Source organism: Vibrio sp. 1S139, assembly GCF_041439475.1.
Lineage (GTDB): Bacteria > Pseudomonadota > Gammaproteobacteria > Enterobacterales > Vibrionaceae > Vibrio > Vibrio crassostreae_C.
The window spans coordinates 1-45,816 of sequence record NZ_JBGOOD010000042.1; the positions used below are offsets into that span (position 1 = coordinate 1).

A 45,816-nucleotide genomic window follows, 5' to 3' on the forward strand; every position below is an offset into this window, starting at 1 on the left:
CATTACGTTAGACGGAATTTACGCTGAGCTTAGTGCTTAAGGTTCTGTCTATGAAGATGCTTTATCCTTGTGAAAAAGAGGGTCTTTTTAGAAGGGAGTAGCGAGCTAAATTTTCAACTTATGATCTTATCAATTAAGACTATTCAAACACTTAGATTCATTTACAAGCTGAGTTGTGAAGTGTGATTTTGGTAGGGGTTAAGCTTGTTTGAGGCAATGATGGAAGATCTGGTTTTTCTGGTAAATTAAACGTACGTCGCTCCTTATCAATAAGCGAATATTTTTTATATTGTCGTCAGCTTGTCACTATTTGCGTGCGCGAGAGTGAAAATTCAGCGCCTAAATGTTGATGATATAGGAGTGAAATGGGGGACTGGGTGTGCGAGAAGCATGGTGCGGAGAAGAAACACCGAGTTTTGAGGAAGTAAATGGCAGCAGAGCGCTGCCTAATTTACTTAATCTAGGCTCTCTTATGACTCTTCATAACTGAGGTATTGAATACATAAGTCATGGAAAGCCTGTGCTTGTGGCGAGATCGTACGATCAGACAGTCTGAAAATGCCGATTTGTCGTTGCAAGGGTGGGTCAATTAGCGGAATCCACACCAAGCGGGTTTCATTGGTTGGGAAAGCCAGCTTAGGTAGCGTGGTCACGCCTATCCCGAGCTCTAACACCGAAAAAAGCGAGGTAATGTTCTCGACAGAGTACAGGGCTTGTTCGCTGAGCATGCGCGCAGGTGTTGGGTCCAGTAGGGTGCAAGTCCCGTTACGAATGAAGGGCTGCTTTAACAAGGTTTGCCATTCGATTCCTTCCTGTTGAGAGGCGATAGGGTTATCTTTGAGGCACACCACACCGATAGGATCAGAAAGCAAAGGCGTGAAGTCGATGCTCTCTTCTTCTAAATGGGAGCTATTACCGAGGGCAACATCCACCTCGCCAGAGAGTAATCTTGCTTCTACCCCTGCCGCATTATCATCAATCAAACTCACTTCTACATTCGGGTACTGCTCACAAAATGCCCCTAAAACACTAGGGATGAGTTTTGCGGCCACCGAAGGCACGCTCGCTATTCGAACTCTTCCTTGTTGCCCAGCCGCCGCTGCACGTAAGTCGTTGTCTAATGCTTTGTAAACATTCAAGAATTGAATGATTTTCGGTAGGCATATTTCACCAAAAGGTGTCAGTGTAGATTTGTTGCCTGTTTCAAACAGTGGCTGACCAAGTATTTTCTCAAGCTCTTTTATTGAAGTAGACAGTGCCGCTTGAGAGCGATTTGCTCGGTGAGAGGCGGCACGAAATCCACCTTCTTCGACCACCAAAACGAAATGTTTTAACTGTTGTAGCTTAATACTCATGACTCCGATCCTTCTCTAGCCCTTGCTATACCTTACTTTTTGCAAGGTGATAGATTTTATTTATCAAATGCACAAAATTTACCGTTAGATTTATCAGGCGTCAAGGTGCAGTATTTAACCATATTGAAACATAGTTGTTACAAAGTTGGATGAAATCGTGAACGCACAAACTAAAAAACACCCAGTAAAAACCTCTCTTTTTGCTTCAAAAGCACCACTAGAGTGGGCAATCGTTAATAACGGCACTCTATACACTGCGCAGATTCCAATCGATGAAACGGGCGCAGTAGTAGAAGGCGGTATTGAAGCGCAAACGCGTCAGACTTTTAACAACCTTGTTCATACCTTGGAGTGTGCAGGCGAATCGATGGATTCTGTGCTGCAGGTTCTGATTTACGTGACTGACCGTGAATACCTGAAAACGGTAAACAGCGTATACGGAGAATACTTCAACGCACCTTATCCAAATCGTGCAGCAGTCGTTGTTGCAGGGCTAGCTAGAGAAGAGATGTTGGTTGAGTTCGTGGTTTATGCATCGGCGTCTCAACCTGAATAAATGGACTGTGAACTGAGGCAATTTGCCAATCAAAGCTGTTTGTCTACGCAGATCTTTACTAATACAAGCGAATAGTTTTACGTCTAGATACAAAATTAATACTTATTCTCTATATGAATTAACAATTTATTAATTAATCCGATGGTTGCCAGACTCAACCGCAACCTAACGTTACAAGGACAGAATGATGACTCACTTACAGAATGTTCAAGCAGAAAACGCACTTTACATTGGCGGCGAATGGCAAGCGGGTGTAAGCACCGTCGCGAACATTAACCCATCAGATATTTCTGAAAACATTGGTAACTTTGCACAAGCAAGCGCAGAGCAAGTGCAACAAGCGATTTCAGCGGCAAAACACGCTCAACCAGAGTGGGAAAAAACGCCAATTGAACGTAAACAAGCGGTACTACAAGCAATTGGTGATGAGCTGATTGCGCGTTGTGATGAACTGGGTACGTTGCTTTCTAGTGAAGAGGGTAAACCTTTTGCTGAAGGTCGTGGCGAAATTTACCGTGCTGGTCAGTTCTTCCAATACTTCGCCGCAGAAGTACTTCGTCAAATTGGCGACAACGCTGAATCTGTGCGCCCTGGTGTTTCTGTTGAAGTGACTCGTGAAGCGGTAGGTGTTATCGGCATCATCTCTCCTTGGAACTTCCCGACAGCAACGGCTGCTTGGAAAATTGCTCCAGCACTGGCTTTCGGTAACAGCGTTATCTGGAAGCCAGCAAACCTAACACCAGCAAGTGCGGTTGCGCTTACTGAGATCATCCACCGCCAAGGCATGCCAGCAGGCACGTTTAACCTTGTTCTAGGTAGTGGTTCGAAAGTAGGCGATGCACTGATCAACTCTAAAGAAGTGAACGGTGTGAGCTTTACTGGTTCTGTTGATACAGGTCGTAAGGTTGCGGCTGCTACAGCGCCAAACTTCGTTCGTTGCCAACTAGAAATGGGCAGTAAGAACGCACTTGTTATTGCTGACGATGCAGACATCCAAACTGCGGTTGACGCAACGATTGCAGGTTCGTTCTCGGGTGCTGGTCAAAAATGTACAGCATCTTCTCGTCTAGTGGTTATGGATAGCATTCACGACCAGTACGTTGAAGCACTGATTAAGCGTATGAGTGAGCTGAAAGTGGGTCACGCACTGGAAGAGGGCGTGTTCATGGGCCCTGTTGTGGACGGAAACCAACTTGAAGCAAACCTAGGTTGGGTTGAGAAAGCACGTCAAAGCGGCGGTGAGCTGGCATTTGGTGGCGAGCGCCTAAGCATGAAACACGAAGGTTTCTACATGTCTCCAACGCTGTTCTTGAATACTAAGAACGATTGGGAAGTGAACCAAGAAGAAGTGTTTGCACCCATGGCAAGCGTGATTCGTGTCGCTGACCTAGAAGAAGCGATTGCGACAACCAACGACACTCGCTTCGGTCTAACAGGCGGCATCATTACTCAGAGCCTACGTACTAGCGCAATGTTCAAGCAACAAGCGCAGACCGGTTGTGTGATGGTCAACCTACCAACAGCAGGCACGGATTACCACGTACCGTTTGGTGGTCGTAAAGAGTCTAGCTTCGGTCCTCGTGAGCAAGGTCAATACGCGAAAGAGTTCTACACAGTGGTTAAGACGGCTTACCAACGTCCTTACTAATCCACTTTCTAAATAAGAATTGGATAGCTGAATTAACTTCCTAGCTATCCAGCTATCGAATTGGCCTGATTTACAGAGTCAGGCCAACATTCAAACCAAAGCAGCAAACGAACTTAGATAAGTGATTTAACCCATTTTTGAAAACATGTTGTTTGAGCGTGTTTTCAAAACCGAGCTAGAACACTGAGCTTTCAATAGGAGTGGTTATGTACCAGCAACGGATTGTTATAGATGGATTGCAATACTGCAATTGGAACAGAGAATATTTCCAAACACTAAAGGCGAGCGGCATTACAGCAGTTCACGCTACCGCGGTTTACCACGAGACTGCTCGTGAAACCTTATCTCGCTTTGCAGAATGGAACTTAAGATTCGAGCAGAACGCAGACCTTATCATGCCGATTCACTCAATGGCTGATGTCGAGACTGCAAAAGAGACTGGCAAAGTCGGCATTTTACTTGGTGCTCAAAACTGTTCTCCAATCGACGATGAGATCGGTCTTATCGAAGTGATGCGTAAGCAAGGCCTTTTGATCATGCAACTGACGTACAACAACCAGAGCTTATTGGCGACGGGTTGCTACGAGAAGAACGACACAGGTATTACTCGCTTTGGTAAACAAGCCATCGAAGAGATGAACCGAGTGGGCATGATCATCGATATGTCTCACAGTGCCGAGCGCTCAACACTTGAAGCAATCGACTTGTCTTCTCGTCCTATTTGTATCAGCCATGCGAACCCAACGTTTGCTCATGATGCACTACGAAATAAATCAAACGATGTGATTAAAGCTCTAACCGCACGCGGCGGCTTAATCGGATTCAGCTTGTACCCATTCCACTTACCAAATGGCAGTCAATGTACGTTGGAAGATTTCTGCCAGATGGTTGCGACTACGGCTGACATGGTCGGCGTAGAGCACCTCGGTATTGGCAGTGACCTATGCTTAAACCAACCTCAAGCCGTTCTTGAATGGATGAGAAATGGTCGTTGGTCTAAAGCAATGGACTACGGCGAAGGCTCTGCGAACAACTCAGGTTGGCCAGATGCGTTGCCTTGGTTCTGTGGTAGTGCGGGTATGGAAAACATATATAACGGATTGATGCGTCATGGTTTCAGCGAGTCTGAAGCTGGGCAAGTCTTGGGAGAAAACTGGTTTAACTTCTTGAAAGATGGCCTAGAGCCTCAAACCAAGGGTTAACGGTTTCTCGCGAGCCATCATCGAATTAGCAGCCTTCTAACAAACGTTCAATAAGCAAGTGCTGCTTAAACCAATTTCACTATTCAAAAGGAACAACGGTCTATTTCGCAACGCGGTAACCCAAACATGGATTAGCCTGCCCAACACAAAAAACAATAGGGCAGGTGTTAAATACACCCTTGTAGTCATCATTCAAATGACAGCTGCAAAGAAACCTCTGGAGTCAGAGTATGTCTGATTTAACCAATAGCGTGAAATCTTCAAGCTTAAATGCGGGTCAAGCACACACAACAATTAATGCAAAAAGCAACACAAACGAGTCTGAGTCTACGTCAGACAAATTAGGCCTATCCAACCCAGCACTTTGGTACAGCGGCGGTTTTATCGCTCTGTTCGTGGCACTTGCTCTATTTGATGGCGAGCTGTTATCAAGCCTAGTAAATACGGGCTTTGCATGGTCTGTAAAAGTATTCGGTCCTTACTGGCAAATGCTTCTTCTTCTGACTTTTCTTATTGGTCTTGGCCTGGCGGCAGGGCGAACAGGCAAGGTTATCCTAGGCGGCATCGCTAAACCTGAAATGGACGGCTTCCGTTGGATGGCGATCATCTTCTGTACGCTACTGGCAGGTGGCGGTGTATTTTGGGCAGCAGCAGAGCCTATCGCTCACTACGTTAGCCCACCACCATTGTACGGCGCACAAGAAAACGCACAGCAAGGCGCGGTGAATGCTTTATCGCAATCCTTCATGCACTGGGGTTTTCTAGCATGGGCCATTGTCGGTAGCTTAACGTCTATTGTGGTGATGCACCTTCACTACGACAAAGGCTTACCGCTTAAACCTCGTATTTTGCTTTACCCAGTTTTAGGCGAGCGAGCATTGAAAGGTCACACCGGCGCATTGATTGATGCATGTTGTATTGTCGCAGTAGCGGCGGGCACCATTGGTCCTATCGGCTTCTTAGGCTTGCAAGTGAGCTACGCACTGAACGCACTGTTTGATATTCCTGATGGCTTCACGACGCAGCTTATCATCATCCTGTTCGCTATCGTTCTATACACATTGTCGGCATTAAGTGGTCTTAACCGCGGAATGCAAATGCTAAGCCGTTACAACGTAATTTTAGCAATGTCATTGATGGTCTACATTCTGATCTTCGGCCCAACAAACTTCATTTTCAATGGCTACATCCAAGGTGTAGGCAGCATGATAGACAACTTCATCCCAATGGCAACATACCGTGGTGACGAAGGTTGGTTGAGCTGGTGGACAGTATTCTTCTGGGGTTGGTTCTTAGGTTACGGCCCAATGATGGCAATCTTCATCGCACGTATTTCACGCGGTCGTAGTATTCGCCAATTGGTATCAACCATCAGTCTTATTGCACCGTTCGTAACATGTTTCTGGTTCACCATTGTTGGCGGTTCTGGCCTTGCGTTTGAAATTGCAGACCCAGGCAGCGTAAGTAAAGCGTTCGAAGGCTTTAATTTACCTGGCGCGCTACTGGCAGTAACTCAGCAACTACCAATGCCAATGCTTATCTCTATTCTGTTCTTGATCTTGACGACGATCTTCATCGTAACGACAGGTGACTCAATGACTTACACCATCAGTGTGGTAGTCAGCGGTGAGACAGAGCCTAACGCAATTATTCGTACTTTCTGGGGTGTGATGATGGGGGTAACAGCATTGATTCTGATTTCCCTAGGTTCCGGCGGTATTTCAGCGCTGCAATCATTCATAGTTATCACAGCGGTACCGGTGTCCTTAATCTTGCTGCCATCACTTTGGAATGCGCCTCAAATCGCAATCAAGATGGCGAAAGATCAAGGCTTATAAAACATCAATGCCGGTATAAAGAAGAAAATGTAGAGATAAAGCTCTCTAAAAACTGAAGATAAACAAGGTGTGAGCCTTTGAAAGAAGGCTGATACAAGATTCCGGAAGGAAGATAAAAACCGTACTGGTGAAGATACACCGGGCGGCACGTATTTAGGTCAATCGATCTAGTCAGGACAAATAATAAGTGGCGAGTTCGCTTGCCTCGATAATATCAATAACGATTAAAAACGTGAAAGCTAACCAACATACTGTCGCTATATATGCTTCAAAAGACAGCAACGATCGGTTCTGAATGGCTAGCAAAATCCTATAACTATTAAGGTGGTGAGCAAAATGGATGCACATCGTTCTACCTACACTGAATCAGCACTACGTGACGCAACGGTCGTCATGGCACCGGAAAGACTGGGTGCTATGCACCAAACACGCATCAGCTTCGTAAGAACTCTGATTCGTAAAATGGCGCAACAGCAATGGAAAGTGACTAAGCATGAGTGGCAACTAGACGCTCGAGGTTTTGGTCATGTTATCTATAAGCTAGAGACGCCAAATCATGTTTATCATTTGGTTGTTTTCTGCGATGAGATTGCAGACGACGAACGAAATGACCGTGTAATTGCTGAAAAGTGGGACGTAACGTTTGCTCTGGTTCTTGGTGATGTCACCCTACTTGAGAGACTTCGTGCGAATGTACCGCTACAAGAAGCAGGCCGTAACCCTAACAATGTGCTTGTTTTAGCGCGTGCCAACAAAAGTGTACGAGTGTTTGAACATATTGTTAGTCACTTGGCTAAAGGTGTTCAACCAACGCCAAAAGAGCTAGCGGAAGTTGGCTACATCCTACGAACCACAGCGGTTTATGGTAATGGTAAGTTTGGTATTGCTGACTTTAAAATCTTGGAAAAGAATCCAGATTTTAATCAATCGTTCAGTGCTCAAATGTGTGCTGTTTATATGCTGCGTGAGTTCAGCCTAGATTGGGTTCATTACCTAGCGGAGCAACAAGGCGGTGAACAAGCGATTACCTTGCACAGAGGCTTACAACGCTACCTAGGTGTGGGTAATGCCACAGGTTTAGGTATGGCGCCATATCTGATTAACCACCCAAGTATTGTCGATCAATGGATGACAACCCGTGAGCATGCATTAGCTGACGTGTTAGCTAATCACACGGATACGGCATTGATTGAGCCCCTACGTACATTAGTTAAAAAAGCGATTTGTCATTTAGAACAAGTTGTTACCATCAATGAAAATCAGCAAGAGTTGAACAAAACCGCTGTTGATGAGTTGAAACACGCAGAACAGTCACTAGAAGCTTCTGTAAACCATTGCGATACATGGGCGCAGTTAGTTGAGCAATCTAAGCACATGAGTATGGAAGCCCAAGAAATCCTTATCTCATGCTTGATGGAATTGTACCCAGAATTAGTGGACGCCCATCAAGAGCAAATGAATTGTAGCGAAACACTCTCGCTTCCTAGTGGCAAAAAGATCCAAGACCTATTGGTTGTGTTAGAAGAAAAGTACCGTTGGGCGATCACGACTGACTTTACGAAAGCAGAAAATAACTACTGGTTCTGGTATCGCTCTCAGGACAAAGAAGAGCCAAGGCTCGGTGTTCGAGGCGAGGAACTCGGCGAAGAGCGCGAACTGCCGTTGGATATCGGCCGTCAAGCTTACCGTCTGTACCATGCTTTATTGCAATTCGCGCCAGAGCTTTCATTGGCTGAATTCCTTGTTAAACAACCGCAGCATCGTGCCATTGCGCGCCGTGTGTGGACGTTAGGTAACAAGGCGATGGGCGACATTCAAATGAACGTGCTGCACCAAGACTCGCCACCAATGCATTTGCTGCGTTGTAAGCTAGCGATGTTTGGAGCGACTAAGTTTGATCCTCGCTCAGACCGTTGGGTACGAGTGACGTTTTTCCAAGGTGCACCGTTGCTTGATGAAATTCATCAGGACGAATGGGTGTTCCCAATCTTACCAAGTGAAGCGGAGATCGCTGACTCAAATAAAGTTCCTACACATATCAACGCTCAACATGGAGGTAAATCGTTATGATCGTTTCTCACAATGAACTGGTAGCGGCCGTTAATAAAGCCTTTCTGGGTATGCGTCGTACATGTGGTGAAGCCGATGTGATAGCGAACATGGTGGCAGATTTACAAATGGTTGGCTTGGATGGTGTTCGTCATTTTAACAATGCGAGCAACTTTATGGGGCTAGAAGACGATTGCCCTGTAGACATCCAAGTGACAAGCGACAACACAGTTGAAGTGGACCTGCACAAGGCGAGCTTAGCGTGTCATCTTCCTGTGGTGATGGATTACGCCATTGAAAAAATGGTCGGTAAAAAGACGCTGAAAATCGAGCTAAACAACTGCCATAACCGTTGGTTAGCGTACAGTGAGCTTGTAAAACTGGCAGCGAAAGGCATCGCATGTACCGCACGTTGGGATAATGGCTCAAATCCTAAGAGCACCTTGTATGTGCTTAACCGTGGTTGCGTTGCACCAGAACTGTTTTTATCAGATTTGCCTCTGGCATCGGACGATCATATCCACAATATGACCATCGAGCTTTCCGTCCAGGATTTCGATATCGAACGTTTGTCAGATGGCTACCAAACACACATTGAATCGGAAGCGCTTTTTAAAACTCAAGAGAAGGCGTGGAACGAGGGCATTGAAGTTGACGATGGAGAGTGGGGCGCGTTGAAAGAAACGGCGACGGCTATCCTTGTTGAAAACAGCCAACGTTCAATTCAAGGTGCAGGTGAGCTCGAGGCTTCTTAGCTTTGTTTTATAGAGCTATAAGTTACAGAAGCTCAGTTTATAGATCTTTGGCTTATAGAAACTAAACCTATAAAGCCTGAGCTTGTTCAACCTAAAAACCTCATTTACAACAGATAAAACCAAAGAGCTTAACGTATCCTCACCTCGTTAAGCTCTTTTTATTTGTGTCCCACTTTTGTTCTTCTTCTCAATAGATCACATCTTAAACTCTCTGTTTTGACACAAGTTGTTACGCGTATAAAGCTAATTTGGCGATTTAATGAAGTACCTTCACATTCAGGTTCAACAAACGGTTTCATTTACAAGCTAGTATGCGTATCTTGCTAACTACGGTGCCAAAGGGTGCCATTTTTATTCGTACCAATGACTTTAGAATCAGATAAAAAGGAATGAAGCGTGCAAGCTAACTTTATTGATGGAACCACCCTGTACCGTCAGCACTCTTTCGAGTTGCCACTTGATTATCAAGCCAAAGATGGACAACAGATCCAAGTCTTCGCACGTGAGCTGGTTGATCTCGCTAAAGATGAGCAAGAGCTGCCGTGGTTGATCTACTTTCAAGGCGGCCCAGGTTTTCCTTCTCCACGGGTGAGTGGTCAATCGGGTTGGCTAAAGCGTGCATTACAAAACTACCGTGTTCTGCTTCTAGACCAACGTGGTACTGGCAACAGCACGGTTATCAGCCATGAAACTTTGGCGCATTTGTCTCCAGAACAACAAGTCGAATACTTAACGCATTTCAGAGCGGATAACATCGTTCGTGACGCTGAAGCGATTCGTGAACAGTTTGGTATTAAGCAATGGTCGACGATTGGTCAAAGCTTTGGTGGCTTCTGTACACTGAGCTATTTGTCACTGTTCCCACAGAGCTTGCAGCGTTGTTATGTGACGGGCGGCATTCCTTCTATTGAACGAGAAGCTGACGATGTTTATCGTGCGACTTACAAGCGTGTAGAAGACAAAAACAGAGCTTTCTTTGCTCAGTTCCCACAAGCACAAGCTATGTGTCGCGAGATCTCTGATTACCTGCTCAACAACGATGTGAGACTGCCAAACGGTCAGGTGTTCACAGTTGAACAGTTCCAGCTAATAGGTATTAATCTTGGTGGCGGCGAAGCAAACCTTCCAATGTATTTCACACTGGAGAGTGCGTTTGTTGAAGTGAACGGTAACAGACAGCTGAGCTACAGCTTCCTAAATCAAATGCAGCAAGAGCAGGGTTACTTAACTAACCCAATTTTGCATGAATCGATTTACTGTCAAGGTACAGCGTCTAACTGGTCTGCACATCGTGTTCGTGAGCAGTACCCACACTTCAACTACCAATCGGGCAGTGAGTTCTGGTTTACTGGTGAAATGGTGTACCCATGGATGTTCGACCAACTTGAAACGCTGAAGCCACTGCGTGAAGCCGCGAACATGTTGGCTGAAAAGTCGGACTGGGGCACTTTGTACAACGCAGAGCAGTTGAGCAAGAATACAGTGCCAATGGCGTGTGCCGTTTACGCCGATGACATGTACGTTGAGTTGGATTACAGCCGTGAAACATTGGCGAACATTCCTAACTCGAAAGCGTGGATCACCAATGAATATGAACACAATGGCTTGCGAGTAGACGGCGAAAGGATTGTCGATAAATTGATGACGATGGTTGAAGCGTTAGAAAATCTGCCAAAGTAATCAAGCTATTTGCACTAGAAACAAGATGCGTTAGAAGCTTTCTACTTTAGAAACTATCTACGTTAGAAATACGATACGCCAGAAACAAGAAAACGCTGCACCCATGCAGCGTTTTTTTATGTCATCGAACTATTCGATTTAAGGAACTAGGAGGGGTAGCCCTTGAAGCCATTAAGGTTGGATGACGATATCTTGATTTTCAGTGGTCGATAAGCTGGCGCGGTTCTGTTCGATAAGCTGAGCCGCATAAGAGGGAGTTACAGCTTGAATTTCGCCTTTTGAACGAATCGTTAATGCTTCCCACGCATGATCACGGTATTTGCCTGTTTGTGTATATTCAATAAGTACTCTCATGATTCTTCCATCCGATGTGTGGTTAACGTGCTACTAACATTAGCGCCATTATTGTGGTTACACACCTGTTAAAAATGGAACATAAGATTAACCAAATGAGAATGCGTGTAACTTGAAAAACAGACCTAACTGCACTTATCTTACTTAACCGTACTTATCGTAACTAACAGCATTTATTGTAACCAACCTTACTTATCGTAAATAGCGTCCACAAAAAAACGCTGCACAATGGCAGCGTTAAAGTTGAGATAGGTTGAAGATTGCTTAGCTGTTTTCTAAGCCAACAATCTTGCGTGCAGACATCACTGCACTATCCAAATCGGTCAATCTACCAGCACTTGCTGGACCAAGAACTGATGAATACAAAGCCAACTGCTTCTCAAATGATAAATCTAATTGGTTATATAGATTTTGGCGGATTTGAGCGTGTTGCTGAGGCTTTGCGCTCGACAGGCCTTCCAACGTATCGTAGATGAGTGTAGTTGTATCCATAACTGTCCTTAGTACATCTTTAGAAAATTTTGCATATTATGCACTTGGTGTCATCTTTGTTCTGCGAGATTGATCGCATTATGTGCAGCTCTGCTTAATTGTGTAATCAGTTAGTTACAATTGTGTTGTACGGCAAAGTATCGAAAACTTGGGTTTGGGCAAAAGAAAAGGAGACACAGTGGTCTCCTTTTGGCTTGTTAGGCAAACATAAAAGTTACGTGCTGTTCGCTGCTTGTTGGGCCAATCGGCTACGCACAGCTACAGCGCCTATCGTATGTTAATGTTCTTATCTCGATTTTCGTACATTTCAGGTGTGGTGTGTAATCCACCTGCATAGCCTGCTGCTTCAAGTGTTTCTCTTACCTCTCGAACATGCTCAGCCGTGACCGGTTCATTTCTGTCGCCAAGGTTTAAACGCACAAACGTGATTAACTCAGCTAAGCGTTGATCCGACAGTACATCCTCAAAACTTGCCATTGGCATGAAATTTCTGTCTTTGTCGAGATAGGTGGGTTGCAAGCCGCGCACCGTTACCGCAATGGTATTGAATGGGTCGCTGTGCATGATAATACCGTTGTTCAACAGAGTAGGGGCGATTGGATCGCGACCTTTACCATCGTCACCATGACAGGCCCCACAGGTTTGACGATACGTGGTGTAGATTTCACTGGCATACGCAGCTTCATCAAACCCTTTAGGCTGTAACTGAACGGCATCACTGGCAATGGTGTTGTTGATGTCCCCACTGAGTAGGTAATAGGACATCGACTCAATATCTTCACGCGTCATCAAGCTTAGGCTGTTTTTCACTACATCAGCCATACCCGCAAAAGCGGTGCCTTTGTCTGAATGTCCTGTGTGTAAAAAGTCTGTGAGTGTTGCTTCATCCCAACCATCGATATAGAGCTCATTGGCTGTAATATCAGGCGCGTTCCAACCGTCGATCAAGTTACCTTGGAAAATACGTTCTGGTATCAGTGCTTGGGCAATATTTCGAGGTGTATGGCACTCCGAACAGTGACCAAGTCCTGCGACCCAATATTTGCCTTGTTGCCACTTATCGACATTCTCAATTTCTCCTTTGAGTTCCTCTGGCACTTCATAATCAATAGGGTCGGTATCCATGAATACGATGTTCCAGCCAAGCAAACCTAAGCGAATATTGGATGGAAACATCATGCTGTTGTCATCATTGCGTCGCGGCACGGCGGTGATTGACTGCATGTATTCCCATAAATCCACCATGTCTTGGTCGGTGAGGTATTGATAGGAGGTGTAAGGCATTGCAGGGTACAGGTAACCATTCTTGCCTTTACCTGCGACTAACGCCGCTCGGAAATCATCGAAGTCATAAGTCCCAATACCTTCGGTAGTGTGTGGCGTTATGTTGGTTGAATACACGGTGCCGAAGGGGGTGACAAAGGGTAGGCCGCCAGCAAAGGGTTCGCCACCTTCTGCACTATGACAAGCCACACAGTCACCGGCATAAGCGAGATATTCTCCGCGCTCAACAGATGATGCTTTCAAACTCGCGAGCCGTTGTTGCTCTACGTCACCAGCGTGTCGGATATAAGCCCCAAGCGCGAGTATCTCGTTCTCGGTGAGCTGCTCATCAAACGCAGGCATTAGGTTGTTCAAACCGTAATTGATGGTGTGCTGAATCTCTTCAATACTCCCTCCGTGAAGCCAGATATCATCGGAAAGATCAGGTACGCCAATCGCTGGGTTAGCGACAGCACCATCGGCATGACAAGACGAACAGTATTGGACGAACAAGGTTTTACCGAGCTCGACTTTAATCTCCGGCACATCGGTATGACGTTGGTTGAGGGAGGCTAGATAGTAGGAGACTTTTGCCACCTCGTCTGGGCGCATGATTTCACTCCAACCCGGCATCGCTCCATTTCGGCCTTTGGCAATCGAATGGATCACAGCTTCATCACTGCCGCCGTATAACCATTCTTGGTCGATAAGATTAGGGAAGTGTTTCTGACCTTGTGCATTATCTCGGTGACAAGCGGCACAGTGAGTTTGGAATAGAATCCTACCGCTGTTCACGATCTCTGGGACAGCAGCTAATCCCTCTAACGTGGTTTCGCTGGTTTGTGCAAATTGCTCATTGAGAGTGGTGGATGGTGAACTGAGCTTATCGTCGCTTTGTTCCCAATCGACTAAGCCTTCCCATTCGCCAAGCCCGGGGTAGAGCACCAAATAACCCGCAGACAAAAGAAATGCCACTGCATAACTGATAAATAACAGCTTAGGTGGAGGCGCATCTTTCTCTTCAATACCATCAAAGGTGCCAATGGTGTGGTCGTGATCGGCCTTGTGATTGCTACGCCAGTATTTAACGACAACAGACACCATCAGAACAAAGAATATTAAGGTTAAGAGTACCGCCCATAGATTCCAGAATGTGCTCATTGTGATACCTCCTGTGACGTATCTTTACCCAGGCTTTGTAAATAGCGAATCAGAGCTTCACCTTTGGTTTTGCCTCTTACTTGCAAACGGGCATCACCAATTTCTTGATCGGTATAAGGCACACCTAAGGTACGTAACACTTCCATTTTGGCGCTAATATCATCGCCAGTCAGAGTCTGCTCAAATAGCCACGGGTAAGAGGGCATGATCGAGGTCGGTACGACTTTTCGAGGGTCAATTAAGTGAATAGCATGCCATTGGTCAGAATACCTTCTACCTAAGTTAGTGAGGTCAGGACCAGTACGTTTAGAGCCCCACAAGTTAGGAAACTCATAGATATCGTCTGCTTCTTGGTTCGGGCGACCATTACGCTTCACTTCTGGCTCTAGAGGGCGAACCATTTGTGTGTGACAAACATGGCAGCCTTCACTGATGTATATGTCTCGGCCTGCTAACTCAATCGGTGTGAGAGGCATCGCTAAGCTGCCTTTGGCAATATCATCGCCACGGACAATGCTTGGCACTACCCAGACCAATAAAGAGAAGGACGCCACGACAACAGTGGTCAAAATTAAAATGACGATTGAATGTGTAAAGTCTTTACTCATCATTTAAGCTCCTTCATTAACAGTGTGTTTAGCATCATGAGTTACGGGCATACGAACCGTTTTGTACAAGTTGAAAGCCATTAAGAACAATCCAAGTACAAACAGCGCGCCACCAAAGAAACGCATGAATAACCAAGGTGCTTTAAAATCCATAGCCTCTACAAAGCTGTAAATCAGTTCGCCATTTTCATTTTGAGCGAGCCACATATAGCCTTCACCGATGCCTGCGATCCAAAGTGCTATCGCATAGATGGCGACGCCAGCATGAGCGAGCCAAAAGTGCCATTTAATCAGTCGTCGTGACCAAAGATCGGTTTGGCCCCACAAGCGTGGAATGAAGTAGTAAAAAACCGCTATCCCTGACATTCCAACCCATCCTAGAGCCGCGGAATGTACGTGTCCTATGATCCATTCGGTGTTGTGTGCCAACATGTTGAACCAGCGAATAGCGAGTAGCGGGCCTTCGAATGTCGCCAAGCAGTAGTAAAGAATCGCTGAGAAAAAGAATAAAAGAATGTAGTCGGACTTCAGCTTTTCTTTGTTTTGTAGGAGGGTCATTGCGCTATTGAACGCACCTGCCCAAGAAGGGAGCCAAAGGATCAATGACATCACGATGCCGATGTTCTGAATCCAGATAGGAACGGAAGAGTAAACCAAATGGTGCGTTCCGGCCCACGTGTAAAAGCCGACCAAGCCCCAGAAATGGATCACAGACAAACGGTACGAGTAGATAGGTCGATCCGCTGCTTTAGGTATGAAATAGTAGTTCATACCAATCACACCAGCGGTCAGCAAGAAGCCGACGGCATTATGTCCCCACCACCATTGAACAATCGCATCTTGAGCGCCTGCAAACACAGAGTAGGACTTCATCGCCAACACAGGCATCGCGAGGTTGTTCACGATGAAAATCATTGCAACGACGATAATGAATGCAGCAAAGAACCAGTTAGCCACAAAGATATGGCTGACCTTTCGTTTAGCAAGGGTGCCAAAGAACAACACCGCGTACAGCACCCAAACCAACACAATCATCAAGTCGATTGGCCATTCAAGCTCCGCATACTCTTTTGAGGTAGTGTGGCCTGCGGGTAAGGAAATGACCGCAAGTAACAGGATGAATTGCCAGCCCCAAAATACCATCCATGAAAGGCTTTTGTTGAACAAGTCACAATGGCCTGTTCGCTGGGCAATGTACAAAGACGTCCCCATCAAGATATTCACGACGAAGCCGTAAATTACTCCAGAGGTATGTAGCGGACGCAGTCGACCAAATTGGAAATACTGAGAATCAAAGTTTAAGACTGGCCAATATAATTGCGCGGCGAGAATCACGCCGATGATCATACCTACAATCGCCCACACTAAGGATGCAATGATGAAGTACTTCACGACCTTAATGCTGTATTGCGTTGTCACTTGTTCCATAACAAGGCTCCTTGCCTAGAGGTTTTGAATCGCTGACTTAATTTGAATCGCTGAGCGAGCCTGCTTCGTTGCCGAGCACAGAATAGAAATAGGAAATGTCACGGATGTCTTGGTCTGAGAGCGTGTCGGCTTGTTGTTGCATGAGAATCGCTAAGCCACTGGTTCTTTCTCGAGTCTGGTAATCTTTCAATGAAGAGATGAGATAACCCACTTTTTGACCGCGAAGGTTCGGGTAGGGATCTTGTGTTGAGATGCCATCAGCGCCATGACAGGTCATACACACTTTAGCTTTTTGTTTACCTAATTCGAATTGTTCTTGATTAACTTCAGCAGAAACAGGAAACATGACCAGCGTCATTACTAGGGTAGAAAGTGTCGCCATGGGGTTAAATTTTTTTATATTCAAACTCATTCTCGATTCCCTTGATTATGAAATGAGTAAGCTTTCTAAGATCAATACACGAGATCAACTGGTGAAGTAGAAACGACTGGAACTCGTTATTAAGTCTCTTAAAGCTGCTTACGTTCGATTAAAGGTTATGCAGCAACCAGCATTCTCGCTACTGACTTACTTATATTTATTGTTAATTTGTTGTTTCATACGTATTCATAGGGCTTATTGGTTTACTTACGCAGAGTAAAATACGAGTTTTTGTTACTAGACGGTTGAGAAGGAATACGTCAAGCGGGTAGGGAGTGCTGAACGAGAGCGGTGATGGAAGAGACAGAGAAACGGCGAAGTTATTGAAAAACAGCGAGGTGTAGGGGCATTAGGGATAAAGCGATACCAATCAATCTGAGTGGTATCGGTACAAGTTAAATGGTCAATTTATACTAGACTCAAATTAGTGACCTTTTTAAATGGAGTTTAGAATGAGAACTGTATTCTTGTTGATGCTTTGGCTTTGCTCGTTTTCGATTTTTGCAGCCTCAGAGTTAACGGTTTTCGACCACTCCGGGCAAAAGCATGGTTTTAGTAGAGAGCAACTCCTGTCACTTCCTCAAAAAGAAATTACTACCACCTTGCCTTGGGTCGAGGGTCTGACCGTTTATAGTGGCGTGACGTTACAAACGGTGCTTGGAAATATGGATTTACCGATATCATCACAAGTTACTTTTGTGGCATTGAATGACTATAAAATTGCCGTGCCCAAAGAGGATTTTGATACCTATGAACCCATCATTGCGATTAAAAAGAATGGTGAGTTTATGTCTGTGAGAGAAAAAGGCCCGTTTTGGTTGATTTACCCACTCTCTGCGAATCCTGAGACTAATACCCCTGATTTCCATGCCAAGATGATTTGGCAGATTCGTGATATTCACCTGTAGAGGCTAATTATGAAGAAGCTGTTGTCTATGGCTGCAATCAAAGTCGTTGTTTTGTCTTTGGCCGTGGTTGTTCTATCCGTCAATATCTACAGCGTTACTCGAATTAATGACATCAACAAGAGCTTTTCTAATCGCCAAAATGAGGCAACATGGTTTGTTTTCCAATTGGTAAAGGAATACGCGAATTTCTTGATGGTGAGCCGTTCGGATAATCTCAATTACGACGATTTGTGGTTAGCCTATGATATTACGTGGAGCCGCTTTGATATTCTGATCAACAGTACCGAATCTTCTAACTTCATTAAATCTGCCAACTTCAAACCTTATTTCACCGGAGAGTTTGAGAAATTTAAGTCGTTAGAATCCTCAATTAAGTTGGTGAATCAAGGCGCTTTGCCTAAGGAATCACTGCAGAAGAAAATTGATATTTGTTACAACACGCTGGTCGAATTTATTAACGAAAAGTTTCGACTTCAAAGCCCGGTTATTGAAGAAAACACCACAATGGTCGACAAGTTGGTGATGATGCATCAGATAAGCAGCGTATTTCTGGTGTTGCTACTGCTTGTGACAGGAGCGATTTTTTACGTCGACTTTGCAATCAAACGAAAACTTCATTCTACCGACTTCATTACTGGCTTTCGCAATCGAGTCTCGCTCATGCAGTTTGTTAAGAACAGCTATCCAACAAACGGTAATTTCGACCTTTACTTTGTAAGAATCAGAAACCTTAGTGAGATAAACCAAAAGTATGGACTTGAATATGGAGACTTGGTGGTGAGTTCAGCTGCTAAGTCCCTGACGGCAAAGGTACCGGAAAGTACTATCTCGTTTCGTAGTAGTGGCAGTCAGTTTCTATTCTTCATTCCTGAGCAATTGTACACAAGTGATGAGATACAGGAAAAATTCAATGACGTGCTTAAGGATTATATCTCTGCGGGGAATTTAGAATTGATGATTGACGCTGTAGTCAGGCATAAGAAGAACATCAGCTCTAAAGATATGATGGAGCTACTAACGACAATGCAGAGTTAATCCCCGCATCAGCGATAAGTTAGATCATTAGGTTTTGTTGACTGTACGCTCACCATTCTCCCGCTTCACTATCATGGCTTTTGCCATTCTTTATTTGCCTCCTCATTCAATGTGCAGCCAATAGAGAGCTCCTGCTCTGATGAAGATAGTTCTACTACTAGTTATAGCTATAGTGGCTTTCCGCGCTTGAGTAGGAAGAGAGGCTTTGAGGTTTAGGTTTAGGTTTAAGGTTACTGCTTTTGAGTGAGTGCAACGATTCGCTCGTTAGATCTCGAACTGCTAACAGACTGCGGGTTTAAAATTGCTTGCGGGTTATGGTTTCGAACAAACTCGATGAATTCCAGATAAGTGAGTGGCTGACTGAAGAAGTAGCCTTGTATTAGGTCACAGTTGGCTTTTCTGAGGTAATGATACTGTTCTATCGACTCAACACCTTCTCCGACGACTAACGTGTCACAAGAGTGGCCTAAGTTAACCATAGATTCGACCATCTTGCGGTCGGCCTTGTCGTCTACCATGTTATCGATAAAGCTCTTATCAATTTTGAGCTCATCCACAGGGTAGTGCAGAAGTTGGTTAAACGCTGTGTAGCCCGTACCAAAATCGTCAAGGGAGACCTTTAAACCTAAGCTTCTGAGGCTCTCGATAGTCTGCACCGTAAGCTTGGTACTTTTCACGTAACTGGTCTCGGTAATCTCTATAATAATGTTGCCAGGTGGCACTTGATAACGTTCGAGTACTTTACGGATGTTGTCGGCAAAATTACGGTTGTAGAGCTCCATCGCCGAGATATTAATTGACAGAGTGCCCTTGTATTTATGAAGTTCTGAAAGCTCTTTATAGCTTTTGATCGCGGTGCCAATGACCCACATGTCGAGCCTGGCAATAAGGTTACTCTTTTCTGCAACTGGGATAAATTCTTCTGGTCCCGCATCGATATCGAATAAGGCTGGGCAACGAATCAGGCACTCCGCGCCATCTATCTGAAGTGTCTTGGCGTTAAAAATAGGCATAAAGCGAAGTTCAAAGTTGTCACTTTCGCAGCACTCTAAGAGTCTTTTCTCTACAACGTCATGGCGTTCCAAGGTATGTAACAACTCTTCGCCATAAACAATACGACTTTCGCCATCACTATGAGACTTCGCATTAGCTAACATTTCATCGATGCATCGGTGCCAAATCTCATCGAACTTTGGCGTGTCGAGCGGTAAAACACCTGTTGCGAGTGATAATCGAAACCCATAGTAGTCAAGGAAGGTGGTGCCGGTCAGCGTATTGTTGATGTTCTCAATTTCTTCGTTTATCACTTGGTTCTTACCCATCTCCAAGATCGCGATAAACTGATTCCCTCCCAGTCTGGCTAAAGAGTAATCACTGCAACTAAAGCCCAAAGAGGCTTGTTGGTTTTGTAGTGTCTCTTTCAGTGCTTTAGCTAAGCTTATCAGTACATTATCACCAACTTTTGCCCCGTAGAGATCGTTAATTTTACGAAAATCGATGATGTCCCAACAAACCACATAGCAGTGTGGGCTCATCGAGCTTTTTAGTCGTACATCAAGGTGTCTGATGAAAGAGCGTCGGTTAGCTAGCTTGGTGAGTTGGTCGAATTCGGCTTCGAACTTCAACTCTGTTAATGAGTCTATGTACGCGTTCTTTAAACCATCAACTTCACTTTGCCCTGATGAGCGTTTGAAGTATCTAAGTTTGAGCCCGCCGATCGATATCTCTTGCAGTAAGTCTTTAAGCGGGCGCACGAGTTGGTAACGTACCACTAAATGTACGATCAACATGATCGTAAAGAGAGTACCAAAGCCACCTAACAAGGTTTGTTTAGCGATGATGGCTTTCTCATGGTTGAACTTTTGTTCTCGAATATTTACTTGCGCGATGAGATGTCGGCTGGTCATCTGCACATTGATATTATCTTGGGTTTGCTCAATTGATTTGATAACGAATTGGGTATTTTCAATGTTGGCAGCGTCTGAGGATGGCTCGATTAAGAACTGAATATTGTCATCGTCATTGTATTTGATTAGCAGGCTAGAGAGTTGCATCAGAGGCCCGTCAGCAATCAAGATGTAGCGATTTAAACTGCTACTTGCACGTTTGTCTTGAGGAAGGAGGTAAGGGTCAATTGCTGCAACATACGAGTATCTGAGCTCTCCACTGATCGAGATATAAGAGAAGCCTTCGTAGGAGAGTTCATTTTTGCTGATTAACGAGGTGTATATATCGAAGACTCTTTCGTAAATCTTGTCAGGGATCTTTAGCCCCTCGAAAGGATCGGCTCTGAGAGTCGAAAGCGTTAATTTGAACTTAGGGTCCACGATATAAACATTGCGTTGCCCAAATTGATTGACGTGATTCTGGCTTAATACTCGGAGTACTCGTTTTTCCAATAGCGATAGAGTCGTGTAGTCGCCAGGATTTTGAATGTAGCGGAGGAACTGCAACGAAGAACCGATATCTTTAACTAGTAAGGACAAGCCGAGCTGCTCGTATTCCGCCGCGACTAAAGCGGTGTTCACATCAGATTGCACCTTGTCCAAATACATGTGCTTAGCATGATTTGATGCGAAGTTGTACATCACGATTCCTGCTATCAGGAGCACAAATGTCAGCGTTGGTAAAAGTACAAAATAGAGCTTCTTCAATACTGGCATGAGTTATCTCAAACTGTCGACAATACGATTGCGAATTTGAATGCTACTCGGTTCTAACGGCTGATAAAGGTAGCTGCGATCTAATACTTCTTTATTCGGGAAAAGCTCGGGATCGTTTTGATACTCCTGAGAAGTGAGTGCTTTTGCTTTTGAACTTGGCGTTGCAAACCATGAATCCATTGCGTTTTGAGCGGCGATTTCGGGTTGCGATAAGAAGGAGAGAATCGTGGTTGCCTGTGGAGATCGCTCTCCGTTGTTAATTGCAGCCATACACTCTAACCATAAGGTTGTTCCTTCTAGAGGCACTGTGTAGGCCCAAGATGCCTCAGGTTCGGCATCATTAAGCACATAGCTGTCACCTGAGTATCCGTAGGCGAGGTCGATGTTGGCTAAGTGTTCGGGATGACGAATATAATCGACAACGTATTCATTACTTTCAAGGTGAGGCTTCTGTGCTTGTAGCGTTTTGTAAGCGACTCGAAGTTCTTGTTCGTTGTTGGTAAACGGCTCAAATTGATTCATCAGAAGCGCAGCACTCACCAAATCCGTAGGCTCATAATACATGCTGATTCGGCCGCTGGTTTTGGTTTCAGGGTCTAGAAGAGCGCCCCAAGACTTGGGAGTCTCAACTTTTCCGCTTCGGTATAAGATGCCGGATGTCCCCCAAGCGTAGGGGATTCCATATTCGCCACACCCATCCACCCATCTTGAGTCAAAGTTGCTTGAAAGGGATTGCTGCAAGTCGCTCAGGTTGTGGAATAAGTTCTGTTTAGCCAGCGCTTTCAGTTTAATACTTTCAATGACAACCAATTCAAACGCACCTCGTCGTTCACTCAATAGCACTTCATCACGAATGGACTCGTCAGAAAAATATTGCTGCTTTAGTGAGATGCCGTAGGTATCACTCAACTGGGTAACGACGCTGTCAGATAAAAATTCATCCCAATTGTAGAGATAAATATCATGCTGCTGGCCAAACACAGGGCTAGCCAAAAAGGATGTTGACGCAAGTATTGATACGCAAAACGCTTTCACAGACGGATTCCCTTTCGTACGTGATAACTAAATCGTAGCCCAAAATTTGCAACATGATTCAAATTTAGGCACTTAATTTAACTTCAACTTCATGCATTTCATGCAAATAGTAACTTGCTACTCCTACTTGATACCGAACCTTTATCGTGTGAGGCAAGGATGACTCCGTCGTATCGTATTCAACACAAGTACGTATTCCAGTTTATTGTCCGTGAATGGATTATTTAAATTAATATTCATCATAATATCCATTCTTACAAGTTATTAAGCATTAAATAATGATGCGGTGATTACCTTTTTCGGGTTTTCGCTCGTATTAATCGTCGTTATTCCTTTGTTTTGCCATCGCGATTTACTCTTATGTTCAATGTTCTTTTATCCCTAAAAACACTTCTATAACGTTTTGTTTATCATTTGTTTCGTTTCTCAATAAGTATCGATAAAGTTGTTGCTAAAGACTTGTAGCACAAGGTGTTTGTGCTTATTGTAGGCAACAATATTTATCCAATATAAGAGCTAGGAACTATTGTGAATTTAGATATATATCAAGTGGACTCGTTCACAACTCAAGCTTTTAAAGGAAACCCAGCTGGGGTCTGCATTTCTCAAGATCTACTTGATGAGTCACTCATGTTCTCAATCGCTGAAGAGATGGCGGTATCTGAAACGGCTTTTCTTGCGCTTAACACCATGACGCTTAAATGGTTCACTCCAGAAGTAGAAGTAAAACTGTGTGGGCATGGCACATTGGCAACCGTTCATGTAATGAAAGAGCAAGGGTTGGTTAAAACAGGTGACAGTGTTGTGTTTAACACCTTGTCGGGTGAGTTATCTGCCACAGTTTGTGAATCATCTATCGAACTTGATTTCCCTAGCACTCAGTTGTCATTGAACTCAGAAGCGAATCTCACATTACTTGAGCACTTTGGTTTAGAACCGCACCAAGTCGTTTCATTCCGAGAGTTTGATTCCAAGCAGTTAATCGAAGTTTCCAGCGAGCAAGTGTTATTGGCTCTTTCACCTAACTTTGATGCTTTAAAGAGTATTAAAGGGCGAGGTGTAGTGGTGACAGCATTGGCAGCAAATACGGAACTTGATTTTGTTTCTCGCTACTTTGCACCTTGGGTTGGGGTTAATGAAGATCCTGTGACTGGCTCGGCACATTGCGCATTGACGCAACACTGGGCAGAAAAGCTCAACAAAAGCAGTTTCAGTGCTTATCAGGCGTCTCGTCGTGGTGGCTATATGTCGACTGAATTATTGGCTAATGGGCGAATAAAGTTAATCGGCTCTGCGACCACTGTGATTAGTGGTGTGTTGAAGCTTTAGATTTTTATAGAAGCTTTAGAGCGCTGTTTGCTCTGTTTTGTTGTAACCGCCTAGTATGTTTTATTCGATTATTCACCGTGAAAGAAGCGGCTAGGGCGTAATGTTATTATTGAAGGAATCACCGTGTCAGATTTTTATCTTTCTCAAGTATTAGTCGCAATTGCTATTTGTTTCGATCTTCTGTCTTTTCAGTTTAAAGAGAGAAAGAAAATCGTCACCTGTCTGTTCTTTGCTGGCGTGCTTATTTCGAGCCACTTTATTCTTCTCGAACAATGGACAGCAGCGAGCTTAATGACGATTGCCACTATTCGCTATTTGACGAGTGTATTTTCTACATCGTCTAAGTTTAAATATTTGTTCTGTTCCATGTCAGTGGTCGCAACGGTTGTGACTTACTCGGGGCTGACCAGCATATTGAGTTGCTTTGCTTCCGTATTTCAAACCTTTGCAGCCTTCAATAAAGATGACCGTCGATTAAGAGAATTGATGATCATCGGAACGAGCTTTTGGTTGGTTCACAATTACTTAGTTGGCTCGCCAACAGCAGTTCTGATGGAGGCGCTGTTTATCTGCAGTAACTTGGTGGGCTATTACCGTTTTTATTTCAGAAAGAGTGCTGCTGCTTAGGTTTTACAGTGTAGCTAAGGCCCAGATTGTTAATCAATTCAATTCCAATCAATTCAATGTTAGCTAGGAGAGCTTGATGCCAAACATTTACAATGATGTTCCTTCATCAATACCCAATGAAATATTCAATGACCTGATTGCCAACGACAACATTCGAATCGAGAGAATACTCTCATATGGTCACAGTTCACCAGACGAGGGTTGGTATGATCAAGATGAGAATGAATGGGTAATGGTGATCGATGGGCAAGGGGTGATTGAGTTTGAAGATGGTCGCATTGTTACCTTGTCTAAAGGGGATTATCTCAATATTTCCGCAGGTGAAAAACACAAGGTGCTGAGGACGGATAAAGATGCGGTGACGATCTGGCTCGCTGTGTTTTATCGTTGATATCTTGCTCTAAAGCTGAGGCTGTTAGGTTATAAAGCTTGCTGATTCAGCTGTTTATTTTCACCTCAGAAAGGACTTAAGACAAAAAGGAGTATGTTGTGATTAGAATTCGAAACTATCAAGCGAATGATGACAAAGCACTGTGGGAGATCTTCTTTCATACGGTACGTAACGTGAATGTTCGAGATTATTCTCAACAGCAAGTCGAAGCTTGGGCACCCAGTAGCTTTGACTTTGCGTTATGGCAAAAGCGTATGAATGGGTTACAACCCTTTGTGGCTGAACTCGATGGTTGCGTAGTTGGCTATACTGACCTGCAACCAAGTGGCTTGATTGATCACTTTTTCTGTCGCCACGAATATCAAGGGAAGGGGGTAGGGAAAGCGTTGATGGAACATGTTTTCACTGTGGGTCGAGTTCGTGGTATATCGAGATATTTCTCTGAAGTAAGTATTACCGCAAGGCCTTTCTATGAGCATCTTGGTTTTAAGGTGGTGAATGAACAGGAAGTCGAAATGCGTGGTGTAAAGCTGACCAATTACGTGATGGAAAAGGTTGTGCCTTCAGACGAACGGTAATCTCATTTTTGTTACAGTTTTCACCTGCTTTTTGTTCTCTTCTTAAAGAAAAATCATCACTTTAGCGATAATATTCGCTGCAACTAATTTGAGTGAAGGAAGTCACGTGGGAATTGAAGCTTTAGCGTTTGTGATGGACGCATTAATAACCGCATGCTGCATGTATATCGCCTCCAAAATGTCTTTCGTGGTCGCAGACTTTAAATCCCTTCTTACTATTGCTGCAATCGTTGCTTTGGTGTCATTGATTCCGACAGTGGGCTGGGTGTTAGGGTTGATTCTGTTTGTGTTCCTACTCGGGAAAGCGACGCACTCTAGTATTGGTGATTGCATTTGGGTGGTGGTCTTCATGAAGGTAGTGTCGATGGCGGCATTTCTAATATTCGGCCGCTTGTTTGTGTAACTCGGGTTCTTGTCGATATAGTTCTTGTTGATATAAAGGCAGCCTCGGTTGGCTTAAGACCGTTATAAACTTTTTAATTAAAAGATGAAGAGGGTGTGACCTGTCACACCCTCTTAAAACCTTTGACCGATGTTGTATTTCTTATTTAGGCAACAGCACAGCGTCAATCACATGGATAACACCGTTGCTAGCCTCAACGTCTGGCATAATAACTTTGGCGTTGTCTATCATTACGTTGCCGTCATCTATCGCTATCATTACCGCACTGCCTTGAACCGTCACTGCACTATTTAACTTCATAACTTCAGCTGCCATGATTTTACCTGGTATTACATGGTATGTGAGCACTGCAACTAGTTTGTCTTTGTTTTCTGGCTTCAACAACATGTCGACCGTTCCTTCTGGTAACGCAGCAAATGCCTCATCAGTGGGAGCCAATACAGTGAAAGGGCCTTCACCTTTCAATGTATCAACTAAGTCCGCTGCTTTCACTGCCGCCACTAAAGTATTGAAAGAGCCGTTTTCCGTCGCAACATCAACGATGTCTTTCTTCATCTCGTGGTGGTTAGCGTGAGCAAAAGCCGTAAAAAGAAGCGTCGCAACTAGCACTGATGTGGTTTTGATTAATTTGTTAAACATATTGTCTTCCTTTGAGTTTTGTCCGTTATTTTCGAGAAGTACTACGAAAGCTTAAAAGCGATAGATCAACTTATTGCACCTTTGAACCTATTTTTTAGATACCCAATTCGTCAGTTGAATAAATGTCTCCGTTAAATAGTTGTTATAATTTTAATTTAATACATATAGTTAACGGGTGATTATTCAATTAATGGATGTGAATATGAGGTTTGTTTTACCAGTTGTATTTTCGGCATTCGCTTCAATGCCAGCTTATAGTGGCCTTGCACTAACGGAAGGTTTCAGTGGTAACTTCAGTGTCTTGACGGGTGTATCTTCTGACAGCAGTAACTTGAGCACCGAGCAAGACGCGAATCAAGTAACCAACACCAAGGAGGGGGATAGTGAAAACCAAGGGCTACTCGGCTTTTTGGGTACGGTTCAATATACCTTTGGTGAGTCACTGACTCATCAAGTGTATGCGGGTACCACTCGAGAGGATATTGCAACAGGTACCATTGCTTTTGAGATTGGTTATCGACATCAGCTATCTGGAGGCACAATATTGGATTTTTCTGTTCTTCCTACGCTTATCTCGGGCAAGGCTTGGACGGATCCGTATGCTGTTGGCGTTAATCGAAATGAAACGGATGTGAAAGGTAATGTAGGACGACTGCAGCTCACTAATATTGGTGGAACTGGTTTTCGAACGGATCTCGCATTTGGGCAATCTGATGTTGATGAAGAGCTATCTGGTAGCCAAGTCTTATCTCCGGAAGATGCTGTGCTGCTGGATAGGGAAAGAACCTATGTGTACGCCAAAGCAGGGTACCGCTTTATCTTGCCAAACCAAGCTGGTCTATTTGTTCCTTCAATGGTGTATTTCCACTCAGACGCAGAAGGAGGAGCACTCAGCTTCGATAGTTATGGAATTGAATTAAACTACGCGAAGAGAGTCGGTCGCCACGGTTTTGTTGTTACCCTAGATGCAAGTGATCGTGAATATGATGAGTCGAATCCAATTTACGGGCAAGTACGTGAAGAGAATGAATTCGGTGCATTCTTAGCTTATGAGTTTGGTGGTTTGATGGGCTATAAAGATTGGGCGTTCATTACTTTACTGGGTTTAAGAAGCATAGATTCTAATATCGATTTCTATAACTCCGAGCAAGTATTAGCGAGTGTGGGTGTGGATTATAAATTCTGATATTCACACTATTTTAAAAATACTCATCAAAGCAGAAGTTTAAGTTCAGTCTTACTATTTGTTTAATTATTTCGGGTACTTACACCTTTAAAGGTTGTAGGTTCCCGTTGCTACCCGTAATATGAAAATTAGCTTATGGATAGAAATAATAGGATAAGGAAGCGCTTTGGAAATACAAATTAGACATTTAGAAGCAACGGATAGCCAAGATGTTTTCGATATTTATCGCCGCCCTTCAGTTTCAGAAAACACCTCACAAAAGCCTTATCTTAGTTCTGAACAAGTGGAGCGACTGTTTGGTCATTCAGACCATTTCACTCTGGTTGCGGAAGTCTCCGGCAAAGTAGTGGGTCACATTACTTTATTCATGACCACCAAGGTAAGAGACAGGCACTGCGCTGGTCTTGGTATTGCTATTCACCCGGATATGCATGGTAAAGGGGTCGGTAAGGCGTTAATGCAAGAAGCGATCAATCAGGCGGATAACTGGCTTAATCTCGTGCGTCTTGAGTTAGAGGTTCATGCCGATAACCACGCCGCTATTGCTTTGTATGAACGTGTAGGCTTTCAGTTAGAAGGCACAAAAAGACTCAGTACGTTCAAAGCGGGTAAGTACATCGATATGTTGCTGATGTCGAGAATACGACCAGATTACCGTTGAGATCGAACCAAACAGGTTCCTGCTTTAGAAATCGGTTAATGAGCAATTGATTAGTGAAATTCCCATTAAACTCTGTATAGTAGCAACCGTTTGCTTCGTATAACCCCAATGATATGGTTTGGGGTCTCTACCAGCTCCCGCAAAGTGCTGATTACGAAGGGTTTAGATCACAATTGTGTTCTTACTCTTTGTAATGGCGTTCAAGAAAACCTCCTGTCTATTATTCAGAGTAAGTGCACACCTAAAATCCATAGTAGGTGAAATATGAACGCATTTATTCAAGGGCTCCCAAAAGTAGAGTTGCATTTACACATTGAAGGTTCGCTCGAACCTGAGTTACTTTTCCAGCTTGCTCAACGCAATGGCATTGAGCTGCCTTATTCATCCCCAGAGCAACTAAGACGCGCATACGAATTTGATGATTTACAGTCATTTCTGGATATCTATTATCAAGGTGCTGATGCACTGCGCACAGAACAGGATTTCTACGACTTAACATGGGCTTATCTAGAACGCTGTAAAGCCGACAATGTTATCCATACTGAGATTTTCTTTGATCCTCAGACACATACCGATCGTGGCATTGCATTCGACACCGCTATTAACGGCATTCATCGTGCGCTTGAACAGGGTCATAAAGAGTTGGGCATTACCTCTCAAATCATCGCATGTTTTCTGCGCCATTTATCTGAAGAGAGCGCCATTCAAACGTTCGCAGAGGTATTGAAGCATCAAGATAAGATCGTCGGGGTTGGACTGGACTCTTCTGAATTAGGACACCCACCAGAGAAGTTCAAGCGTGTATTCCAACAAGCAAAACAAGCGGGCTTCTTGACGGTGGCGCATGCAGGAGAAGAAGGGCCGGCTCAAAACATTGTCGATGCGATTGAAATGCTCAGCGTGAGTCGAGTGGATCATGGTGTCCAGTGCATGACAGACGAAGCTCTAATCGAAGAGCTGATTGAAACCAAAATGCCACTGACGGTGTGCCCACTGTCGAATATTAAATTGCGTGTATTCGATGTGATGGAAGACCACAACATTGTCGAACTGCTCAGAAAGGGTGTGGCTGTAACGATTAACTCGGATGACCCTGCTTATTTTGGTGGTTACATGTCGGATAACTTTAATGCGGTGAGCAAAGCTCATGAGATGACGCATCAGGAGTTAGCGCTGTTTAGTTTGAATGCGATAGACGCGAGCTTTATTGAAGCGCCATTGAAGCAGCAATATCGAGAGCTTGTTCAAGGTTACTTAGCTAAAGCTGATTTTGACCAGAATTTCTAGCCGCTGTGCCCATTTACTAGCAGCTGAATACAAAGCGCTAGGGTGGCCAACAAAAGTAGATGGAAAAGTGTTATCGACTGAGTCTGCTTAATCTATATAAGCCTAAATCATCTAGATGAAGACAAAAAAGAAGTTGGCAGTGCGCCAGCTTCTTTCGTTTTTAAATTAAGACCATTGAGCTACTTGTTCACGTAGTCTTTGAATTTCTGCTTCGTTTCAGCATCCGCTTTTTCGTACCAGAAATACAACATTTCTTCAGCTGTATTCGCCGCATTTCCGTCAATCTTTGCTGGAAGCGTTACGGGTTGTGCTACAACTGCTGCGCCCGCGCTAGCACCTACTGTAAGTGCTGCGATGCCGCCTTTCTGGTTGTACTCCTTCGCTTCTTGCGGGTACTTACGACCAATCTGCATGCCATCTTTGATAAGTTTGTCTTGCTTAACACTGATTGCATTTTGGTTTTCATCAACCAGTTTCCAATCTAAGTTTTGAAGGCCTTTTTTCGCTTCGTTGGTGTTACGGAACTTAGGCATGTCAAACGTCAATGCTGTGTCTGTCGCATCAAAAGTAGCAATAATGGTATCGCTATCGACAAACTCTCGGTCGTTACCTTGGCTGAAAGCCAGTTGATATTTGAAAACGATTTGGTTTACGCCATCTGGAACGGTGATCGTTTTGCTCGAAGAGAAGAAACCACCGTCAAGATCGGGTTTAGCTTCATTTACAGCTAAGACTTCGACTAAAGCATCTGCGCTAGAAGGAACTTCAATTGTTACGTCAGCTAACACTTGTGGTGCTGCGATAATTGTCGAAAGCAGCGCAATGGATTGTAATGTTTTCATAATCATACAGTTGTTTATGGGCAGTTGAACTACAATCGCATGGTAAGAACTCCAATTCAAGTCATGTCATAAGGATTTGAAAAAATTTGCGAAATCTTAACGCAACGGTCATATATTAAGGTTCACATTGACTAGTGTGAGTTTTTATTTTTGAAAAATGAGAGGGTAGGTTGGGTGTGAATTGTACTAGTTGGCGGTTCGCGTCTTATGTTATTTGTATTGGATACTAAAAAGCCGCGGTCACTGCATTCAGTCACCACGGCTTCGTTATTACATTTTTAATCTAGAGTAGCTTATTTAGCTTGTGCTGCGGCTGCTTCTAGTTGCTTAAGTTTACCTTGAAGCATGTATGCATTCTGGTTGAAGTTACCTGGGTTCAGTACTTGGCTATTCTGCATAGGGTAATCTGGTAGCGTCGTCATAAACTCTTGAACCTGATTTCCTACTGGAACGAATAACCACATGTTGTCTGCCATCCAGCGTAGGTACATACCAGACTCGTGCGGTGCTTTCTCGAATGGGTCAGCACGTAGGTGAACAACTTGAGGCCAGTTTGGTTGGAAACGAACTGCATCCACAATGTTACCATCCATCACAGCAAACGAAATCTTGAAGTCATTCCAACGTACTGCGTTTAGCTCAGCGTTAGCAGAGAAGTAAAGCATGCTGTCACGAGGGCCTTTCTCTTCTTTACCTTGGAAGTAAGGCAGGAAGTTGTAACCATCTAGGTGTACGCGCCAGTTTTTACCGTTGTAAGTTGCACCTTTGTCAGATGCTAGCTTCTCAACCACTTTATCATCACCAGCGGCTGCTAGTAGAGTAGGAATCCAGTCTTGGTGGCCCATGATATCGTTGATTTTAGTTCCAGGTTTGATAGTCCCAGGCCAGCGAACTAGCTGAGGCACACGCATACCACCTTCGTAAGTTGTACCTTTCTCACCGTGGAAGTAAGTTGCGCCGCCATCAGGCCAAGAAACCGTTTCAGCACCGTTATCGGTAGAGTAAATTACGATAGTGTTGTCAGCGATTTTTAGTTCATCCAGCTTGTCTAGAAGCACACCAACATGGTCATCATGCTCTAACATACCATCAGCATAAATACTGATACCTGACTTACCTTGGTATTTCTCTTGTAGGCGAGTCCACACGTGCATACGAGTGGTGTTGTGCCAGATGAAGAATGGTTTGTCAGCTTTTACCGCTTTTTCCATGAATGCTAGAGATTCTTCTAGGAACTCTTCATCCGCATGCTCCATACGCTTACGCGTCATTGGGCCAGTATCTTCAATCTTACCGTCAGCAGTAGACTTGATTACACCACGAGGGCCGTAGTTCTTACGGAACTCTGGGTCTTTAGGGTAGTAATATGTTTCAGGCTCTTCTTCTGCATTTAAGTGGTATAGGTTACCGAAGAACTGGTCAAAGCCGTGGTTCGTTGGAAGGTGTTTGTCTTGGTCACCCATATGATTCTTACCAAACTGAGCGGTCATGTAGCCCTGTTCTTTTAGAAGGTCTGCAATCGTTGGAGCCCAATCAGGGATACCGTGGTCCGAACCTGGCATACCGATAGTCAATAGACCAGTACGGAAAGGTTCTTGACCGGTTAGGAATGCAGCACGACCAGCAGTACACGATTGTTGACCGTAGTGGTCAGTAAATAGTGCGCCTTCATTCGCAATACGGTCAATGTTTGGCGTTTCGTAACCCATCATACCGTTGTTGTATGCACTGATGTTGAAAACACCAATGTCATCACCCCAGATAGCAAGAATATTCGGTTTTTCCGCTGCTGTTGCCGCTGAAGAAGCTGCTAATAAGCCAACACCTAATGCTAGTTTATTAATTTTAGTACCCATAAGGACTCCGATTCACTTTTAAGATTAATGCGTTAGAACAACGCATCGATGAGCAAATGTTATTCTCAAAATTCCGTTACGTCCTTTTATAGTGCTTATAACCAATCGTTATGATGCTTAGGTAACCTATTGATTAATATCAGCTCCAGTGGGTACGTAGAATAAAGCCTTAGTTTGTATGTGTGATCCTTATCATGTTTGTTGGCGTAAACCTTATCGATGATTTCTGTATCCGTATCTCAATAAAAATGACAAAAAGATTAATAGCTTAGGGAATCTCGCGCATGTGTAAAAAATGGACTATACGTTGTAGGGCAGGATGCAAATAACTTACGAAGAGGTTTCTATGACAGCGAAATATGGCGCTAAACGTCGATTAGCGATTTTGGGTACAGCGATGATGGCCGCGTCCAGCGCCACTTTTGCGGCTGAAAAGCCAAATATATTGGTTATTTTGGGGGACGATATTGGTCAATCCAATGTGAGTGCATACACCTTCGGTCTCATGGGTTACAAAACCCCGAATATTGATAGCATCGCGAAAGAAGGGATGATGTTTACGGACTATTACGCAGAGCAATCTTGTACTGCGGGTCGCTCTACCTTTATCACGGGACAAAGTGTATTACGAACGGGTTTGAGTAAAGTAGGTTTGCCGGGCGCAGACATTGGCTTACAAGCAGAAGACGCGACAATCGCAGAAATGCTGAAACCTATGGGTTACATGACAGGTCAATTTGGTAAAAACCACCTTGGCGATAAAGATGAATTCCTTCCAACAGCACACGGGTTTGACGAATTTTTTGGCAACCTTTACCACCTAAATGCTGAAGAAGAACCAGAGAATGAAGATTACCCAACCGATCCTGAGTTTCGTAAGAAATTTGGCCCTCGTGGTGTCATTAAGTCATTCGCTGATGGCAAGATTGAAGATACCGGTCCACTGACGCGTAAGCGTATGGAAACGGTTGATGAAGAAACACTAGACGCGGCACTTGATTTTATGGATCGCGCAGTGAAAGCGGACAAACCATTCTTCGTGTGGTGGAACGCGACACGTATGCACTTTAGAACGCACGTGAAAGCCGACAGTAAAGGCGTAACCGGTGTCGGTAACTACGCTGATGGTATGGTTGAGCACGATCGACACGTTGGGCAACTATTGAAGCAAGTGGATGAGTTGGGTATCAAAGACAACACGATTGTTTTCTACTCAACGGATAACGGCCCTCACATGAACTCTTGGCCTGATGCGGGTACAACCCCGTTCCGTGGTGAGAAAAACACCAACTGGGAAGGCGCATACCGTGTACCAGCAATGGTTCGTTGGCCTGGTAAGATTGAACCAGGAACCGTATCTAACGAAATCATGCACCATATGGACTGGATGCCAACCTTCGTTGCCGCCGCTGGTGATGACCAAATCAAAGAGAAACTACTCAAAGGTCATACTGCCGGTGATAAAACGTTTAAGGTTCACTTAGATGGTTACAACTTCCTTCCTTACCTAACGGGTGAAGAAGAGAAAGGCCGTCGTTCGGAGATCTTCTACTTTACCGATGATGGTGATTTAGCGGCGCTTCGTTACAACCAATGGAAAGCGGTGTTCATGGAGCAGCGTGCAACGGGTACCATGCAAATTTGGGCTGAACCGTTCGTGACGTTACGTCTTCCTAAGCTGTTTAACCTGCGTATGGACCCATACGAAAACGCAGACATTACATCGAACACATATTACGACTGGTTGTTAGACCATGCTTATATGTTCGTTCCAGCACAAGCGTATGTGGGCAAGTTCCTAGAAACCTTTGCTGAATATCCGCCACGTCAAAAAGCAGCAAGCTTTAGCTTGGATCAGGTTATGGAGAAACTTCAAGAGAACCATAATAAGTAAGCTTTGGTTTATTGAAACTGATAGCTTGATGAAGCTGATAACACGAAAGAGCTCCTAGGAGCTCTTTTTTTTATGCGCATACCGATGAGTAAATCCCGGTCGTGAATATGAATCACAACTATCATGATCATTGCCACTAAATAATTGTATTTTAGTCGTTTTTACGTCTACCTTAGTAAGCATAAGGATGTATAAAAACAAGGAATGTTATGTCTGCATGGTTGTGCTCGCTAGTGAACGGATTGAAACACCAGAGAGTCGCAGTATTATCCGTAATCTTGTCTCCACTTATGTTGTCGCTGTTCAGTTTGAGCACCTATGCCAACGAGCAAGATCCTAATAGCAACACTGAGGCTTCAAAGCTCAGTTCTGTAGCTTCACACGCTAGCTCTGATGTTTTACCTATCGGTTCTAAAGCCACCTATGTCGGATCAGAAGCTTGTGTTGATTGTCATAGTGAAGAAGTCGAAGCGTGGCAGGGCTCTCATCATGACATGGCGATGAAACACGCTACAGATGAATCTGTATTAGGCGATTTCAACGATCAAACGGTCACTCATGGCGGTAAACCCAACCGATTTTTTCGCAAGGGTGAAGAGTTCTGGGTCAATATCGAAGGCCCAGACGGGCAATTCAAAGATTACAAAATCAGCTATACCTTTGCCTTTGAACCATTACAACAGTACATGGTTGAGTTTGAAGACGGTCGAGTACAGTTGATTCCTTTCGCTTGGGACTCTCGCACTGAGGGCGAAGGCGGTCAACGCTGGTTTAACCTCTACCCGGATACCACCAACACTGATGAATTCTACTGGACCAATAGCGGTCAAAACTGGAACTTCATGTGTGCTGATTGCCATTCAACGAACCTAGAAAAGAACTACGACAGCGCAAGTAATACTTACAACACTACTTGGTCTGAGATTAATGTCGGTTGTGAAGCCTGTCATGGCCCTGCAAGCGAGCACGTTGAGCAGGCCCAGCTAGCAAAAGCTCAGTTAACAAAAAACAAGTCAGCAAAAGCCAACGGCGGAAAGGATGTTCAAGTCTCGTCGCATTATGGCTTTGATCGCGACTTGTCGAAGTCGGTGAAAGAATGGGTCTACCAAGAGGGCAACTCAACCCTGCAACCAAAAGACATCATCCATACCAACCAAGTTCAAACCTGTGCTCAATGCCACAGCAGACGTACTCAGTTAAATGAAACTGGAGATCACGTTAACGGGTCTTTCTTTGATAAGTATCGTCTAAGTTTGATTACTCCTGAGCTTTACCATAACGATGGTCAAATCTACGATGAAGATTACGTTTACGGATCTTTCCTTCAATCAGTGATGGCTGAAAAAGGCGTCACATGTACTAACTGCCACGATCCCCATACCGCTGAACTAAAAATTGCCGAAGAAGCGGTGTGTAGCCAATGTCACATTGCATCAGAGTACACGCCTGAAAAGCACACCTTCCACGAGGCGAATACCGAAGCATCACAATGTACCACTTGTCACATGCCTGAGACGACTTACATGGAGGTCGACCCAAGACGCGACCACAGTTGGCACATCCCATGTCCTGATATTAGCCAACACATTAAAACACCAAACGTGTGTACTAGCTGTCATGAAGATCAAACCGACCAGTGGGCAGATAAGCAAATCGGTGAGTGGTTCCCAGATTCTAAGTATCGTAATCAGCAGCACTTTGCCGTTGCCTTTTATGCTGACTCAATAGGGCACAGAGGTGCAGAGGATGCGTTGGCATACTCGGCTCAGGACTCTAGCTTAAGCAATATCATTCGTGCATCGAGCTTAGAACGTTTGGGCGGTAATACGGGTAAGAATACGCTTATCTCGCTAGCAAGAGCGGTGAAACATGATGATGAAATGATCCGTTTGGGCGTTGTGCAAGGCTCGTCTGGTTTCCCATTTACTGACCGTTGGCAGATTCTAGAGCCGCTGCTGAAAGACCCTGTATTGTCGATTCGTTCAGAAACCGCAGGCGCATTAGTGCGTTATTGGGGAGAAATGAACCCTCTGCAGAAAGACCAAATCAAGCCTGCATTAGAAGAGTACATTGAAATACAGCAATTTAATGCCGACAGAGGATTTGGACGTACTAACCTAGGCAACGTTTACCGAGATTTAGGCCAGCACGACAAAGCGATTGAGTTTTATCTAGGCGCTATCGAGATTGAGCCTTATTTCGAAAACAGCTACGCCAATTTAGCGGATTTGTATCGAGCGCAAGGTAACGAGGCAAAAGCGTTGTCGACCTTGAAGCAAGGTATTGAAGCTCAGCCTAAATCGAGTGTTTTGCCATACAGCACAGGATTGTCTCTGCTTCGTGTGAAAGATTACGAACAAGCAACGGACTACCTTAAACAAGCCGCTGAAACTGCGCAAACCGACCCTCAATATTGGTATGTGTACGGATTGGCTTTGGAAAAATCGGATGTGCTTGCGGCAAGTCAATCACTGCATAAGGCTTACCAATTTAGCCGCAACCCACAGCACCTGTATGCCCAGTGTGAAGTGTTGGCGCGAAACAGTCATATACCGGGCGTACCAAAGGCGTTTGAGCAATGTATTTCATCATTGAGCAAAGTGGCACCGCCGGAAGCCATTAACCAATTGAAAGCTAGGTTTAAATAAAGCGATGAGGTGAGCTTGGCTATCGAGCTTGCTGCTTATTCCGCTTGTAACCAATTATCGCGTTTATAACTAATAGTTATGGAGCTTGTGAGTAGGATGTACGCAGCCAGATTGAATTAAGGGAAGACCTATGAACCATGCGCAACAAGCAATAAACCAACTGATTGAACAAACAGAGAAAAGTGTTATCGGTCAGAGCCACGTCGTTCGGGCTCTGGTGATAGGGTTATTGACTAATGGCCATGTGCTTTTAGAGGGACTTCCCGGTACAGCGAAAACTCGCTCAGTAAAATCGCTGGCGAATCTACTGAACACCAGTTTTGGTCGAATTCAATTTACGCCAGACCTGCTGCCATCTGATGTGACGGGCACGGAGGTGTATCAAGAGCTTGATGGAAAGCCTCAGTTGCATTTCCAACCGGGTCCTATTTTCAACAGCATTGTATTAGCCGATGAAGTGAACCGTGCGCCTGCAAAAGTACAGGCTGCTCTGCTTGAAGCGATGGCGGAAGGGACGATTACGGTGGGTGGTCAAACTCACATCCTGCCAGATTTGTTCATGGTGCTAGCCACACAAAACCCAGTTGAGCAAGAAGGTACGTATCCACTGCCTGAAGCACAAATGGACCGTTTCATTATGAAAGTGACAGTCGACTATCCAGAAGATGAAGCTGAACGCGACATCATTCGACTTGTGCGCAGTGAGGAACTCGGTAGCGAGACCAGTTCAGAATTAGTCACGCCACAACATATTGAACCTGAGTTGGTACTTGAAGCTCGGCGCCAACTTCCAGACATTGCCGTTTCTGATTTAGTTGAGAACTACATTGTGGCCTTGGTGATGGCAACTCGTAAGCCAGAGCGTTACCCAGAATCAAACTTGTCTAAATGGATTGAGATTGGTTCAAGTCCGCGTGCTTCCATCGCGTTGGATAAATGTGCTCGCGCTTATGCATGGTTGCAAGGACGTGACCATGTCACGTTGGACGATGTGCGTGCCATGTTACCAACCGTATTAGGTCACCGATTCTCGTTGTCTTACGACGCATTGGCCGATGGTGTTGACCATCAAAGAGTGGTTGAAGAACTGCTCGATAATGTTGAGATTGGATAACTAGGGGGCGTCATGGCGAAGCCAACACAAGCTCCCAAATCGCAAGGCCTTGATCCACGACTGTATTGTGATTATTCAAGGTTAGTGCGAATTCAGGCTCAAGCTGAGTCGTTTTCACTGTTACCTCATTTAAAAGCGGGCAGCGTACTTTCGGGCAGACATAACTCTTTGTTCCGTGGTCGTGGTTTGAACTTCGAAGAATTACGTCATTACCAATTGGGTGATGATATCCGTAATCTCGATTGGAAAGTTACGATGCGAACGGGTAAGCCTCATATTCGTAGCTATACCGAAGAGAAAGACCGTAATGTGATGATCTGTGTCGATCAGCGCAGTTCGATGTTCTTTGCGTCTCAAAACACCATGAAATCTGTTGTGGCTGCCGAAGTGGCGGCATTGTGTGGATGGCGAGTGCTGAAAGATGGTGATCGTGTCGGCTTCGTTTTGGCCTCGCACCAAAAACTGTTTCATACCAAAGCTCAACGTTCTCAATCTGATTTGTTGGCTCAGCTAAAACATCTTACCAAAGCCAATCAAAGCTTAGGCGTCAATGTAAGTGATGGCGATAATGTTGGTTTTAGCCAGTGGATTGAACTGATCAAACGAATGAGACTCAAGCAATCAACCTTGATATTCATTAGTGACTGGCGAGATTGCCAAGAGCAACATCTTGACCGACTAAAGCAACTGCAACAACACAACGACATCTTAGCCATTATGGTCACCGATCCATTAGAACAATCATTGCCTCAAGATCTGGCAAGCGCAAACTGGGTGGTGGGTGATGGTCGCTTTCAACTTAATCTGGATAGCCAATCTAAGGTTAACCTCGCAAGTAAAAGCCTTGCCCAAAAAGCGGCACTTCAGAAACTGTCCCTTGCTAAATTGATGGCGATGAAAAACCTCCCTTATATAGAATTAGACACGTCGGGCAATCACATATCACAGCTGAAGAAACTAGTGGGAGGGCGCTAAATGGCTGTTGAACATACGCCTCCAAGTACTTATATCCTTCGCGACCTACATGATGTCGCCATTCCTGACAGTGTGAGCTGGGCTCCTCAAACGATCGGCTGGAAGATCCTTGGCGTTATTCTGTTATTGGTCGCTATCTATCTGGCTTATCGCTTGGCGTTAAGGTGGTGGAATAACCGTTATCGCAAAGAAGCGCTTCAAGAGCTCATGGTACTGGATGCAAGAGACAAGAACTCAACCGAACGAACCTTTAAAGTCCTCAAAGTGGTGCTTCGTTACCTAGACAGCAGTAATGCCAAGTTGTTTGGCCAAGCTTATGTGAACCGTTTGAACGCTTATCTGCCTGTTAGCGCCAACACGAGTGAAAACAGCAATGCGTTCTTTGCCGATGAAGTTTCGGAATTATGGATGCAAAGCCTAATTGACTCTAATGTGCGTTTGAGCTTTGAACAGCGTTTAGAGGTAATTCAAACCGCGATGATGTGGCTAAAACTTCACAAGCCGAATGTACAGGTAACGGTTGAGGGGCAAGACAATGTTTGATGTTTTATCTGCCAGTTTTGAATTTGCGCATCCGCTGTGGTTTATTGCGCTGCCTTTACCGTTGTTGGTCTACTTTGCGGTGCCAGCTTATCGAACTAAGCAAATGGCGATTAAGGTGCCATTTTTTCGAGAATTGGTAGAAGCGATTGGGGAAGCACCGTCAGAAGGTGCAAGCCAGTTAACTCCAAGCTGGTGGCAACGAACCACGCTCATTATTACTTGGGTATTGGTCGTGTGTGCGTTAGCGAAACCAACCATTCTTGGTGAGCCACAGGTTCGCGAACAATTGGGTCGTGATGTGATGGTGGTGGTCGATTTGTCTGGCTCAATGGCGGAGCAAGATTTCACTTCTAAACAAGGCGATAAAATCTCTCGTTTAGATGCGACCAAAGAGGTGCTGGTTGATTTTGCGAAAACCAGAAAAGGTGACCGACTCGGTTTGATCTTGTTTGGTGATGCAGCGTTTGTACAAACGCCATTTACCGCGGACCAAGATGTATGGCTTGAACTGCTTAATCAAACCGATGTCGCGATGGCAGGGCAAAGTACGCACTTGGGCGATGCAATTGGCTTGGCGATCAAGGTGTTTGAACAAAGTGAAAAGCAAAGTGCTGCCGTTCAAGATTCAAACGTCGACACCAACGAAAAAGAGAAAGTCGTGATCGTATTAACAGACGGTAATGATACAGGAAGTTTTGTTGAGCCTATCGATGCCGCAAAAGTCGCCAAGGCTAAAGGCGTTCGAATTCACGTTATTGCGATGGGCGATCCGCAAACCGTTGGAGAGGTTGCTCTGGATATGGAAACCATCAAGCGTGTCGCTCAAGAGTCAGGTGGCGAAGCCTTTGAAGCACTTAACCGCGACGAACTGACCAAAGCCTATGCTCAGATTGGTGAGCTTGAACCTCAGTTATATGAAAGTACCACTTATCGCCCTAAACAGGGGCTGCACCACTATTTGATGGCGATTGTTGTAGTGATGTATTTGACCGCATTCAGCTTAGCAACGATACGCCGAAGATCGCTGCTCGCTTCTTCGGCTAAGAATTTGAAAGGAGAGAGTGATGCCTGATTCTCTCACGATACAACAGTTCTTTACCCAGTTTCATTTTATCCGACCTTTGTGGTTGTTGGCCTTTATTCCGATGTTCTTCCTGTTATGGGTTCGTTGGAGAGAAGAGACCAAACCAACGTGGAAAGACATTTTACCTACACATTTACGTGATGCATTGACGATTGGCGAAACAGGCTGGCGCAAGCAACTGCCGTTGAAGCTATTGGTGGTGATTGTGACTATCGCCATCATTATCTGTTCTGGCCCAACATGGCAGCGTGAGGCTTCGCCTTTTGGTGAAGACAAAGCGTCGATGTTGGTTGTGCTTGATAATAGTGAATCTATGCTTGCTAAAGATTTGCCTCCAAGTCGCTTGGAACGATCTAAGCAGAAAATTAGAGACTTATTGGCAGCTCGCAAAGGCGGTAATACGGGCTTAGTGGTTTATGCAGGCAGCGCACACGTAGCGATGCCCGTCACGCAAGACAGCAAGGTGTTTGAACCGTTTCTAGCGGCTATCACACCCGATATCATGCCTGTTTCAGGTAAGTCAGCAGAGGAAGCACTGCCACTGATTAATCAGCACCTGTCTGGTGAGTTAGGTTCTTCTGTACTGTTGGTATCAGATGGTGTAAACCCAAGCACCATTAGGGCGTACGAGAGTTTCTTTAACGACAATCCGTATCAGTTGCTCATTCTCGCCGCAGGAAACAGTAATGTGGTGAGCGATAACCCTGTCGACCTAGATTCACTGCGTAACTTAGCGAGTAAGACGGGTGGACGAGTGATTGAAGTGACCGTTGATGATTCGGATATCCAACAACTAAACAGAGCGGTTGAAAGAAACATGCAGCTCAACGGCGAATCTTCAATGCCTTGGAAAGACATGGGCTATGGACTGCTTATTCCAATGGCTTTCATTATGTTGCTATGGTTCAGAAAAGGGTGGTTGGTGCAGTGGTGTGTCGTTGGTTTGATGATCACAAGCAGCATGTATTCACCAGACACTTTGGCGAAAACAGTCAACTTAACCGCTGAGAAACCCGTTGTGGTGGAGTCGGTTACTACTTGGGACAAAACAGCTCAATGGTGGTGGGACTTATGGTTAACGCCCGATCAGCAAGGTCAACGCCTGTTGAATCAGAAAGAATATCTTCAAGCTGCCAAACATTTTACTGACCCAATGCGAAAGGGCGCGGCTTATTACTATGCTCGTGATTTTAAGCTCGCTCACAGTGCGTTTTTGCAAACCAAAACTGACCTTGGTTTGTACAATGCAGCGAGTGCGTTAGCTAGGCAGCGTGAATACCTTGCCGCACGAGACCTCTTGAAATCATTAAGTGAGAAAGAGGATCTGTCACCAGAACTAAGAACGGATGTGGAGAACAATCTTGCTGTGCTTAGTGGAATTGTCGAAGAGGTAAACCGAACCAGTGAAAGCCAGTCTGGAACCACAGATGGCCCTGAAGAATCTTTAGAACTCGAAGACGATCAGCCGCGAACGGGTGATGGCGCTGAAGAAGAAACGGTAGCGGAATTGATGCTTAAGGAAACACTTAACGCGAATGAGATTTTGGGCAGCCAAGAGCTTGCCGACAAGTGGTTAAAGCGAGTAGAAGCCGATCCTAAGTTCTTCTTGAAATCCAAATTCCAAATTCAGTTAAGAGATCCTGCGCCTTCCATCGAACAAGCGTCAAAACAGGAGCAAACGCAATGAGTCGATATGATTTAGCTCTTGAAGCGATTCAATCAAAGCGAGCGCGATTCACAGCCCGCACATGGTTGTTGTCGATGACTCTTATGTTGAGTTGGTTTTTTCCTGCTGTTGCTTCTGCTGCCGATATCTTCGATCTGCAAAAAAGTGGTGACGTTGAGCTTATCGCTTGGATTGGCGAGAAACCCAAGTCAGGCGACAAAATAACGCCGGGCAAAGTCAGCGTAAATGAGCAGGTCATTCTGAACATTGAGGTGGCGACACCGCGCTGGTTAACGGGCGGCACTCGAATCGGCAGTATCGAAATCCCTAACGTTATCGCTAAGCAGCGTAACCAACTCGCGACGAACTACACAGAAAGAGTCGGTGGTACTACATGGTCACGTCAGCGTTGGGAAGTGACGCTTTATCCGATGACTTCCGGTGAGTTTGTTATTCCAACCGTACCGGTTCGTATCCAAGTTTCTGCTCCTGATGGTTCAAACGTGGGCGGTACGCTTTACACGCAGCCGATTAAGTTTGAAGCTTCGTTGCCTTCAGGTTTACTCGATAATGAAACGCCTTGGTTTTCTGCGACAGAAGTAGATATAGAGCAGCAATGGCAACGCTCAAGTGAAGAGCTAAAAGTTGGCGATGCTATTACTCGAACTATCACGATTAAGGCAAAAGACAGCTTTTCTGTGTTGCTGCCAGATGTGCTAACCAATAAGTCCACTAAGCAGTTCCAAGCTTACCCACAGCCCAACCGTTTGGATGACACTCAAGAACGTGGTGATTATCGCTCAAGCCGAGTTGAACAGACTGTATATGTGATTCAGCAGGGTGGTGAGTTTACGCTGCCAGAGTTTTCATTTCAGTGGTGGGACAGCAAAAATCAACGCCTTGAAAACGTGGTGATAAAAGGCGAAGTGTTTGAAGCCAAACACACAGTCCAATCTTTCATCAAGGCCTACATGTCGGTGTTTATTAGTGTTGGTTTGGTGTTGTTAGTCTGCATTGCGTTGATTGTTTCGGTTAAGCGTTACTACGCAAACCGCCCAACACCGAGTTGGCTGGTACTACGTCGTTTAGTTAAGCAAGGTAATTGGGCTGCATTAAGAACCTTTATCTACCGTCAATTGCGAAACCAAACCTCTCAGTTAGAACTGAATAAAGTGCAACTGGATAAAGCGCAACATGGTAAATCAAATGGACAAAAGCGTTGGCTAGAAGATAGCGAAGCCCTTCAACAAGGATGTGAAGATAAAAACGTATTCACTCGTTTATGGAAAGGGTTACGTAACTTGCCCAGTGACACATCAAACTCAAGCAATTCTCGTTCAATTGCCGCTCGCTTGAAAATCCCTAAAGCCTTGCCAAACTTAAAAGATAGAACTAAGTAGCAAACTTTAGTTATTCGCATCGAACATAATCGGCAGGTTCTCTACTATGGGGAACCTGCTTCTTTAATATGGAACTGTATGAAAAGTACCGAACTAAATCTAATTCCTATATTTGTTGCTATCTATGAAGAGCAGAACTTATCTAGAGCTGCTAATCGCATGGATATAAGCCAACCAGCAGTGAGTAAAGCACTTGCAAGGTTGAGAGATATCTATGATGAGCCACTGTTTCATCGCACCACATCAGGCGTAGAGCCAACCACATTCGCTATTGATATCTATCCTGCAATGGCCGCTGCACTTAAAAACTTTACTTCTACCTTATCCGCATCAAGAGACTTCGATCCTAAAACCTCAGGCCGCGTGTTTTCCATTGCCTGCGTCTCGGCGGCGAGCTACGAAATGATGCCAAAAGTCATGCGGTTAATCAGCCAAGTCGCATCAGGTATCGCGTTAGAGGTTCATCCTCTGTTTACCGAAGACTATGAGTCTGATTTAAGGCTGCAAAGACACGACGTGATTGTTGATATGACGCCTAAAGGAAGAACCATGCTTAAGCACGAGGTGATTTCTACAGAAGAGCTGGTGGTGGTGTGTAGTAGTGATCATCCTACGGTTGGCGATACCATCGATATGGAACAGTTCTTAGCACTCGAGCATGTGGTGGTCTCTAGGTGGCATGCGCGCAAAAGCTTATTAAGCTCTGAGCACTATAGTGACCTTGAGAAACGTAGAATCGTGTATCGCGCAGCGGGCGTTGTAGAGATGCTTCCTGTTATCGAAGGCTCTGAGTACATCGGAGTAATGCCTATTTCATCAGTGCATTGTTTTGCTGAAAAGTACGCGGTAAAAACACTGCCATTGCCCTTCGAGTTGGAAGACCTCGATATGTGTATGATTTGGCATCCAAGCCGTACTAATGAACCAAGCCATAAGTGGTTACGAGCTAAGATCAAAGCGGCAGCAAAAGAGTTATCAAGTTAGCCTATACAAGGACATAGCCATGGACAGCATTCGCGTGATTTTAAACGGAAAGAAAGCCAATATCCCGGAATTAAGGCAAGCCACCTTTGCGGCGAGGGACAATGATATTGACCTGCAAGTTAGAGTGACTTGGGAATCGTCGGACATGTTTCGTTTGGTAAGCGAGGCAATATGCGATGGTGTTAAGCGTCTGATTGTTGTCGGTGGCGATGGAACGGTGAATGAAGCCGTTAACGCGCTCAACCAGTTCCGTGCCAGTGAAAGACCACAACTGGCGCTTATCCCAATGGGCACTGCGAATGATTTTGCTACCGCAACGGGAATACCTAACGATATTTCGGGTGCTTTTGAACTAGCGCTGGAAGGCAAGGCGTTTGCGGTGGATAGCGCGCGTGCGAATGACCGCTATTTTATGAATGTCGCTGCGGCGGGTTTTGGTGCTGAAGTCACAGCTGAAACGCCAGTCGAGCTTAAAGATTTTCTCGGTGGCGGTGCGTATACACTAACAGGTGTGGTGAAAGCACTTGGCTTTAAGCCCTACAGTGGCACGTTGCCCATAGACAAAGGCAGCTTTACCGGCGAGATCCTTGTTGGTGCTTTTTGTAATGGTCGCTTAGCGGGTGGAGGACAAGAGTTAGCACCCAATGCATTGATTGATGATCGCTGTTTACCCAGTCGGGTATCGAGCTATCACGCGCCACCATGGCAAGGTGGGTTATCCAAGTCAGTGAGAAGTTCGCCCCGCTGTATGTGGCCTTGAAGGAGAACCTACTTCAACAAGTGGTGGTTCAGGCGGATGAAACGCCGCTCAATGTGCTCAAAGAAGAGAAGCAGTGTTATATGTGGCTTTACTGCTCAGGCGCTGACTCGCCCGAAGCGGCACTGCCGAATGTGAAAAAATCGCCTTGTACGACTATCAAAACAGTCGCGCGAGGGTGTGCCCCGTGGACTTTTTAGGTGACTACAACGGTTATCTACAAACCGATGGCTACACGGCTTATCATGGTCTGCATCACGTCACTAATGTGGGGTGCTTAACGCAAGTTCATGGACGCGAAGAAGCTTCAAGGGGAAGGTAAATCGGGCAAGGCTGATAAAGTGCTGGCTAAACCCCAAAAGCTCTACGGGATAGAATCACGCTTAAAAGGTGCGCCTGCCGAAGAACGCAAAGCAGAGCGTTAAGCGTATGCCAAGCCGATACTGGATGAGCTTTACCAATGGATGACAACCCAGAAGGTGATAGGCTCTAGCCCACTAG

The 45,816-nt window shown here is 44.9% G+C and carries 38 protein-coding genes, 2 pseudogenes and 1 riboswitch; of the genes and pseudogenes, 28 read left to right on the top strand and 12 right to left on the bottom strand.

Features of this window, described 5'->3' with window-relative positions:
- Positions 1–470: 470 nt before the first annotated feature.
- Positions 471–1,355 carry a LysR family transcriptional regulator gene (locus ACED46_RS14535; protein WP_017071346.1) on the bottom strand — a complete coding sequence of 295 codons (885 nt, stop codon included), beginning with the start codon at positions 1,353–1,355 and terminating at the stop codon, positions 471–473.
- A gap of 157 nt (positions 1,356–1,512) precedes the next feature.
- On the opposite strand from ACED46_RS14535, the gene ACED46_RS14540 reads away from it, so the two are divergent.
- The 7 genes and pseudogenes from ACED46_RS14540 (at position 1,513) to ACED46_RS14570 (ending at position 11,083) form a co-directional block, all read left to right on the top strand.
- A complete protein-coding gene (locus ACED46_RS14540; RefSeq protein WP_017060835.1) occupies positions 1,513–1,911 on the top strand; it encodes a RidA family protein in 399 nt (132 codons plus the stop codon).
- A 187-nt stretch (positions 1,912–2,098) separates the two neighbouring features.
- Entirely contained in the window at positions 2,099–3,559 is a 1,461-nt protein-coding gene (locus tag ACED46_RS14545; RefSeq protein ID WP_371721773.1) for an aldehyde dehydrogenase family protein, read from the top strand.
- A 206-nt stretch (positions 3,560–3,765) separates the two neighbouring features.
- A complete protein-coding gene (locus tag ACED46_RS14550) occupies positions 3,766–4,761 on the top strand; it encodes a membrane dipeptidase (RefSeq protein ID WP_371721757.1) in 996 nt (331 codons plus the stop codon).
- A gap of 230 nt (positions 4,762–4,991) precedes the next feature.
- Complete coding sequence (locus tag ACED46_RS14555; RefSeq protein WP_017066850.1) at positions 4,992–6,599, top strand: BCCT family transporter; 1,608 nt, start codon at positions 4,992–4,994, stop codon at positions 6,597–6,599.
- 263 nt (positions 6,600–6,862) lie between these two features.
- Positions 6,863–8,669, top strand: a pseudogene (locus ACED46_RS14560) (hypothetical protein).
- Positions 8,666–9,403, top strand: a complete 738-nt coding sequence (locus ACED46_RS14565; RefSeq protein WP_017064722.1) for a DUF3726 domain-containing protein — start codon at positions 8,666–8,668, stop codon at positions 9,401–9,403. Before ACED46_RS14560 ends, ACED46_RS14565 begins: the two are co-directional and overlap by 4 nt.
- 396 nt (positions 9,404–9,799) lie before the next feature.
- Complete coding sequence (locus ACED46_RS14570; protein WP_371721758.1) at positions 9,800–11,083, top strand: alpha/beta fold hydrolase; 1,284 nt, start codon at positions 9,800–9,802, stop codon at positions 11,081–11,083.
- Positions 11,084–11,254: 171 nt separating this feature from the next.
- On the opposite strand, the gene ACED46_RS14575 is transcribed toward ACED46_RS14570, so the two are convergent.
- From ACED46_RS14575 to ACED46_RS14600, 6 genes are all read right to left on the bottom strand, one after another.
- The gene (locus ACED46_RS14575) at positions 11,255–11,437 is read right to left on the bottom strand and encodes a hypothetical protein (protein ID WP_004730424.1); all 183 of its coding nucleotides are present in this window, start codon (positions 11,435–11,437) and stop codon (positions 11,255–11,257) included.
- Positions 11,438–11,701: 264 nt separating this feature from the next.
- Positions 11,702–11,929: a PAS factor family protein gene (locus ACED46_RS14580; protein WP_004730426.1), complete on the bottom strand. Its 228-nt coding sequence runs from the start codon at positions 11,927–11,929 to the stop codon at positions 11,702–11,704.
- Positions 11,930–12,196: 267 nt separating this feature from the next.
- Positions 12,197–14,353 carry a c-type cytochrome gene (locus tag ACED46_RS14585; protein ID WP_371721759.1) on the bottom strand — a complete coding sequence of 719 codons (2,157 nt, stop codon included), beginning with the start codon at positions 14,351–14,353 and terminating at the stop codon, positions 12,197–12,199.
- On the bottom strand, positions 14,350–14,964 hold the full coding sequence (locus ACED46_RS14590; RefSeq protein WP_371721760.1) for a cbb3-type cytochrome c oxidase subunit II: 615 nt from the start codon (positions 14,962–14,964) through the stop codon (positions 14,350–14,352). Before ACED46_RS14590 ends, ACED46_RS14585 begins: the two co-directional genes overlap by 4 nt.
- The gene (gene ccoN / locus ACED46_RS14595) at positions 14,965–16,389 is read right to left on the bottom strand and encodes a cytochrome-c oxidase, cbb3-type subunit I (protein WP_371721761.1); all 1,425 of its coding nucleotides are present in this window, start codon (positions 16,387–16,389) and stop codon (positions 14,965–14,967) included.
- A gap of 37 nt (positions 16,390–16,426) precedes the next feature.
- The gene (locus ACED46_RS14600) at positions 16,427–16,801 is read right to left on the bottom strand and encodes a cytochrome c (protein WP_029235248.1); all 375 of its coding nucleotides are present in this window, start codon (positions 16,799–16,801) and stop codon (positions 16,427–16,429) included.
- 461 nt (positions 16,802–17,262) lie between these two features.
- Here ACED46_RS14600 and ACED46_RS14605 point away from each other — a divergent pair, with 461 nt between their 5' ends.
- Entirely contained in the window at positions 17,263–17,718 is a 456-nt protein-coding gene (locus tag ACED46_RS14605) for a hypothetical protein (RefSeq protein ID WP_017060028.1), read from the top strand.
- 9 nt (positions 17,719–17,727) lie between these two features.
- On the top strand, positions 17,728–18,753 hold the full coding sequence (locus tag ACED46_RS14610; RefSeq protein WP_017060027.1) for a GGDEF domain-containing protein: 1,026 nt from the start codon (positions 17,728–17,730) through the stop codon (positions 18,751–18,753).
- 230 nt (positions 18,754–18,983) lie between these two features.
- On the opposite strand, the gene ACED46_RS14615 is transcribed toward ACED46_RS14610, so the two are convergent.
- Complete coding sequence (locus ACED46_RS14615) at positions 18,984–21,416, bottom strand: putative bifunctional diguanylate cyclase/phosphodiesterase (protein WP_371721762.1); 2,433 nt, start codon at positions 21,414–21,416, stop codon at positions 18,984–18,986.
- A gap of 3 nt (positions 21,417–21,419) precedes the next feature.
- A complete protein-coding gene (locus ACED46_RS14620) occupies positions 21,420–22,451 on the bottom strand; it encodes a PotD/PotF family extracellular solute-binding protein (RefSeq protein ID WP_102393763.1) in 1,032 nt (343 codons plus the stop codon).
- A gap of 528 nt (positions 22,452–22,979) precedes the next feature.
- On the opposite strand from ACED46_RS14620, the gene ACED46_RS14625 reads away from it, so the two are divergent.
- The 5 genes from ACED46_RS14625 to ACED46_RS14645 all read left to right on the top strand — a co-directional run bounded on the left by ACED46_RS14625 (position 22,980) and on the right by ACED46_RS14645 (position 25,779).
- The gene (locus tag ACED46_RS14625) at positions 22,980–23,780 is read left to right on the top strand and encodes a PhzF family phenazine biosynthesis protein (protein WP_371721763.1); all 801 of its coding nucleotides are present in this window, start codon (positions 22,980–22,982) and stop codon (positions 23,778–23,780) included.
- Between the two features lie 123 nt (positions 23,781–23,903).
- Positions 23,904–24,407 carry a YgjV family protein gene (locus ACED46_RS14630; protein WP_017080131.1) on the top strand — a complete coding sequence of 168 codons (504 nt, stop codon included), beginning with the start codon at positions 23,904–23,906 and terminating at the stop codon, positions 24,405–24,407.
- Positions 24,408–24,483: 76 nt separating this feature from the next.
- A complete protein-coding gene (locus ACED46_RS14635; protein ID WP_065584628.1) occupies positions 24,484–24,798 on the top strand; it encodes a cupin domain-containing protein in 315 nt (104 codons plus the stop codon).
- Between the two features lie 98 nt (positions 24,799–24,896).
- Entirely contained in the window at positions 24,897–25,376 is a 480-nt protein-coding gene (locus ACED46_RS14640) for a GNAT family N-acetyltransferase (RefSeq protein WP_371721764.1), read from the top strand.
- Positions 25,377–25,482: 106 nt separating this feature from the next.
- Complete coding sequence (locus ACED46_RS14645) at positions 25,483–25,779, top strand: hypothetical protein (protein ID WP_371721765.1); 297 nt, start codon at positions 25,483–25,485, stop codon at positions 25,777–25,779.
- A gap of 141 nt (positions 25,780–25,920) precedes the next feature.
- Here ACED46_RS14645 and ACED46_RS14650 read toward each other — a convergent pair whose 3' ends face one another.
- A complete protein-coding gene (locus ACED46_RS14650) occupies positions 25,921–26,418 on the bottom strand; it encodes a fasciclin domain-containing protein (protein WP_108092562.1) in 498 nt (165 codons plus the stop codon).
- A 202-nt stretch (positions 26,419–26,620) separates the two neighbouring features.
- Between ACED46_RS14650 and ACED46_RS14655 the strand changes: the two genes are divergently transcribed.
- From ACED46_RS14655 to ACED46_RS14665, 3 genes are all read left to right on the top strand, one after another.
- Positions 26,621–27,604 carry a DUF2860 family protein gene (locus ACED46_RS14655; RefSeq protein WP_371721766.1) on the top strand — a complete coding sequence of 328 codons (984 nt, stop codon included), beginning with the start codon at positions 26,621–26,623 and terminating at the stop codon, positions 27,602–27,604.
- Positions 27,605–27,770: 166 nt separating this feature from the next.
- Positions 27,771–28,265 carry a GNAT family N-acetyltransferase gene (locus ACED46_RS14660; RefSeq protein WP_017066469.1) on the top strand — a complete coding sequence of 165 codons (495 nt, stop codon included), beginning with the start codon at positions 27,771–27,773 and terminating at the stop codon, positions 28,263–28,265.
- A 75-nt stretch (positions 28,266–28,340) separates the two neighbouring features.
- A riboswitch (purine riboswitch) is annotated at positions 28,341–28,439 on the top strand.
- Between the two features lie 90 nt (positions 28,440–28,529).
- Entirely contained in the window at positions 28,530–29,552 is a 1,023-nt protein-coding gene (locus ACED46_RS14665; protein WP_136979512.1) for an adenosine deaminase, read from the top strand.
- Positions 29,553–29,731: 179 nt separating this feature from the next.
- On the opposite strand, the gene ACED46_RS14670 is transcribed toward ACED46_RS14665, so the two are convergent.
- Complete coding sequence (locus tag ACED46_RS14670) at positions 29,732–30,394, bottom strand: DUF2057 family protein (protein WP_371721767.1); 663 nt, start codon at positions 30,392–30,394, stop codon at positions 29,732–29,734.
- Positions 30,395–30,687: 293 nt separating this feature from the next.
- Entirely contained in the window at positions 30,688–32,250 is a 1,563-nt protein-coding gene (locus ACED46_RS14675) for an arylsulfatase (protein WP_017064704.1), read from the bottom strand.
- Positions 32,251–32,596: 346 nt separating this feature from the next.
- On the opposite strand from ACED46_RS14675, the gene ACED46_RS14680 reads away from it, so the two are divergent.
- From ACED46_RS14680 to ACED46_RS14730, 11 genes and pseudogenes are all read left to right on the top strand, one after another.
- Positions 32,597–34,144: an arylsulfatase gene (locus ACED46_RS14680; protein ID WP_371721768.1), complete on the top strand. Its 1,548-nt coding sequence runs from the start codon at positions 32,597–32,599 to the stop codon at positions 34,142–34,144.
- 209 nt (positions 34,145–34,353) lie between these two features.
- Positions 34,354–36,792 carry a tetratricopeptide repeat protein gene (locus ACED46_RS14685; protein ID WP_371721769.1) on the top strand — a complete coding sequence of 813 codons (2,439 nt, stop codon included), beginning with the start codon at positions 34,354–34,356 and terminating at the stop codon, positions 36,790–36,792.
- A gap of 130 nt (positions 36,793–36,922) precedes the next feature.
- The gene (locus ACED46_RS14690) at positions 36,923–37,906 is read left to right on the top strand and encodes a MoxR family ATPase (protein ID WP_017060007.1); all 984 of its coding nucleotides are present in this window, start codon (positions 36,923–36,925) and stop codon (positions 37,904–37,906) included.
- A 12-nt stretch (positions 37,907–37,918) separates the two neighbouring features.
- Positions 37,919–38,881 carry a DUF58 domain-containing protein gene (locus ACED46_RS14695; protein WP_371721770.1) on the top strand — a complete coding sequence of 321 codons (963 nt, stop codon included), beginning with the start codon at positions 37,919–37,921 and terminating at the stop codon, positions 38,879–38,881.
- The gene (locus ACED46_RS14700) at positions 38,882–39,424 is read left to right on the top strand and encodes a DUF4381 domain-containing protein (RefSeq protein WP_065584635.1); all 543 of its coding nucleotides are present in this window, start codon (positions 38,882–38,884) and stop codon (positions 39,422–39,424) included.
- Positions 39,417–40,496 (top strand): VWA domain-containing protein, encoded by a 1,080-nt coding sequence (locus ACED46_RS14705; protein ID WP_017060004.1) that lies wholly within the window; start codon positions 39,417–39,419, stop codon positions 40,494–40,496. The genes ACED46_RS14700 and ACED46_RS14705 overlap by 8 nt, the downstream gene beginning before the upstream one ends.
- The gene (locus tag ACED46_RS14710) at positions 40,489–42,195 is read left to right on the top strand and encodes a VWA domain-containing protein (RefSeq protein WP_371721771.1); all 1,707 of its coding nucleotides are present in this window, start codon (positions 40,489–40,491) and stop codon (positions 42,193–42,195) included. The genes ACED46_RS14705 and ACED46_RS14710 overlap by 8 nt, the downstream gene beginning before the upstream one ends.
- Entirely contained in the window at positions 42,192–43,574 is a 1,383-nt protein-coding gene (locus tag ACED46_RS14715) for a BatD family protein (protein ID WP_136974458.1), read from the top strand. The genes ACED46_RS14710 and ACED46_RS14715 overlap by 4 nt, the downstream gene beginning before the upstream one ends.
- A gap of 78 nt (positions 43,575–43,652) precedes the next feature.
- Complete coding sequence (locus tag ACED46_RS14720; protein WP_371721772.1) at positions 43,653–44,558, top strand: LysR family transcriptional regulator; 906 nt, start codon at positions 43,653–43,655, stop codon at positions 44,556–44,558.
- A 19-nt stretch (positions 44,559–44,577) separates the two neighbouring features.
- Complete coding sequence (yegS, locus tag ACED46_RS14725) at positions 44,578–45,318, top strand: lipid kinase YegS (RefSeq protein WP_108208759.1); 741 nt, start codon at positions 44,578–44,580, stop codon at positions 45,316–45,318.
- Positions 45,219–45,816: pseudogene (locus tag ACED46_RS14730) on the top strand (transposase); the annotation flags it as partial. The gene yegS and the pseudogene ACED46_RS14730, both read left to right, overlap by 100 nt.

Coding starts and splice junctions, on each gene's coding strand:
- ACED46_RS14535 (WP_017071346.1), bottom strand. CDS start 1,355: ATGAGTATTAAGCTACAACAGTTAAAACATTTCGTTTTGGTGGTCGAA.
- ACED46_RS14545 (WP_371721773.1), top strand. CDS start 2,099: ATGACTCACTTACAGAATGTTCAAGCAGAAAACGCACTTTACATTGGC.
- ACED46_RS14550 (WP_371721757.1), top strand. CDS start 3,766: ATGTACCAGCAACGGATTGTTATAGATGGATTGCAATACTGCAATTGG.
- ACED46_RS14555 (WP_017066850.1), top strand. CDS start 4,992: ATGTCTGATTTAACCAATAGCGTGAAATCTTCAAGCTTAAATGCGGGT.
- ACED46_RS14565 (WP_017064722.1), top strand. CDS start 8,666: ATGATCGTTTCTCACAATGAACTGGTAGCGGCCGTTAATAAAGCCTTT.
- ACED46_RS14575 (WP_004730424.1), bottom strand. CDS start 11,437: ATGAGAGTACTTATTGAATATACACAAACAGGCAAATACCGTGATCAT.
- ACED46_RS14580 (WP_004730426.1), bottom strand. CDS start 11,929: ATGGATACAACTACACTCATCTACGATACGTTGGAAGGCCTGTCGAGC.
- ACED46_RS14585 (WP_371721759.1), bottom strand. CDS start 14,353: ATGAGCACATTCTGGAATCTATGGGCGGTACTCTTAACCTTAATATTC.
- ACED46_RS14590 (WP_371721760.1), bottom strand. CDS start 14,964: ATGATGAGTAAAGACTTTACACATTCAATCGTCATTTTAATTTTGACC.
- ccoN (WP_371721761.1), bottom strand. CDS start 16,389: ATGGAACAAGTGACAACGCAATACAGCATTAAGGTCGTGAAGTACTTC.
- ACED46_RS14600 (WP_029235248.1), bottom strand. CDS start 16,801: ATGAGTTTGAATATAAAAAAATTTAACCCCATGGCGACACTTTCTACC.
- ACED46_RS14605 (WP_017060028.1), top strand. CDS start 17,263: ATGAGAACTGTATTCTTGTTGATGCTTTGGCTTTGCTCGTTTTCGATT.
- ACED46_RS14610 (WP_017060027.1), top strand. CDS start 17,728: ATGAAGAAGCTGTTGTCTATGGCTGCAATCAAAGTCGTTGTTTTGTCT.
- ACED46_RS14615 (WP_371721762.1), bottom strand. CDS start 21,416: ATGCCAGTATTGAAGAAGCTCTATTTTGTACTTTTACCAACGCTGACA.
- ACED46_RS14635 (WP_065584628.1), top strand. CDS start 24,484: ATGCCAAACATTTACAATGATGTTCCTTCATCAATACCCAATGAAATA.
- ACED46_RS14650 (WP_108092562.1), bottom strand. CDS start 26,418: ATGTTTAACAAATTAATCAAAACCACATCAGTGCTAGTTGCGACGCTT.
- ACED46_RS14655 (WP_371721766.1), top strand. CDS start 26,621: ATGAGGTTTGTTTTACCAGTTGTATTTTCGGCATTCGCTTCAATGCCA.
- ACED46_RS14665 (WP_136979512.1), top strand. CDS start 28,530: ATGAACGCATTTATTCAAGGGCTCCCAAAAGTAGAGTTGCATTTACAC.
- ACED46_RS14670 (WP_371721767.1), bottom strand. CDS start 30,394: ATGAAAACATTACAATCCATTGCGCTGCTTTCGACAATTATCGCAGCA.
- ACED46_RS14675 (WP_017064704.1), bottom strand. CDS start 32,250: ATGGGTACTAAAATTAATAAACTAGCATTAGGTGTTGGCTTATTAGCA.
- ACED46_RS14680 (WP_371721768.1), top strand. CDS start 32,597: ATGACAGCGAAATATGGCGCTAAACGTCGATTAGCGATTTTGGGTACA.
- ACED46_RS14685 (WP_371721769.1), top strand. CDS start 34,354: ATGTCTGCATGGTTGTGCTCGCTAGTGAACGGATTGAAACACCAGAGA.
- ACED46_RS14690 (WP_017060007.1), top strand. CDS start 36,923: ATGAACCATGCGCAACAAGCAATAAACCAACTGATTGAACAAACAGAG.
- ACED46_RS14695 (WP_371721770.1), top strand. CDS start 37,919: ATGGCGAAGCCAACACAAGCTCCCAAATCGCAAGGCCTTGATCCACGA.
- ACED46_RS14700 (WP_065584635.1), top strand. CDS start 38,882: ATGGCTGTTGAACATACGCCTCCAAGTACTTATATCCTTCGCGACCTA.
- ACED46_RS14705 (WP_017060004.1), top strand. CDS start 39,417: ATGTTTGATGTTTTATCTGCCAGTTTTGAATTTGCGCATCCGCTGTGG.
- ACED46_RS14710 (WP_371721771.1), top strand. CDS start 40,489: ATGCCTGATTCTCTCACGATACAACAGTTCTTTACCCAGTTTCATTTT.
- ACED46_RS14715 (WP_136974458.1), top strand. CDS start 42,192: ATGAGTCGATATGATTTAGCTCTTGAAGCGATTCAATCAAAGCGAGCG.
- ACED46_RS14720 (WP_371721772.1), top strand. CDS start 43,653: ATGAAAAGTACCGAACTAAATCTAATTCCTATATTTGTTGCTATCTAT.
- yegS (WP_108208759.1), top strand. CDS start 44,578: ATGGACAGCATTCGCGTGATTTTAAACGGAAAGAAAGCCAATATCCCG.